The sequence below is a fragment of the Salinimicrobium xinjiangense DSM 19287 genome (genome assembly GCF_000423585.1).
Lineage (GTDB): Bacteria > Bacteroidota > Bacteroidia > Flavobacteriales > Flavobacteriaceae > Salinimicrobium > Salinimicrobium xinjiangense.
Map to the genome: position 1 here is coordinate 1 of NZ_KE384057.1, position 54287 is coordinate 54287.

The following is a 54287-nucleotide window of genomic DNA, read 5'->3' on the forward strand; positions in this document are numbered from 1 at the left end:
CGCGGGAGGTCTCACAGACACAGACTGAAACAGAGTATGAAGCTGTGGTTGAAATAAGATTTACTGTGAGAAGTCAGCCGAGCCCATAGTACCGGAAGAATCGACTACACCGGGAAGGGGTGAACCTTAAGAAGTAAGTAGTCAATGACTGTTACCTTATGAAGGGAAGAATGCAGAAAATATCGAAAGGTACCTGGCTGCAAAAGGATAGGACGGAATCCGAAAGCTATGCGGCAGGGCAGACCTACATGAGGATAACTGAAAACAACCTTACAGATGTTACTACTTTAGAAGATGGATTACTAGAACAGATCCTGTCTCCTTTAAACCTGAACCGTGCCTATAAACGAGTACGGAGCAACAAAGGAAAGGGAGGAGTGGACAAGATGGAAGTCGATGCCTTAAAGGACTATCTTGTGGAAAACAAGGATGAGCTACTACAATCCATCCGGGACGGAAAGTACCGTCCCAATCCAGTTAGACGGGTAGAGATACCCAAAGAGAATGGAAAGAAACGACTACTTGGAATACCCACAGTGGTAGACCGGGTGGTTCAACAAGCCATTACTCAGGTACTTTCTCCTATTTACGAACAGCAGTTCTTATCACACAGCTACGGTTTCAGACCCGGCAAGAACGCTCATCAGGCACTGAAGAAATGCAGGGATTATATCACCGACGGCTATATTTATGCCGCTGATATGGACCTGCAACAGTTCTTCGACACGGTAAACCACAGTAAACTTGTGGAGGTGTTGTCAAGAACGGTAAAGGACGGGCGGGTGATCTCGCTCATCCACAAATATCTTCGTGCCGGAGTAGTCACCGGAAATAGGTTTGAAGAAACGAAGCTGGGGGTGCCTCAGGGAGGACCATTAAGTCCGCTTTTGGGCAATATTATGCTCCATGAGTTAGATAAGGAACTTCAAAGAAGAGGACATAAGTTCGTCCGCTATGCGGATGATCTGCTAATCCTTTGCAAAAGCAAGCGAAGTGCAGAGAGAACGCTTGGGAATATTATTCCTTACATAGAGAGTAAGCTATTCCTGAAAGTGAATAAGGAGAAAACACAAGTATCTTATATCAACAGAACTAGATTCCTTGGATATACCTTTTACCGATATAAGCGAAAAGGAAGGCTCCGGTCTCATCCATCAAGCATCCAGAAGATGAAACAGCATTTAAAAGAGCTGACATCCAGGAGCGATGGATGGGGAAATGCCAGAAGAAAGGAAGCACTTAACAAATTTGTTAGAGGTTGGGTGAATTACTTCAAATTGGCAGACATCAAAAGTGTGTTGAGAGATATAGATTTTTGGTATCGGAGACGTCTTCGTATGTGCATCTGGAAACAATGGAAGCGCATCCGTACAAAGGGAAAGATGTTGATGAAGCTCGGCCTGAATAAGTACAAAGCGTGGCAATATGCCAACACGAGGAAAAGCTACTGGCATACAGCTAACAGTTTTATCCTTACAAGGGTAATTACCACCCAGAGACTTAAAAAGGCTGGTTATCCGTTCCTGCTGGATTATTATCTAAAAGTAAGAACATAAATTAAGGAACCGCCGTATACCGAACGGTATGTACGGTGGTGTGAGAGGACAGATAGGGAACTAATCCCTATCTTCCTACTCGATTGAAGTCTAGACTCTAGACTCTAGTTTCTAATCTCCTAAAAGATCTACAAATGAATAACTTCCCCATAGGCATCGGCTACTGCTTCCATCACTGCTTCACTCATAGTTGGGTGTGGGTGGATGGCTTTTAGAACTTCGTGGCCTGTGGTTTCAAGTTTTCGTCCAAGAACAGCTTCGGCGATCATATCGGTTACACCGGCACCAATCATATGGCAGCCTAACCATTCGCCATATTTGGCATCAAAGATCACTTTTACAAATCCGTCAGGTGTGCCGGCGGCTTTTGCTTTTCCGGAAGCCGAGAATGGGAATTTCCCAACCTTCAGCTCATATCCTGCTTCTTTGGCTTGCTTTTCGGTCATTCCTACAGAAGCAATTTCAGGAGTTGCGTAAGTACATCCCGGGATGTTTCCGTAGTCGATGGGCTCTACATGCATACCTTTGATCTTTTCAACGCAGGTAATTCCTTCCGCAGAAGCAACGTGCGCAAGAGCAGGTCCTGCAACTACATCTCCGATTGCGTAAATTCCTTTGACGTTAGTCTCGTAAAACTGACTTACTACGATCTTATCTTTATCTGTCTTAATTCCCAATTCTTCAAGTCCAATATTTTCAAGGTTGGATTTAATACCTACGGCCGAAAGGACGATATCGGCTTCGAGAGTTTCTTCGCCTTTTTTGGTCTTAACCTTAGCTTTTACAGTATTGCCTGATGTGTCAACGCTTTCAACAGCAGAACCGGTCATTACTTTAATTCCAGCTTTTTTGAAACTGCGCTCAAACTGTTTTGAGATCTCTTCATCTTCAAGCGGCACCAGGTTTGGAAGATATTCCACTACAGTAACATCTGTACCCATAGTCTTGTAGAAATGGGCAAACTCAACTCCAATTGCACCAGATCCTACTACGATCATAGATTTTGGCTGCTTCTCTAGGCTCATTGCCTCTCGGTAACCTATCACCTTTTTTCCATCCTGCGGAAGCCCCGGAAGCTCTCTTGAGCGTGCACCGGTAGCGATGATAATATGATCTGCAGAATATTCTGTTTTCTTATCGTCTTTATCTGTAACCTCGATCTTTTTGCCCGATTTCAGTTTCCCGAATCCGTAGATGACATCGATCTTATTTTTCTTCATCAGGAATTGAACTCCCTTGCTCATAGCGTCTGCTACTCCGCGGCTACGCTTAATAACGGCTCCGAAGTCCTTTTCAGCCTTCTCTACTTTTAGTCCGTAATCCTCTGCGTGGTTCAGATATTCAAATACCTGTGCACTTTTAAGAAGTGCTTTGGTTGGAATACATCCCCAGTTAAGGCATACACCTCCAAGGCTTTCTTTTTCTATAACGGCGGTTTTGAAACCCAATTGTGATGCACGAATGGCAGTCACGTAGCCCCCGGGACCACTTCCTAAAACTATAACGTCGTATTTACTCATATTCGGAAATTTATGTAACTGAATTTAAGACAGCGAATTTACGGAAATTAACCTGAAACAGAAAGTATAGAAGATTGGGAAATACTCTAAAAAATGGCATTTTTGACACCTTTATAAAAAAATATTCCTTTGACCCGGCGGGAAAAAGGAATATCCTGATTTATATTATATACGTTTTGTTTTCTACAGTTCCAATGCCTGCATCACTGCATCATGATCTGAAAGATCAATATTGGTATCCACAGCAAAGTCTGAAGGCACTACAATAAACCTGAAAAACTGGTTTTGAGTATAAGCACCATCAAGAGTGGAAAGATCAAAGTTTCCATCGATGAGTAATTCAATGTCTGAAGCTGTGTGATTGAAAACATACTGAATGATCCTGCCATCACTTAAAAAGAAATTTTGAGGGATCATACTCCAGGTCTCGGTACCGTCAATAACTTCTCTTCTATAGACAAGTATGGCATCAGATTCCAGAACTTCGATCTCTGCCGGAATTGTAATCACTGTTGCATAAAAATTACTATCTGCAAACCATTCGAAATCCACATCTTCAAATTCGAAGGTCTGTCCTACAATATTAACTCCGGGTTCTCCGGGAGGTCCCTGTGGTCCTTGCGGGCCGACATCATCTGAAGAGCAGGAGGTAAGGCCAAAGGCTATAAAAGCGAATAAAAGTGTTATTTTTCTCATGATTATTTAGATTTAGTTTCAAATTCTATACTTGCTGAATTCACGCAGTAACGCTGCCCCGTCTCAGTGGGACCGTCATCAAAAACGTGACCCAAATGGCTGCCACAATTGGCGCAGAGGATCTCTGTGCGTATCATCCCAAAACTCCTGTCCTGTACATATTCTATGGCTCCTTCTATCGCGTTATCAAAGCTGGGCCAACCGCAGTTGCTCTCGAACTTTTGATCACTTTCAAACAATTTTGTGTGACAGGCAGCACAATGATATTCTCCATTTTGGAAATGAAGGTTATATTTACCGGAATGAGGAGCTTCTGTTCCTTTTTCTCTTAGTACTCTGTATTGTTCTTCTGAAAGCTGCTTTCTCCATTCTGCTTCAGAGCGCTCTATGGGATATTTTTTGACCATTTTTCTATGTTTCTTTTAAAATTAAAGAATAGCATGCGCTTCTACTCTTAAACAATTGATAAACTTTGTTGAAGAGGTACCGCTATTGAGAGTAGGGAACGAAATCCATGGCTACTCCATTAATGCAATGTCTTTTTCCGGTTGTTTTCTTAGGACCATCATTAAATACATGCCCCAGGTGTCCGCCGCATTGGGCACAAACCACTTCTGTTGCAGGAAAACCACCTGTCCTGTCCGGCCTGTAGTCTACATTGGCTTCATTAATAGGGCGATCGAAACTGGGCCATCCGGTTCCGCTTTCGAATTTATGTTGGGTTTTGTAAAGTTCGTTTCCGCAGGCAGCACAAACAAAGATCCCGGGTTCTTCTATCCGGTTAAGTCTGCTGGAAAAAGCACGTTCGGTCCCTTTCTCACGCAGCACATGATAGGCAGCGGGACTAAGTTCTGCTTTCCACTCGGCTTCAGTTTTAGATACAGGATATATTTTTTGCGTTTTGGAATCCTGCGCATTTCCATTACAGCTTAGGATCAGGAATGAGAAAATGGCAAAAAAGATGGGTTTCATGTGTTTGTTTTACATAAAGATGCAAGAACTATACCGAAAGAAAATCAATTATTTTATTAATAACTTCATAATTTCCCAATATGCGCCGGTGACCCTGGCCTTTGGTTACCAGGAGCTCACTATTTTCCAGTTTTTCATGGATCTCATAGGCTGAATTGATCCTTACGTCTACATCGTCTTCATCGTGCACTACTAAGGTGGGGATCTTTACCCCTTCCGCAGAAACAGCACCCGAGAGGCTGTCCATATCGGCACCGAATTTATTGTCGAAATAGGATTTCATCCTGGCCGCCACCTTATCATTCATTTTCATATTCCGGGCAAATTCTTTAGTGATTCGCGTCACGCTGTTTGCCGTACCAATGATCACCAGCTTTTTTACGGGCAGCCCGTCAGACACTGCTTTTAAAGAAGCCATTCCTCCCAGGGAGTGGCCAATAACAGCTTCAAAAGGTCCGTATTTCTTTTCCAAAACCTCAATGGCTTCAATAAAGTGTGGCATCATGCTCATGTTGCCCGAAGCTTTACCATGAGCCGGTGCATCGAAACTTACCACCCCGTAACCGGCCTTGATTAGTTCTTCGGCTATTACTGCGAGTTGGGTACCCCGACCACTCCAGCCGTGAGCGAGCAGGACTTTTTTGGAAGAGCTGCCGTATTCGTAAACTATAATCTCTCTTTGAAAATATGGAAGTATTAATTTCGACTGTCTGCTCTTCTCATCCATCTCCTTTTCCCGCTTTGGAAGTTTATAGCGAAATGGGGTGAGAAATAGTTTGGCTGCAAATCTACTGGCTAAAAAAGGAGAAATGGTGGTAAGGATCTTTCCTGTCACTAATATATAAGAAGGCACCAGCAGTCGTTGTACCGGAGTATTGTCTTTCTTTTGTTTTGTCATAAAATAGAAAAAGCGCAAGATACAAATATGAAGCCTTACAGGACCAAGCTTTCCATGAGTTTTAATTTTTGGCAGGTATTTTGTTAAACCTAATTTAAAGCTCTAAGTGGAGCGGGGTTGATTTAGTAACTTTAACAAAAACCATTTATTATGAGAATTAGACAAATAGCAATAGTGGTTAGTTTTTTCCTGCTTCTGGCAGGTTGTAAGACCAACCCTTTTACCGGAGAAAAGAACCTTAACTTTTATCCAAACTCCCAGATATTTCCTGCCTCATTTGCCCAGTATAACCAAATGATGGCCGAAAGTAAACTCGAGACTGGTACCGAAGATTCCCGCATGATCAAGAACGTGGGACAAAAGATCGCCGTTGCGGCAGAACGATACCTTGATGCAAACGGTTACCAGGGGTATCTCGATGATTATAAGTGGGAATTCAACCTGATAAAGGATGACCAGGTGAACGCATGGGCCATGCCCGGCGGAAAGATCGCCTTCTATACCGGCATTATGCCAATAGCCCAGGATGAAGCGGGGGTGGCTGCAATTATGGCTCACGAGGTGGCTCACGCTCTGGCAGATCATGGTGCGCAACGTATGAGTGCCGCACAGTTACAACAACTTGGAGCTGTTGCCGGAAGTATAGCAGTGAGTGGCAGAAGCCAGGAAACCCAGCAGATCTTTGCACAGGCTTATGGCCTTGGATCTACAGTGGGTGTAATGCTGCCCTTTAGCCGAAGTCATGAATCTGAAGCCGACAGGATTGGACTTACATTAATGGCCATAGCCGGATATGAACCTCTTGAAGCGGCCGAGCTTTGGAGGAGAATGAAAGCTAACGCAGGTGGAGGTGCACCCCCGGAATTTTTAAGCACTCACCCATCTTCAGATACCCGAATAAGGAATATCGAAAAATGGGCGCCAGAGGCAAGAGCCGAGGCAAGAAAATATGGCGTAACTCAGTTCAGGAGTTAGGAATAATAAAAAACAGTATTTTAGGAGCTGCCAATTTTGGCAGCTCTTTTAATTTTATGTTTTTATGAACCCACCCCCAAAAGGAAGTAAAAAATTACTGAATGCCTGGGCCTTTTATGATTGGGCTAATTCTGTTTACAGCCTTGTTATTGCCTCTACTATTTTTCCGATTTTTTATGCGGCTCTAACCATTGTGAAGAATGAAGAGGGAGAGGTGATCCATGATACCGTGCAACTTCTGGGGTTCAATTTTAATAATGACAGTCTTATAAGTTATGTTACCGCCCTGGCTTTTATGGTAGTAGCTGTAATAAGTCCGTTTTTATCGGGGATAGCCGATTATGTCGGGAATAAAAAAAAATTCCTCAAATTCTTCTGTTATATGGGAGCCCTCTCATGTATCGGGTTGTACTGGTTTAGTATTGAGAATCTGTGGTTTGGCCTCACCTGCTATTTCCTGGCTTTAGTCGGGTTCTGGGCCAGCCTGGTCTTTTACAATTCCTATCTTCCGGATATTGCTTTTCCCGAACAGCAGGATAAAGTGAGTGCAAAAGGTTTTTCAATGGGATATATTGGAAGTGTGATCCTGTTGATCCTCTGCCTGATGATGGTGTTGAATTATGAATGGTTTGGCTTTGAGGACGAAGGGATGCCTACGCGATTGTCCTTTGTCCTTACAGGAGTGTGGTGGATAGGCTTTAGCCAGATCACCTATTACTATCTTCCAAAAGGAAATAAGAAGGAAAAGCTCACCCGTGATGTACTTTTCAACGGATTCAGGGAAATAAAAATGATCTGGAGGTCCTTTGAAAACAATCCGCAGTTAAAAAAATATCTGAGAGCCTTCTTTGTCTATAGCATGGCCGTGCAGACGGTGATGCTTATTGCTACCTACTTCGGGATCGAAGAGGTGAACTGGTCAGGACAGGATGCTACAACAGGATTAATAGTAAGTATCCTGTTGATTCAGTTGGTCGCAGTAGCAGGGGCAACAATTACCTCCCGGCTCTCTTCAAAAATGGGAAATATTCAGACGCTTATTCTGGTTAACGTATTCTGGATTGGGATTTGCGTCTATGCTTATTTTGTCAAAACTCCCATGCAGTTCTATATAGCTGCAGGCTTAGTGGGACTGGTAATGGGTGGGATTCAAACCCTCTCCCGTTCAACCTATTCAAAAATGCTTCCTGAAGGCACTCTCGATACCACCAGTTATTTCAGTTTCTATGACGTTTCTGAAAAAATAGGAATTGTTATAGGTATGTCACTTTACGGAATGGTCACTCAGATCTTCGGCAGCATTAGGTTTTCTGTACTCTTTCTTACCGCTTTCTTTCTTATAGGAGTGTTTTTACTGCTGAAGGTCCCACGTACCGGGAAACTGGCAAAAAAAGAAGCGGCTTAAAATCCCTTTTTTGACACCTTAGTGAAAAGAACTTTAAGCCGCTTAGTTACTTCTGAAGTTTTATCGTTTAGTGATAGATCCTGAACCCATAGTTTTAAAATCCTGTTTCTTTGGATTTCCACGGAATTCGATATCTCCCGAACCCGGGGTGCTCGCTTTCAGAGATTCTGAAGCGTAAACCTGAATATCTCCCGAGCCCGTAACTACGGCCGAAACATGCTGACTTTTAAAATCAAAAGCGCTTATGTCTCCGGAGCCTGTAACCTTACAGTTAAAATCTACCGAGCTTCCCGAAAGATCAATATCCCCCGATCCTGTGATGTTTGCAGAAGTAGTCTTCGCCTGTAGCGGAAGCTTTACGTTTCCTGAACCGGTTATATTGATCGAAAATTTATCTGATGTTACCATTTCTGAAGATCTTATATCTCCCGATCCGGTAAGGCTCAAACTTTCGATATCAGTAAAAGGAACGGTGATGGTGATATCATGATTTCGGGAGGGGTTCAGGGAATATCCCTTTTCTACAGAAATGTGTAGTTTTCCTCCTTTAACCTCAGTCACTATATGTTGCTGAAGGTTTTCTTCAGCTTCCACTTTGATATCGCCTTCCCTTCCCTTTACCAGAATAACATCCATGGAGCCGGTAAGGGCAACTCCGTCATAATCTGAAGTCGTTCGGGTTTGGGTTTGCATATTTCCGTTGCCTGTGATCTTCTTGGTTCCCTGCCACCACTGTGCCTGGGTTGCAGTCACAGAGATAAGAACAAGAAATAATGTCGTGAATATTTTTTTCATCATCCTGATTTTTAAAGTTTATTGATCGATTTTAGTTTACGAAGCTTACACTGCCATAGCTGGAATTAATTCTTATTCGGCCACCGGTATTTTCAGTTCGGTAAAAGCCTTCATAATAATTGTCTGAGCCGCTTTGGTTTTGTTTGTTTAAAGTAAAGTTATTGTTATTAATTCCTTTAACACCACCATATTCGGTTTTTACTTCAAAGCTAAAGGGAGCTTCTCTGTCATAGCCGATTTTTATTCCCGTGTAATCACTGTTGATGGTAAGCTCTTTTAAACCGGGCATTATCCTTTCAATATTCAGTGATCCATAGTCCATGTTGATGTCCAGGGAGCTGTAAACAAGTCCCAGTTTAATGCCCAGGTAATCCCCCTGCCCTTTAATATTTCTCATCCGGTCTACTTTCAGGGAACCATAATCGTTCCTGAAATTGAGATTCTCCACCTTCAGGAATTTTGAATCTGTATAATCTGCAGCAAGATCGATAGTTCCGGCTTCATCAATGGTAAATTCAGAATAGTCAGCATTAATTTTTGCACGTTTTACATATCCTATATTGCTGTTCCTGGTGTAGTCGAAATTAATTTGATTGTTATTCCCATGTAATTCCCCAATAAGGATCCTGCCATAGTCACAGGAAATTTTCGCGTCACCCTGTAATTTGTCGAGGTTGATTTGGCCATAGTCGTTGGAGAGATCCACATGATTGGTTACCGGTGCTTTTACCCTGTAATTAATTTCCATATTTACATTATTGCCCCCTCCAAACAAGGCACTTAAAAAGGATCCACCTCTGGATTTTTCGAAAGTTGTTTTTGCAGAGACCTGTCCGCCACTCTGGTTAAAGAGTACATCTATTTCGCGAAGTTTCTGTTCTACTTTTTCTTCATCATTTCCGTTGGTCTTTACGGTTACCTCGATCTCCACCCGGTTTTGGTCCCAGGTAACGATGTCAATATTACCGTAACTGTTATTGATCTTTAGCATATCATTGGCAGAGACATTAAACTCTTTCTTAACCCGCTTCTGTTTGGTGTATTTACCTTTAAAGTCTCCTTCGGCACATGCCACGGCCGGTGCAAGGAATAAAAGAAGAAAGGCTTTATATAATATTGTTTTCATGACTGGTATTGTTTAGGGTGTTTATATCATTTACTTTTTCAAGAACTATTTGTAACAGGTCAATTCTTTTTTGAAAATTGGAGATCATGGCGTAGATCACTCTCTTATCCTGTCCACTCTTGCCAAGATCTTTTTTTAACTTTTCATAATCTTTTTCAAGTATTTCCAGTTGATTGAGTGCATCGTTTATTACTGCTTCAGTTTCAGGTGTTTTTTGTTCCTGCAGGGCTGCCAGCTCTGTTCTTATTACCGAAGAGTAAAAATCCTGGGTTTGCTTCATTTCCGGAGAAACATTGGCCAGCTCCTGCCCTGTAGAGAAAGGATTGGAAATATCTCCCTGTATGAGAACAAAAGCCAGTAGGAAACTTGCTGCTATTGTCATTACGGGTCCCCACAGGGATATGATCCCGTTATGTTTTGCCTTTTTCTTTTGAGGTCGCTGTCTCAGCTTTTCCCGAAACCGCTCCTCATGTTTTACTGAAGGCTCTGCGGTGTCGAAATCCAGTCCTTCAAAAAGCTCTTTTAGGTCTTTATTAGTTTTCATAGCTCAGTAGTTTGGTGCGAAGGCTTTCTTTTGCCCTTGAAATTGTTGTTCTGCAATTGGCGTAGGTGATGTTGAGGATCTCACAGATCTCCTCATAGTCATAACCTTCGATTAAATGTAGCGTTAAGGCCACCCGGTAATTTTCTTTCAATGATTCCATGGTTTTAAGTATCATTTTCACTTTCGGGTTTTGCTCCTCTTCTTCTGAAGCTATTCCTGCGCCTTCATCGGCAGCATGCTTGAACTGGTCATCGTATTGAACCTCCTGGTATCTGGTGTTTTTATTGTAAACACTAATACTATGGTTTACCACGATCTTCTTCAGCCATGCTCCAAATGTGGAAGTACCTTCAAAGGAATTAAGTTTATCAAACGCCTTTAAAAAGCATTCCTGCATAATATCTTCAGCTTCAGCAGAATCTTTTACAATCCGCAGCGCCACGTTGTACATCGCTTTGCTGTACTTATTGTAAATCTTCATTTGAGCACGCTCGTCTCCACGACGGCATTTCTCCAAAAGCTCATCAATATGTGTGGTGGTTAGTGTCAAAATATGAACGCTTTATAATAAAGATAGAGTGGAAGCTGAATTGTTACAGTTTTGGAAAAATTTCTTTTATTTTTTTTTATTGCCATGGCATAACAATTGAATTAATGCCTGAAGAATGTACTTTAAAAGCCTTTTTACTACTGAAAGTAAAGGTATTAAAGTAACTTGTAAAATAATGATATAACAACTGCAGTGACAGTTTGACTTAAAAATAGATATGGGCAGAACAAAATTTACAAATCTTGACAGTCTGTCATTTCAGGGAATTGATGAAGATGCAGAATTAATCCCTCTAATGACCCCTGAAGATGAAGAAGAAATAAATAAAGAAGATCTACCAGAAATTTTACCAATCTTACCGCTTAGAAATACTGTGTTATTTCCGGGGGTGGTAATTCCAATCACGGCCGGTCGGGATACTTCAATTAAATTGATCAATGAAGCTAATAACGGAAGCAAGGTTATTGGTGTGGTTTCTCAAAAGGATGAAAAAGTAGAAAATCCTACAGCAAAGGATATCAATCATATTGGAGTTGTAGCGAGGATCTTAAGAGTTCTCAAAATGCCCGATGGTAATACTACTGTGATCATCCAGGGTAAGAAGCGCTTTGAGATAGATGAAGTGATCTCAGAAAAACCTTTTATGAAGGCGAAGATCATAGAGGTACCAGAAGCACGTCCTGCACAGGACAATGAAGAATTTAGTGCGATAATTGATTCTATTAAGGATCTTGCATTACAGATCATTAAGAATAGCCCGAACATTCCTTCTGAAGCTTCGTTTGCAATTCAAAATATTGAGAGCCCCTCGTTTCTTATCAATTTCGTTTCCTCAAACATGAACCTTTCTGTTGAGGAAAAACAGAAGTTACTGGAAACAAATGATCTTAAGGATCGTGCTCTTGCTACGCTCAAGTTTATGAATATGGAATATCATAAGCTGGAGCTTAAAAATGATATTCAGAGCAGAGTGCAGAGTGATATGAGCCAGCAACAACGCGAGTATTTTCTGCATCAGCAAATGAAGACGATCCAGGAGGAGCTTGGCGGAGTTTCACATGAAGGCGAAGTAGAAGAAATGCGGGCCAGGGCCAAAAAGAAGAAATGGCCTGAGGATGTTAAGGAGCATTTCAACAAAGAGTTATCCAAAATGCAGCGGATGAATCCGCAGGTGGCGGAATATTCTATTCAGCGAAATTACCTGGACCTATTCCTTGACCTTCCGTGGAATGAATTCAGCAAGGATAAATTTGATCTTAAACGGGCACAGCGTATTCTTGACCGTGATCATTATGGTTTGGAGGATGTCAAGGAAAGAATTATAGAATATTTAGCTGTTCTTAAGATAAGGAACGACATGAAATCGCCTATCCTCTGTCTGTACGGCCCTCCGGGAGTTGGTAAAACCAGCCTGGGTCGTTCTATAGCCGAAGCCCTGGGAAGAGAATATGTTCGTATTTCGCTTGGCGGTTTAAGGGATGAGGCAGAGATTAGAGGACACAGAAAGACCTATATAGGAGCGATGCCGGGGAGAATTGTGCAGTCTCTTAAAAAAGCGGGAACAAGCAATCCTGTATTCGTATTGGATGAAATAGATAAACTAAGCATTGGACACAGTGGAGATCCTTCTTCAGCTTTACTTGAAGTATTGGATCCTGAGCAGAACAGTGAATTCCATGATAATTTCCTGGAAATGCCTTTTGATCTTTCCAAAGTCATGTTTATTGCCACGGCTAATAATCTGTCGCCCATTCAGCCGGCATTGAGAGACCGAATGGAGATCATCAATGTGAATGGATATACCATTGAAGAGAAAGTGGAGATCGCCAAACAGCATTTGCTTCCGAAGCAATTGAAGGAACACGGATTAACCAAGGAGCATCTTAAAATAGGAAAGAAGCAACTGGAAAAGATCGTGGAAGGATATACCAGGGAATCTGGAGTTAGAAGCCTTGAAAAACAGGTGGCAAAAATGGTGCGACATGCGGCCAAGAATATTGCCATGGAAGAAAAATACAATATCAAGGTAACCGAAGCAGATATTGTAGACGTACTGGGAAGTCCTAAACTGGAGCGGGATAAATACGAGGATAATGAAACTGCAGGGGTCGTAACCGGCCTTGCCTGGACCCAGGTGGGAGGAGATATTTTGTTTATTGAATCCATACTTTCAAAAGGTAAAGGAACCTTGAATATCACAGGGAACCTGGGTAAGGTGATGAAAGAATCGGCCACCATCGCTCTGGAATATATTAAAGGAAACGCCGAAGAACTTGGAATAGATCCCGAGGTAATGGATAAGTATAATGTACATATTCACGTACCCGAAGGAGCTACTCCAAAGGATGGACCCAGTGCCGGGATCACCATGCTCACCTCGCTGGTTTCCCTCTTTACTCAGAAAAAGGTGAAGAAGAGCATAGCCATGACCGGAGAGATCACTCTACGCGGAAAGGTATTGCCGGTTGGCGGGATCAAAGAAAAGATCCTGGCAGCAAAAAGGGCACATGTCAAAGAAATTATCCTGAGCGAAGAAAACCGCAGAGACATAAAAGAGATAAAAGAGGACTATTTAAAAGGACTTACCTTCCACTATGTCAAAGAAATGGGAGAAGTCATTAAACTCGCCATTCTTGATGAGAAGGTAAAGAATCCGAAGAAACTATAAAGTTGAGATTCGCAAAAGCCCCGGAAGTTCCGGGGCTCTTTGTTTAAAAGCTTTTTCTTTTAAAGCCGCTCTAATTGTTTATTTTTGGAGGGTGTCAAAAAGGCCATTTTTGGCACCTGTTTATTTCCGGCATTTCAGCCGGCACAACCGTATTTTATGACAAAAAAGATCACCATTGCGATAGACGGATTTTCATCTACAGGTAAAAGTACCGTAGCAAAACAACTGGCAAAGGAGTTGGGTTATGTTTATGTAGATACCGGGGCCATGTATCGTGCCGTTACCTTATACGCTCTCCGGAAAAAGTACATTTTTGATGATCATTTTGATAAAAATGCGTTAATAGCTGAACTTCCGCTAATCCGCTTAAAATTTATCTTTAATCCTGAAGTGGGGTTTGGAGAGATGTATCTTAACGATGAAAAGGTAGAGAAGGAGATAAGGCAAATGGAGGTTTCCCAATATGTAAGTAAGGTGGCTGCAGTACCCGAGGTGCGGGAAATGCTGGTAGCTCAACAGCAGGAAATGGGTAAAGAGAAAGGCATAGTGATGGATGGCCGGGATATTGGAACTGTAGTGTTTCCCGAGGCTGAACTTAAGATATTCATGACCGCCAGTGCACAGGAAAGAGCACAGCGTCGCTATAAAGAGCTGAGTGAAAGAGGAGAGGAAGTCACCTATAAGGAAGTGTTGGAAAATGTCGAGGAAAGAGACCATCTGGACACTACAAGAAAAGATTCTCCACTGGTAAAAGCTAAAGACGCAAAGGAAATTGATAATTCTCACCTTACGCTAACCGGGCAATTCGAAAAGATTCTGGAGCTTTACAATGCTACAATTAGCAACTAGTAAGCACCAATTTACAAATTCCAAATTCCAATATCTCTAATTTGAAGATTTGAAGATGGGCCCAATCTCTGTCCCGTAGGGACAAAATATTGGTAGAAGCCCAAGTCCCCAAGTCCCCAAGTCCCCAAGTCCCAAATTCCTCCTGATAATTGTTTATTGTTCATTGGTAATTGTTGAAATAAGTTGTATTTTTGCGCTCCTTTTAGCAATAGGTCGGAAGACTAAAAGGGTTGAAAATCAATATTATAAACACTTCTGTGTTCTTTTATTGCTCACATCTTCCGGAAGAATACAGGATACAAATTAATTATCAGCAATGGCTGAAGAAAACAAAAATCAAGAAGTTCAGGGTTCTGAAAACGCTGAAATTCAACCTGTAGCGGGTATGGAGACTCAATCTCAACCTGATGCAGAAGTACAGCAACAAGATCCTGAGCAGTTCTTAAAGGAATTCAACTGGCACAACTACGAAGAGGGAATTGATCCTATCGACGATCAAAAGCTGGAAGAATTTGAGAAGCTTGTAGCAGAAAATTTCGTTGACACTTTACATGATGAAGTAGTTACCGGAAAAGTGATCAACCTTACAGATCGTGATGCGATCATCGACATTAATGCAAAAAGTGAAGGTGTAATCTCTCTTAACGAGTTCCGTTACAACCCAGATCTTAAAGTTGGAGATGAGGTAGAAGTATTGATCGATGTACGTGAAGATGCTACAGGACAGTTGATCCTTTCTCACCGTAAGGCCCGTGTTATTATGGCATGGGATCGTGTTAACAAAGCACATGATGAAAGCCTTATCGTGAATGGATACGTGAAATGCCGCACAAAAGGTGGTATGATCGTAGACGTATTTGGTATTGAAGCATTCCTTCCTGGTTCACAGATCGATGTGAAACCAATCAGGGATTACGATGCATACGTTGGAAAAACAATGGAATTTAAAGTTGTGAAGATCAACCACGAATTCAAGAACGTTGTTGTTTCTCACAAAGCGCTTATCGAAGCCGATATCGAAGAGCAGAAAAAAGAAATTATCGGGCAGCTTGAAAAAGGTCAGGTACTTGAAGGTACTGTTAAGAACATTACTTCTTACGGTGTATTCGTTGATCTTGGAGGTGTTGACGGACTTATCCACATTACAGACCTTAGCTGGTCTCGTATCAACCACCCGAATGAGATCGTTGAGCTTGATCAAAAACTGAATGTTGTTATCCTTGACTTTGATGAGGCTAAAACTAGAATTCAGTTAGGTCTTAAGCAGCTTAGCAAACACCCATGGGAAGCTCTTGACGAGAACCTTAAAGTTGGTGATAAAGTAAAAGGTAAAGTAGTTGTGATCGCAGATTACGGTGCATTTATCGAAGTTGCCGAAGGTGTTGAAGGTCTTATCCACGTTTCTGAAATGTCATGGAGTACTCACCTGCGCTCAGCTCAGGACTTCGTGAATGTTGGAGATGAGGTTGAAGCTCAGATCCTTACTTTAGATCGTGAAGACAGAAAAATGTCTCTTGGTATCAAGCAATTGACTCCAGATCCATGGACTGACATCACTTCTAAGTATCCTGTAGGTTCAAGACACACAGGTATCGTTCGTAACTTCACTAACTTCGGAGTATTCGTAGAACTAGAAGAAGGAATCGACGGACTTATCTATATCTCAGACCTTTCATGGACTAAGAAGATCAAACATCCATCAGAATTTACTAACGTAGGTGATAAGCTTGAGGTTGTAGTTCTTGAGCTTGATGTTGAAGGCCGTAAATTGAGCCTTGGTCATAAGCAAACTGAGTCTAACCCCTGGGATAAATACGAAACTGAATTCGCTGTAGGAACTACTCACACAGCTGCAATTACAGAGATCGTTGACAAAGGTGCAACTATTGACTTTAATGAAGATATCACTGCATTCGTGCCACAACGTCACCTTGAGAAAGAAGACGGAAGCAAACTGAAGCAGGGAGAAACTGCAGAATTCCAGATCATTGAGTTCAACAAAGAATTCAAGAGAGTGGTAGCATCTCACACTGCTATTCACAAGGAAGAGGAGCAGCAAATTGTAAAGCAGGCTCAGAAAAAAGCCGCTACGCAACAAGCGCAAAGCAGCACCACTATGGGTGATGTAAACTCCGAACTTCAGGCGTTGAAAGATAGAATGGAAGGAAAATCATAATCCGGAAATTTTTCTGAATAATTCAAACCTCCTTAGGCAACTAAGGAGGTTTTTTTATACCTTTTTACTGTCTAATGGCCATCGTCATTCAGACAAATATTAAATCTGAAGTTCCCTACCTTCAACAACAAACCAACCAACTGAAAACGTAAGACTATGAGTAAAACTATTCTTTTTAAAAACCGCCCGGCAGGGAAACCGGTAACGTCAGATTTCGAAATTGTAACGGAAGAAGCTCCTGATCCAAAAGAAGGGGAAGTGCTTTTAAAAGCCCAATATATATCTGTTGATCCATATTTGCGCGGCAGGATGCGGGATGAGGAATCTTACATTCCTCCCTTTAAAATAAATGAACCCATGGAGTCCATGGTGGTAGCAGAAGTCATTGATTCCCGAAATAGTAATTTTGAGAAAGGGGAGCTCGTTTCGGGAATGCTGAAGTGGAAAGAATTGCAAACATCTGTGGGTACAGGTTTAAACCGGGTAGATCCCGATCTTGCACCACCTTCAGCCTTTTTAGGAATTTTGGGGTTGACAGGACTCACAGCATTTCTAGCGCTGGATAAAATCGGAAATCTACGTGCCGGCGATACTCTGGTAGTTTCCGGTGCTGCAGGAGCGGTGGGAAGTGTTGCCGGACAAATAGGTAAGATCAAAGGCTGTATGGTAGTAGGGATTGCCGGGAGCGATGGAAAGGTTTCCCATATAGAAGACAAATTTGGCTTCGACAAAGGGATAAATTACAACACTACAGAAGATATGGCAGAGGCCCTGAGAAAGGTTTGTACAGACGGGGTTGATGTATATTTTGACAATGTAGGCGGGGAGATCCTGGATGCTGTACTTCAAAACATCAACAAAGATGCGCGTATCATCAATTGTGGTGCAATCTCTCTTTATAATGAAACTAAGATGCCAACCGGTCCCCGGCCGGAAGGTATCCTTATTAAGAAAACTGCTTTGATGCAGGGCTTTTTAGTCAGAGATCATGTCAAAGATTTCGGAAGAGCTTTAAGGCAATTAAGTAACTGGTTAGAGGAAGGGAAGCTGGAATATGATGAAACCATTGTAGAAGGCTTTGATAAGCTTCCTGAAGCTTTCATAGGACTCTTTGAAGGAAGAAATGTAGGGAAGATGATCGTGAAGGTCTAAAGTACAAGGTTCAAGGTTTAAGGTTTCAAGGGTTTGAAAAGCTAACAACCAAAACCGGCTTAAAAAAGTGGGCAGTTTGCAGTAGTTAGTAGGCAGTGGAATTTTTAGTTCAGCGCATTCTACTTAATTGAATTTTCAGGAGAACTAGAACCTGAACCTGCAACTTGTAACCTGCAACACAAATTCAACAGCAACCGGTAACTGAAAACCGACAACTGATAACCAGCTTAAAAAAGTAGGCAGTTTGCAGTAGTTAGTAGGCAGTGGAATTTTTAGTTCAGCGCATTCTACTTAATTGAATATTCAGGAGAACTAGAACCTGAACCTGCAACTTGTAACCTGCAACACAAATTCAACAGCAACCGGTAACTGAAAACCGACAACTGATAACCGGCTTAAAAAAGTAGGCAGTTTGCAGTAGTTAGTAGGCAGTGGAATTTTTAGTTCAGCGCATTCTACTTAATTGTATCTTCAGGAGAACTAGAACCTGAACCTGCAACTTGTAACCTGCAACACAAATTCAACCGCAACCAATAACTGAAAACAGGTAACTGAAACCGACAACTGAAAACCGACAACAACTTTATCCCAAATACTCTTTCCCCTGAAAAATTTGTTCCAGGACCTTTTCATGGATTTCCAGATCCTGACTGCTGTAGAGCACAAAAACGATCTGCTTCACATTCTTTAGATCGGGTATTTTTTTAATTACAGCAGAAAAAGCCACTCCGGCAGCCTCTTCAGCAGGATATCCAAAGACTCCTGTAGAAATTGCCGGAAAGGCGATGGAAGTTAATTTTTTCTGTTCTGCCAGGTCAAGAGCATTTGAATAACAGCGGGCCAGTAGCTGATCTTCAGGTTTATCCTGACCATATACAGGACCGAGACAGTGGATCACGTACTTATTTGGAAGATCATATCCCCCGGTAATTACTGCTTCGCCGGGTTTTATAGGTCCGAGAGGTCGTGCTTCTTTTGCGAGGCCGGGACCTGCAGCCCCGTGGATCGCACCAGCAACACCGCCACCTGTTTCCAGTTGCGCATTGGCCGCATTTACCACGGCTTCACAGTCTTGTTGCCTCGTAATATCACCCTGTCGCAACTCTATGCTGACACCCGAAATTTCCTTTTTCATATCCTCTAATATAAAGAAATTCGATTTTGGATTACAATCCCGACTGATTTTTGTCATTCTTTTTTCTTAATGGTTTTTCTACTTTAGGTGAAATTAATTCAGTAGCCATGAAAAATAAAGTAGTTATTATTACAGGTGCCGGCTCGGGTATTGGAGAGGCCACAGCACTTCTTTTTGCGAAGGAAGGAGCTAAAGTTGTTGTTTCCGATATTAATGATGAAACGGGGGAAGAGGTGGTGAAGCGTATAGAAAAGGCCGGAGGAACAGCGAGTTTCTTTAAGGCAGATGTTGCTTCGGCAGCAGAAAATAAAGCCCTGGTCGATTTTTCGATCAAAACCTATGGACAACTTGATGTCGCGGTTAACAATGCCGGAATAGGAGGGGAGGCCAATAAGATTGCCGACATGACCCTCGAAGGCTGGCATCGGGTTATTGACGTGAACCTGCACAGTGTCTTCTACGGAATGAAATATCAAATTGAAGCTATGTTAAAGAATGGACAGGGAAGTATAGTAAATATTTCATCCATTCTGGGAAGTGTAGGTTTTGAAGGCTCTGCCGGTTATGTGGCTGCCAAACATGCTCTTAATGGCATGACCCGCACTGCAGCATTGGAATATTCGGGACAGGGAATAAGGATCAATTCTGTAGGACCTGCTTTTATTGATACTCCGCTGTTAGATCAATTGGATGATGAAATAAAAAAACAGCTCATTTCCCTGCACCCAATCGGTCGTCTGGGAAGAAGTAAGGAAGTTGCAGAACTTATCCTTTGGTTGGGAAGTGATAAAGCCTCTTTTGCCACCGGTAGCTATTATCCAATTGATGGAGGATATCTGGCTCGTTAAAGTTAGAAGTACGAAGGTAGATTTACGAAGTACGAATGGTTGAGATTCTTTCCGGCTGAAATCATAATAAGAAGAAAAAGATTCTTCGCTTCGCAAAAGCTGCGCTCTGAATGACAGGTGGAATTAAGGATCAAAAAAAGAGCCTATTCCTGTGGAATAGACTCTTGAATTATTGTTATGTTTACTGACCACTGACCACTGAACACTGACCACTATCATATGACTAAACTCTTACCTGGCCGTTTTATAGAGGCTAAGAACAAACTCTCGGGCTTACGATCCTTGAATTCAACCTGAATTTAAAACCGTGTCTGTCCTACGGACGGTATACTTAGGTTGTATATACAACCGGGGGTTTCACCCCGGGCTACCAATATTTCGCCCCGCTGGGGCTGGCAAAAGCAGAAAATCTGAATTCGTACTTCTAAAATTTAACTTCTACTTTACTGAAAGGTCATTTTACCCGGTAGTCCCGCTTTTCAGCGGGGGAGGTACTGACCACTGACCACTGACCACTGTCCACTGAATTTACCTTCTTCTCCTGTTCCTGTTATTGTTGCGGTTGCCATTTTGTACAGGAGCAGCTCCGGCAGGATGAGCATTTAGATCCATGGGAAAAGGATGCTCATTGATCACCGGGATCTTGATAGATGCCAGTTTCTCAATATCCTTCAATTCCTTCCGCTCATCGGCGGCGCAGAAGGAAATAGCGATTCCGTCGTTGCCGGCGCGGCCGGTTCGGCCTATCCGGTGGACGTAGGTTTCGGGTACATTCGGCAGATCAAAGTTGAAGACGTGTGTGAGTTCATCAATGTCTATTCCGCGTGCAGCGATATCTGTAGCTACAAGTACGTTCAGCTTTCCGTTCTTAAAATTGCTCAAAGCATTCTGACGGGCATTCTGACTCTTATTACCATGAATAGCAGCCGATCTGATTTTGGCCTTATCCAGGAATCTCGCCACCTTGTCGGCTCCGTGTTTTGTCCGGGTAAAAACAAGGGCGTTGTCAATTCCGTTGGTTTCGAGTAAATGGAGCAAAAGTTTACGTTTATCGGGCTTATTGGTAAAATACACCCGCTGCTGGATCTTATCGACCGTAGATGACGGAGGAGTGACCTCCACCTTCACCGGGTTCTTCAACATCATCCCGGCCAGACTCTGGATCTCCTCAGGCATGGTAGCCGAGAAGAAAAGGGTTTGCCTTTTTTCAGGAATGGCCTTGATCACTTTTTTGACGTCATGAATAAAGCCCATATCCAGCATCCTGTCTGCTTCATCAAGCACAAAGATCTCAAGAGATTTCAGATTAATAAAACCCTGGTTCATGAGATCCAGTAAACGACCCGGTGTGGCGACAAGTATATCGACTCCCCGTTTTAGCTTTTGTACCTGGGTATTCTGAGAGACCCCACCAAAAATGACGGAATGGCTAAGCCTTGTATGTTTTCCATATGCTGCCAGACTTTCATCGATCTGGATAGCAAGTTCCCGGGTAGGAGTAAGGATCAAAGCCTTAATTCCTCTTCCGGAATGGTTTTTATTGTTCAGCAACTGGAGGATAGGCAGGCCGAAAGCTGCTGTTTTTCCTGTTCCGGTTTGTGCTACTCCCAACAGATCCTTGCCTGAAAGAACTATAGGAATTGCCTGTTTTTGAATTGGCGTGGGAATAGTATATCCCTGTGTGTCGAGCGCCTTTAACAAGGCCTCATCTAATTCTAAATTTTTAAAAGACATTAAATTATTTTATGTGAAATGCTGGAAAAGACGTTGCATTTTCTTGAAACAGCTATGTTTTTTCATTCTTAACCGGCTTACAACCTGCCGTGTTATCATGTAAAGAAGGCGACAAAGATAAGCTTTTTATCTGCCGGTATAACATTAGACAATAACCGGGCCGTTAATCCTTCAGACACAGACCTCCTATTCAATAATGATATTGTACTTCTTTAGAAGACCTTCAATGTTCTGATTGGAAAATTTGGCTCCTGCCAGAAAATTAGCTTCAGGATCAATGCTAAAGTTAAAAGAGCTGGAGAAATCGGTTTTTTCCAGGCGTGTGCCAGAAAATATGCTTCCGCTGAGATCACAGTTAAGGAATTGAGCTGAAGAAAGATCGGCATCAGAAAAATCTGTCTGCAGTAACCGGCATTCTTTAAAAAGGGTATTCCTCAGTTTCAGTTTGAAAAAAGAAGAAAAATTTAGCTGACAATTCTCAAAGGTAAAGGAGAGAAGAAATGAGCTGCACTGACCAAAATTCAGCCCAATAAGTTTACAATCTTTAAATATTACTTCCTGGAAAGAGGTATTGGAAAGATTGGCATTACTAAAATCGCAGGCTTCAAAAAGACATTCTGAAAATGACATTTTTGAAAGGTTTGTTCCTGAAAAATTACAATTCTTAAATGAGCAGTTTTCGTATTCCCCTTCGGGAAATTTTTGTGCAGAGTAATCTTTGGAGTTGATGACGATATCCCGAAAAAGGTGTTCGCTCATTTACAATTAGCAGCCTTTACCTTTACCGTCTTTACAGTTTTTAGATTCAGCAACCAGGTAGGCTATGCTGCCGCCGAGGTCTATCTTAAGAGTAGTAGAACCAAGATCTGAAGCTAAACGTTTTTTGCCATTAAGAACAAGTTCACTAAACCCGCTTATGGTGAATGTCCGCGTTTTTTTATCGTAAACTATTTTGTCGGCTTTTTCTATTTCTACAATAGAGGTGGTGAAATGAACATTTCCGGTAAATTCCACGATCTGCTTATCTTCCCTTGAGACGCTATGATCCCCTGAAAAAACAATTCCCTTACTTTGAAAGGTTACTGGAGCATCCTGTGCAAAAGCAGCGGTTCCCAGTAGAGTGAATAATGCGAGAAAGATAAATTTCATTTCTGCCGATTTTAATTGAGCACAAGGTATTAATTTTCTGTTAAGTAACTAAAATTTTCTTCAGGATTTTTAAAGATTTTGCCTTTGGTCCTGATCACTAATAAACATTAGAAGTAAGTCCATTATTTGTGGAATTAAAGTTGATACCTTAATAGGAAATCAACCGAAAATTTGAGAAATTTAAAGAAGATGTTTAAAAAGATTCGCGTCCGGTGGGATTGATAATTTGCCTGCTTTTTTCGCTTATTGATTCGGCTAAAACCTCTCAGATGAAGATAAAAAGAACATATCTGCAGTTGTTTATCCTGGTGGCTTTTGTAATCACCACCGGTGTTACTTCCTGTGAGAGGTCTCAAATTTCTCCGGAGCTTCCTGAGCTGGCCGAAAATCGTCTTTCTCCTCAACAGGAAGAAGGTATCATGTTGGGAGAGGAAAGGCAACTTCCATTTTTATTTACATATCATATTGACAGTATCTCAACTTCAGCCTCTGTAGACAGCTTCAAACAGAAGTACACTGCTCCACAACAAGAATTGATTTTTGCCCTTAACCGGTTGGATCCAGATCGACTTCAAGCCGGACGTGTTTTAATTATTCCCGATACCCTGACGTCTGATTTAAAGGACTATTCTCCTTTTCCTGCTTATTTTGAAATGCTGGATTCCATTCCTAAAACTCTATTGATTTCGCGTAGAGTTCAGGGTTTTGCTCTCTATGAGTATGGAAATCTGAAAAACTGGGGTCCCATAAGTTCCGGCAAAAGATCTACTCCAACTCCGGTAGGCCTGTTCTATGGAAATTATAAAGCTTTGCGAAAAGTAAGTACTGTCAATGATTCCTGGATCATGCCTTACTACTTTAATTTTATGAATTTTGAGGGAGTGGGAGTACATCAGTATGCAATGCCGGGATATCCCGCCAGCCATGCTTGCGTTAGGTTGAGGATGGAAGATGCGCAATTCATTTATAATTGGGCAGACCAGTGGAAGCTCGATCCTACCGGGCAGGTAATTATTAGAAATGGCACCCCTTTTATGGTTTATGGTAATTATGATTTTGATGCACGTGTTCCCTGGCTGGATTTGGCCGATAATCACAATTCGAATTTTATGACTGCCGAAGAAATGGGGATTTTAAAAGAATATAGTCTTCAATACAAAATGGATAAAAGAAATTTTGATACTCCTGCTTTACCTGCAGGTACGTTGCAAATGTCAAACAGGGAAGGGCTTGAGGAATTGCAGTAAAAAGAAAGGTTGCCAAAAATGCATTTTTGACAACCTGTTCCCTCAAACAATTATCTTTAAAAACTGAACTTTTCCCTGTAGGATAAAATTGCTTTCTCCATGTCTTCTTTGTCTTCAATGAACGGCACGTGACCACCTTTATTTTTCCAAAGCAGAAGATTTTTAAAGTTTAAACCTTTGTAATGTTCGGGACCTACCATAAAATCTGTTGTGCCATAGAAGTAGAGTACCGGCATTTCCATTTTAGCAGTGAGTGGTTTAAAATTATTCCAGTATTCCGGATAATTCATGACGCTATTGCTAAGATCATAATTAAAGTTCTCTATTCCGGCAGAAGCCACATCAAGTTTTGAAAAGGTATCGGGATGTCTTGAACCCATTTTCCAGAACAGGTCTTTTTCTCTCAGTTTTCCACCAAATTCGTTCATTCTTTGCGGCATTGAGACCGTGTCGCCATTGCAGGTGTATTCCTCACCTACAAATTGGGCTGCCTTTGGAATCCAGCTTTGGCAAGCAGATTCGGGAAGATTAATGGTACAGTTCAACATGATCATTCCCTTTTGAGCTGCAGGATAACGCTCTGCATAACCCATCTGCAAAATGCCTCCAAAAGAATGTCCTAACGTAAGCCATTGATCATATCCCAATTGTTGTCTCACTTCCTCAAAATCAAGAGCCATCCGGTCCAATGAATAATTTCCGTCAGCCGGGCTGGATGAACGGCCTACACCCCGTTGATCCAGATAGATCACAGTAAAATGTTGTTCCATAAATTCGCCTGCCAGTCTTTCGAACCACAGGCTTGCAGAACCCGGGCCGCCATGAACGTATAATAGGGGAGTACCCTTGCCTGCCACTTTTACGTAAAGGTTCACCCCGTCTGAAGTTTTAATAATTTTTTCCCCGGCTGTAAGACTAAGACAGAAACTAAAAAAAGCAATGAATAATAAAGATCTCATAATCATAATAAATAATGTTTCTGATTTAAATGATCAGGCCCCCATGACAGGGACCTGATCTCTAATTCTCCTTTTTCACTCTATTTAAAAAAAGACTACTGAGATTAACTTTTGTTACAGGCAGTAGTACCACATCCTTCTTTTTTTTCACTTTCTCCTTCCAGGATTGCTACAGGCTCAATCTTTTCAACAATTTTGCCGTCATTGCCGGTCCATTGCTCCATCACTTCCGGCGCAGGTTTGGCATTAATGCCCTCGCCATATACGGTTGCACTTCCATAGGTGTAAAATGCCTCCCAGTCTACCCCCTGGGGATCTGTGATCCAGCTCTTCTGGCTCTTTGAATAGCAACATGTGCAATCTCCTTCTTCTCTGACAGTGCCTTTGGCCTGCTGCATATTTGCATAAATTTCCTTCAGCTCAGCTTCGTTATCGGTTTGAAGTCCCAGGTGTTCTATTCCAATTTCAGCGTGTCCTGTCGAAATTGCGTAGTTGATCCGGGGATCTTCCAGCATCCATTTCGCATAATCTGCTTTAACTAAACTTGGAGTTGTATTAAAAAGCGCGTTGTAGAATTCAATACTCTCGTTTAGATTCTTTACCCTTACGTGAACGTGAAATGTTTTCATCTTTTAAAGTTTTTAGATTCACACTCAAGACGCAAGGGGATGCAAAAAGATGCAGGAAAATTTAATTTTTTTTCTTCAACTCCTGTAGAGGCGTGCAGGAATCTTTGATTTCGAAAGAGAGAATACCGCCAGAAGCATCGGTTTCGAAATGGCAGCAAGTGATGAATTCGGCTTTTAGAAGATTGCGACCGCGCTGTATTCTGGATTTAGTAGCGGAGAGACTTAAATTCAATTTTTCAGCGATTTCGGCTTGTTTCATGCCATCTATATCCGCCATTTTTAAAGGAACCGAATATTCCTTTGGAAGGAAATCCATGAGCGGCATGATGTATTCTAAAGCTTCTTTGAAAGCGAGGTTCTCATCTTCTTCCGGAAATTCGACCTCCCGGTTTGAAGTGCTGGTCGTGGCTTCTTTCCTGAAATGGTCGATCATAGTGTTATGGGCGATCTGGTAAAGCCAGCTCTTCACGTTTTTAACTCCTGAAGTTTTGAGGCAAAAGCTATATACCTTAAGCAAAACCTCCTGAAGAATGTCATTGGCGAGATCCTCATCTTTTACTCTTTTAAAAATGTAATTTCTTAGAGCCGTTTTGTGTTCGAGCCATAAGGCGGGAACATCGCAATTAGGAACAGGTGCTAATTTTGCCATTTTTGAAGATCATATTCTCAAAAATAGTAATTAAGAAGATTCATAATGCAAAAAATCCCGCAGAAGAAAAAAATCTTCGTACGGGATAACAAGTGTAGGGGGTACTTAAATTAGTTTATCAAAGATTCTGCCAATTCTTTCCTGGGTTTTAAGATCATTTTCAGTCACACCTCCATTCAAGGTCTACAGTATAGATATGTTCTTTCATTAGTGGTGTTGTGTGTTAAATAAATTTAAACCTGTCCATTATTTATTTTTTAAGATCTGTATCATAATTGGTGTCACAGGTTGAAGTGCCGCAACTACCCGAAGCACATCCCCAGCCAAACAGTCCCATTGCTGCCACATAAATTCCCAGAGCTATTCCCGGCCATTGACCGGCATCTATACCCTGGCCTATAACCAGAATCCCCATTAAAAGGGAAAATGCCCTTGTCCAGGTCCAATCCGTAAACAATCTTTTTTTCATTAATTTAATTTACTTTCGAGGCTAATCCAGTCGCCACTTATCCTGCCGATTTAAGGATATTTCTTGCCGATGCACTTCTCATTCCCAATGCTCCCTGACCAGTTCATCATCATCTGTCTTTCATCCAGGACCCAAAATATTTTTAAAGGTAATTATCCTTCTGAAGTGGGTCTGATTATAATAATCACGCTCCATACATAAACCTTTAATAATATCTAAGACCTTCTTTTTAAAGAAATCCAGAGCAAATCTAATCCTTGACGCTACACTTGGCAGTAACTTTTGTTACACTGAAAACGAAAGATTTAGAAACAAAAAGATCCGGAAATCTTTTGGTTTCCGGATCTTAATGATGATCTGTAAATCTAATTTAAGTTCTGGATAACCGACTTAAGTTTATTTCTAACTTCTTTGGCCACAGATCCTAACTCATTGTTTTCAACCGCCTGCATAGAAGCAACGGGGTCTACGGCCGAAATCTCTGTTCTGCCGTTTTCCAATTCCTGTACAATTACGTTACAGGGCAGCATAGTACCTATGCGACTTTCACTCTGAATTGCCTGATAAGCCATCTGCGGATTACAGGCGCCGAGAATCCTGTATTTTCTGAAATCAACATCCAGCTTTTTCTTGAAAGTTTCCTTTACATCAATTTCGGTAAGTATACCAAAGCCTTCTTTCTTTAGCTCTTCAGTCACTTTTTCAATAGCACTATCGAAATCCTCAGATAGGGTAGTGGAGAAATAATAGCTCATTTTTTCTGATTTTTAATGAAGCTAAAAGATACTCCAAAAAAGCCATTTTTGGAACTTTATTGTCTGAAGAATTTGTGAAAGTTGGATCTTAGGTTAGGTGGTTTGCTCCTGCTTCACCTTTTGTAGTACCTCCAGAAATGCCGTGGAAGGTTGAGCTCCGGAAACCGCATATTTGTTATTGAATACGAAAAACGGAACTCCGCGCACACCTATATTCCGCGCCTGCATTTCATCCTGTTTCACCGCATAGGAATAGGATTCATTTTTCAAAGCTTCCCGCACCTCCTCAGAAGCCAGCCCAATACTTTCTGCAGTTTCTACCATAGTTTCCTCGTCGTCTATATTTTTTCCTTCGGAAAAATAAGCTTTAAAAAAAGCTTCCTCAATTTCATTTCCCAGACCTTTTTCCTTTGCCAGCTGAATTACCTGATGCGCCCTGAAAGAGTTGGCCAAAACCGTATTTTCAAGATCCCATTCCAGTCCGCTGTCGTTGCCCATTTTTTGTGCTCCGGCGATCATCTCCCTGGCCTGTTCTTCCGAAACATTTTTGGCTGTCACAAAATAATCTATGGTTGAAATTTCGGGCCGGGTCTCGAGATTAGGGTCCAGTTGATAACTGTGCCATTCAACTTTCACTTCATCCTTGTTTTCAAATTTTTCCAGTGCCTGTTCCAGATGCCTTTTTCCTATATAACAAAAGGGGCAGCGCACATCACTCCATATATCTACTGTGATCATTGTTCATCAAAATTAGCTTTCAGAAATGTCATTTTTAACACCTCTTTCTGAAGCCTGTAAAATTACTAAACATTCTTTAAAGGAACTTCGATCTCCACGGCCACATTCACTTTGGGAGGAAAAAGACTCATGGCTCTTTCCGCAATGGCTGTGATAGAGAGACTGGGGTTTACGCCCGGGTTGGCAGAGATCATGGAGCCGTCAACCACATACAGATCCTCATATCCAAAAACCTGATTTTTACTGTTGATCACTCCTGCTGTCGCATCTTTGCCCATTACCGCACCGCCCAGTATATGTGCGGTTGTAGGGATGCCCGCGATGCTCTCCAGCGCAAAGGAAGTGGCTTTACCATTGATGATCCTGCTGTATCTTTTAGTGAGCTCCCTGGATTCCGGAATATCTGAAGTTGGTTTTTTCCCCGAGCTCACTCCCGTAGCGATAATCCCCAACCTGTTTCTTGTCAGTTTTAGGGTGCTATCCACGGTCTGCATGAAAAGCAGGACGGTAGTACTTCGGGACCAGCTGTTGAACAGGTAGACATTCAGCCATTTTAAAGGAGAAATAAAAAACTGACTTACCACGCTAAAGGCACGTTGCAGCGGATTTTTCCCTGCAGCAAAGGGAAGGTGCATTAATTTCCAAAATCCGGAGCCTTTGGAATAGCGCACAATTTCGAGATGGCTGTTATCATCCGTATGCAAAAGGCTGCCAATAGCTACTCCTTTTGAAAGATCTTTTTCTTTATCGGCAGTGGAGACGCTAATGAGGGTTTCGTTATTGGTGCGGATGTCATCTCCAAGTTTTTCTGAAAGATTAGGTAAGGTAGATCTTTTCAGTTTTAGCAGGAGCTTTACTGTCCCTAAAACTCCGCCAGAAAAAATAATTCCTTTACTGCTGAAGCTTTTCTTTTTACCAAATAACTTGGTGCTGCTCTTTGCTGTCACCTTATAACCATTCTCTCCCTCTTTTCCCTCGGGAATCACATTAGTCACTTCATGTTCTGATAATATTTCAGCTCCATGTTGTTGGGCCAGCCAAAGGTAATTCTTGTCCAGTGTATTTTTGGCGTTATGTCTGCATCCGGTCATACAGCCACCGCAAAAATTGCAGCCTGTGCGATCGGGACCTTTGCCATTGAAATAGGGATCTTTCACTGTTTCTCCTTCCTTTCCGAAGTAAACAGCAACGTGAGGGCGCTCAAATTTATCAGCACGATTAATATCTTCTGCCAGCTGCAGTAGTGCCAGATCGCCATCAAAGAGTTTGGGATTCGGTACAGCTCCCAGCATCTTAAGAGCTGTTTGATAAAATGGTTTTAATTCTTCCTCCCAGTTTTCCAGCTGCCCCCAGGAGCCGGAGGTGAAAAATGCCTTTTTTGGAACCGGTAATGTATTGGCATAAACCAATGATCCGCCGCCTACACCAGTTCCTGAAATTACAGAAATATGCCTGAAAATAGAAAGTTTCATTATTCCGAAGAAACGCAGGGAAGGCATCCAGAGCCATTTCCTGAGGTTCCAGTTGGTCTTTGGGAAGTCTTTAGCTTCAAACCACTTTCCTTTTTCTATCACCAGCACCCGGTATCCCTTTTCTGAAAGACGTAAGGCGCTAACCGAGCCGCCAAAGCCGCTGCCAATAATGATATAATCGTAGTCGAATTCCATCAGGTAAGAGAAAAATTTTTAAGGTGCTTCAAAATAGTAAATTTCTGCACCAATTATTAAGAGAAGATGGAATAGGTATTAACGTTCTTATTTTTGCCAAAAAGGCGCCCGTTTCTTAATTGGTAAAATGATCTTTCTAAACCTCAATAGGTCGGGGGGCAGACATTTTTATTAATCTTCTCCTTAGTAAAGATCTGAACCGCCGTCGCAAAGTTTTTAATGTATCTTTAGGCTATGCAGCATCTCAACGAAAAAATAATTCGGGATTTCTACCAGGCTTTCCAAAGTGGTAATCCAAAAGCCATGAACGATTGTTACCATAAAGACATTGTCTTCTATGATCCTGTTTTCGGACATATAAAAGGGGATAGGGTTAGGGCTATGTGGTATATGCTTTTGGAAAAAAGCGGGGAAGAGCTGAGTATAAGCTTCAGCGAAATACAGGCCAATGATTATAACGGGAGCGCCAAATGGACTGCTGTTTATAATTATGGCCCGGCTAAACGCCGGGTTGTCAATGAGGTAGTTGGGGCTTTTTACATTCAGAATGGAAAGATCCTGCAACATACAGATCATTTTGATCTGTGGAACTGGTCCCGGCAGGCCCTGGGCTTCAAAGGTTATCTTCTGGGATGGACCAAATCCATGAAACTTAGGATCCAGCAGGAATCCAGTAAGATGCTCTCCTCCTATATTCATAAAATGCGATCTCTGGAAGAGGATGATATTTGATCATTGCCAGATTATTCCCGGTTAGCTTTTTTCCCAAAGCGAAAATAGCCAAAGAGAAACCAGCCTATACCCAAACTTGCCGTAAGAATAAGGACCGGGATCAATCCCCACTGCGCAATTAAAGGTGCCGAAGCTGCTGTGAATAATCCTCCTCCCACAATGGGTTCGAAAATGATCTGTTTATAAGCGAAGCCTTCAAGTGCGGGCGATTTGTTTTCGGGATCGGCCAAACGCACCAGGAGCAGACCTAAAGCTGTCATTCCCATAGATTGTCCAAAGTCACAAATTCCTCTTTCAAACCAGTGATCGGGTAGAATTTTCCTGGCAATGAAAAAGAAAGCCAGCAGGTTCCATGCGACTCCTGCTGTTGCAAGGAGGAGAAATGGAACGATGTAATTCCCAATAACGGTGAGGGATAGACTCGCAATGGCACTCACCACCATAACATCAAGGGCAAATCCATTGATCCTTTTTATAAGCTTGTGGCTTATTATTGGATAATCTGAATATTTATCCAGGAATTTCTGTACGATCACACTTCCAATGAGAGCAAGGGGAAATAACGGAAAATGCTCCATTAGAGTAAAATCGGTCCAGGCTCCCCAGGTATTATTTTCCAGGACCTGAAGCATTTCAAGGAGAAGAAAACCAACAAAAATTGCTGCGGCAATGAAGGCGAAATGGATGCTCAGGGTTTCTATTGCCGATGTTCGTGTAGTTAGTTTCCCTGCTGAAGGCATATTATCAAAAAGACCTTTCATCTTAAGACCCGACTTCTCCTTTGGCATTTCCATGACCGAAGTTTTATCGTGCTTGATACCCCAGTTGAGGATCACTATTCCCAGGATCAAGCCCGACGTTAGTCCTATAGTAGCAAGACCTACCCCGAGATCCCGTGCTTCCGAAAAACCGATGGACTCAAAAGTGGGAGCAAGCCCTGTTGCTGTACCCATTCCTCCCTGAAAACTAATCTCGATTAACGCAGCTGCCGAAGGATGTATATCAAAGAACGGCACCAGGACAAGCAGGACCACGAGTATACCCACCACATACTGTCCCCAGGCGATGGTTTGCCCAAAGGCCATTTGGGGGCCTGCAACTTCCCACACCTTTTTGACGGGTTGGATCTTTTTCCCCAGAAATATAGTAGCAAAGATAAGAGTGATGAACAGGCCGGGAATCTCTTTCCATACTTCCACCATTTCCTGGGGGAAAAAGCCGTTCGAGATCACCGGCACTTCCTCTCCCGTTAGTGCTCCCAGCACCTGCGGACCAAGAATAAGCCCAATAAAACCTGCAATGACCGAAGATGGAATAAAATATTTCTGAAAGAATTCTACCTTAAGACGAATCCAATAACCTAACAATAAAAGAAGTCCGAGAATTACAAAACTGAGTCCGGCAATATCTGCTGACATTTTTTCTTTTAATATAAAAAGATGTTATGAGTTTTTACTTAAGAAAAGTTCAAAGTTTGGTCGCATTTCTCTTTCTGTAAAGAAAATACAAGCCTAAAACAGGTCCGGGTGCAAGGAATAGAAAAAGATAATAATGAGAGATCTGAAGAGATAAAAAATTGAGTAATTGAATGCTGAAGATAGTAATGGCAAAACCAATACTGTTAACAATGGTGAGGGCTGTGCCACGGGCTTCTTCGGGTGCATGTTTTGCCACGAGTGTGGAAAAGAGAGGAGAATCGGCTACAACCACCAGGCCCCAAAATATGAGAAAAATGAGTAGAATTTCTACTGAACTCTGTAAGAGGGAAAGTGGAGAAAGCAAACAACATAAGCCGGACAGGAACAAAGCAGTTGCTGCAGTTCTTTTGCTGCCCAATCTTCGGGAAATAAAACCTCCCGTTACGCATGCTATCCCACCGCTTCCAATAACAATAAAAGACATTAAAGAGGTGTCAAAAGACAGGTTTGGATGCAGCTGTTTATACATGGCCAGAATAAAAGGTACAAAGGCCCAGAATGCATAGAGTTCCCACATGTGGCCGAAGTAGCCAAAAGCCGCAGCTCTGAATTCCTTAATTTTAAATACTGAAATAAAAGCCGAAAAGTTTTTGATCAACATAGGACGGCGGTAAGGACCATCGGGCACCAGAAGTAGAATAATGATCCCACCGAAAGCAGCCAGTGCCGAAGTAATAAATAATACCAGCTTCCATGGTAAGGCTTCATTTCCTGTAAAAGCTCTAAGCAGGTGTGGAAATGCAGTACCTACCACAAGTGCTCCAACGAGGAAGCCGAGGGAAGTTCCCAAACCTTTGCGATAATAATCTGATGCAATCTTCATTCCGACAGGGTAAATGCCTGCGAGCGAGAAACCGGTTAGGAATCTCAGTAATAGCAGGCTTCCTGCTGTATTGCCTTCCCAAGTCATGCCCAGATTAAATAAGGCGCCAAAAAGGGCAGAATAGAAGAAAACTTTTGAGGGTGAAAACCTGTCGGCAATGGTTAAGAAGGCAAAAGCCAGGGTGCCGGTAATAAAACCGAATTGTACTGCCGAAGTAAGATGGCCAAGAGCAGCAGGAGCTAGATCGAAAGTTTTAAGTAGGTCCTGCATAATCCCATTTCCCGCAAACCAGAGAGAGGTGCAGCAGAACTGGGCAAATACGATAGCAGGTAAGATCTGCCGGTTTATTGACATTACATTTCTTTCTGCTGCTAAGAAACGAAATTAAGCCTAAGGATTAAGCAAGTGCTTTTTTAATCTTTTGAAATGACTTTTCAGCAGGGCTTTTCTTTTTCTCCCGGGTATCTATTCCGAAGAATTCATTAACAGGACAAACCCTTGTAATAGCACTTTCTGCTAAAAGTGTTCCGGTAACGATAGATGCTATTCCTCCAAGGCTACTTTTCTGTTTTTTTAGAAAAAAATAACCCAGAACCATAAGTCCGGGGCCAACCAAACTGCGTATCAATTGATCTTGTTTACCTACATTCTCTTTCATGGTATTCTTTATTTTAAAGATGTTTCTTTAAGATACCAAAAATGCCGGAAATTACCAAGAATAAAGGATTAATCCTGCGGAGCCAGGTCTCTGTTCTCCTGAAGATCTTCCGTCAGGTTCATTACTTTTCCAAATTTCTGAGAAGCTGTGATAAAACTGATAAAGCTGATCAATTCTGCTATTTCAGTTTCAGAAAAATACTCCTTCAAAAAACTGAAATGAGCTTCAGAAATCGATTGATGATCAAGAGCGAATAATTCAGCAAAAGCTGTGGCAGCCCGGATTCGCCGGTCTGCCTTATCGAACTGGGGTTTACCTGCTTTTACCATGCAGTATTCACAGCCATTTCCAAAGGCTAGTGTTCTTCTTACCTGTTCCAGTAAATTAGTGTCAAGAGAAGTTTCGGTGAAAAGAACTGTTTCCAGTTCATTCCATTTTTGAAGGACTGAGGAATTATGACCTATTAATTTTTCAAAGGGAGTATTTCCTGTTTCGGAGAAATTTATTCTTGTAGACATTTTTTTCTTGAAAACCAGCTTTTGCTGGCAGCGACCAAATTAATGAATTCAATTTATTCCAAAACATATTGTTTTATAGTGCAACAGCCAGGTTAAATTCAACAGAATTAATCTGAGAAATCTTTTTTCTCGTTAAGAAAGGCAATGACCTTCTCCCGCTGTCGTTTAAAAATTTCTTTTTCCTGCCTTAAATAGGGCTTCAGTTCTTCTTCTGAAAGTCGTAAGAAAAGATCATTAAAAGTTCCGTAGACATAATGATGCTGATGAAGTTGACGATTTTCAAGTCTATTTTTAAGAAAAGCAATAGTTTTTTCCTTATTACCCAGCAATCCTGAACAAGCAGCCAGGTGCCAGTCGTAAACAGTAGTTGTCCTATCATTTTCTTTTAATCTTTCTTCTGAATACTTGCAAACAGTATTCAAAAGTTGCAAAGCTTTTTCTCTTTTTCCCAGCTGCAAATAGGCGAGGGCGGCATAGTTTACAACGGCCAGATTTCGATTTGCGTAATTCGTAGTGTCCGGATTTAAAGCAATCGGATACCTTTGTTTTATTACCTCCAGGGCTTCTTTAGATTTTTTCATTTGTAGGAGTGCTGCTGTCATAGTTTCCAGGGCGCGATCTGAATGGATGCCTCCATTTTTGAGCTCATAATCACTGGTGTATTTAATTACCTGTTCATATTGCCCTTCCTCCATAAGCTTCTCTACCTTGGCGTAGTAGGAGTAAATATTATTCGGGAAATTAGTACGCAGAATATTATAATATTTGTTTTTTAGTGAATCCAAACCCAGAGTGAGAGCATGTTGGTACAGGCCTTCATAAATCCATGCATTTTTTTTATTTATTCCGTGTAGGGATTTGTACCCGGTTATAAATGCATCACCTATAAGTCCCTGGTTCATGGCTATAAGACTAAGACCATCATAGGCGGCCAAAAGCTCGGGCTCCAATTCAATAGCCTTCATAAAATGCTCTTTTGACATGGCGTAGTTTTCTTTGTAGAAATAATGCCAGCCAAAGTTGAGATTTACTAAGGGAGACAGAGGATCCAACCTATAGGCTTTAGAAAGATTCCGGAATGCCTCTTCGGTTTTATTTTCGTTGAGAAGAGGCATGGCGATTTCAGCATAGATTTCACCATCTCCCGGTTTTAAAGATGATGCTAATTTATAAGCTGCCGTAGATAGGGAATAATTTTCGGATGCCCAATGGATTAATCCAAGGGCAGCGTATGCTTCCGGCAGATCCTTATTGAGTACCAAAGCCCAGTTTACCGCTTCCCTGCTGCGTTGCAACATTTCATTATTAGAAAGATTTCCGAAGATATTAAGAAGTACCAGAACACGTGCTTTTTTAGCATAGGCCAGGGCAAATTCTGGATCAAGTTCAATGGCCCTGTCATAGAATTCCATAGCTTTTTCCAGATCCTCAGGATTAAAACGTTGACTAACAGATCGGCCTTTCAAATAAAGCTGATAAGCTTCCACATTTTCTGTGGGTCTGCTGGGCAGGTTCTCTTTCTCCGACACCAGAATATGCACTTTTAAAGCCTGTAGTACCTCAAAAGCTATCTCATCCTGTATTTCAAAAATGTCATTTGCGGAAAAAGTTTTATCATATGTTTCTGTCCAGATGTGAAAACCATTATCTGCTTTAATAAGCTGGGCAGTAATTCGAAGATTGTTTCCGGCTTTTCGAACACTCCCTTCCAATAAGTGATTCACTCCCAACGAATCCCCTATCTTTTTTAGATCCCGGTTCTCATTTTTGAATTGAAAAGAAGATGATCGCCCCGCAACCTGTACTCCTTCTACCTTAGCAAGAGAATTTAAAATTTGCTCGGAAATTCCATCTGCAAAATACTCCTGATCTTTTTCGGGACTGAAGTCGGCAAAAGGTAGAACGGCAATCGATGCTTTAACCTTGTCATTTCCGGTATTTGAAAAAGTAGATTCTGCGAAGAAGACTCTCTCAGCACCCAGTAGTAGCAGTGCAACGGCCAAAAGTCCAATTATCCAGATATTTAGTTTGAGGCCTTTTTTAGCCGGAACTGTTCCATACGATGCTGCGGTGGTTCGGCGTAGGCCATCTGGAGTCATTTCAAAAGCCCAGGCAAAAATAAGAGCAATGGGAAATCCTGCTATAAGAATAATGATGAGCATTTTCATTACCCAGGCAGGAGCCGCAAAGGCATCGGTGGCAATAGAAAACACCTGTGCGATTAGCCATGCAGTAATGGCATAGACCGTCCCGACCTTATAAACATTTCTTCTTTTGAGTTCCTTAAAAAACGAAAAAAAGCCCATTCAAAGTTTATTGATCAGGCTACAAGAGGTAGGGAATTACACCTGAAAATTTATAAAATATTAACTTGTTTCTTACAAATTAGGAAAATATTTACAGAATGCCAATTTTACTGGAGAAGTACTCTTTTTAGGGTTCTTAGAATACTTTGATTAATTTTATTGAAGTCCAAATGATTGGGTAGAAATATTTTATAAAGGGATTTAATGAAACTCTCTTGCAGCAACGAGATTTGCGTTCACTATATTTTTCGCCATTCCTTCAAAGACAAAAAAGTGAAAGGGGAGTACAGCATACCAGTAGAGGCGGCCTGCGAGACCTTTGGGTCTAAAAGTGGCCGTTTGCTGAAGAAAATGTTCTCCATTTTTTTCTGCAATTTTGAATTCCAGCCAGGCTTCGCCCGGTAATTTCATTTCGGCGTAAAGAAGGAGTCGGCGGTTCTTTTTATCGGCAGCCAAAACCCTCCAAAAATCGAGTGTATCGCCTGTGTTAATTTTATTTGGATGTGTTCTTCCCCGTCTTAATCCTACCCCTCCAACCATCTTGTCCATAAAGCCGCGGATTTTCCATAACCTGCTGCCATAGTACCAGCCCTGCTTTCCGCCAATGGACCAAATGTTCTTAAGAACCTGGTCGGGGTCTCCATAGATCTTTTTTTCTCTTCGATCTACCAGGCAACCGTCTGTGGGTATATTTATATGCTCCAATAGGGAATTATCTGCATAGCTGGAAGCTAAAGAATCTTTCCAGCTGGAGATCACACTGTTCTGGTCGATCTTCTGAAAGGCTAGTTGCACAGCTTCCTTATAAGAGATTGCCTTAATTCCAAGCTTTTCTCCCAGATTGTTATCCTTTGCAATGACTTCGATCTTCATACTATCAACCAGGTTTACTGCCAGTTTATAAGAGGTTGATGTGACAAAATATAACCAATACGAGGAGAGGCGGGGAGTCATTACGGGCACGGTAATTACCCTGCGCTTAAAGCCGCGGACTTCTGCAAATTGCAACATCATTTCCTTATAGGTGAGTACGTCGGGACCGCCAATGTCATAGGATTTGTTGAAGGTGTCCTCCCGCAGGAGAACTCCCGAAAGATATTCCAGCACATTTCTTATGGCTATCGGCTGACTTTTGGTATTGACCCATCTGGGAGTGATCATTACCGGTAATTTCTCGACCAGGTCCCTTATGATCTCAAAAGAGGCACTCCCGGATCCCACAATTATTCCGGCCTTTAAGGCAGTTAAGGGAATTTTTCTATTGCCAAGGATCTCTTCCACATTTTTTCTGGAAGAAAGGTGTTTTGATAGCTCTTCCTCATTAGTTATGCCGGTGAGATAGATTAATTGCTTTACGGAAGTAGGCTCCACAAGTTTCAGGAAGTTTTTAGCAGATGTTTCTTCCATTTCGGCAAAATCCCCTGTTCCCGCACTCATGGAATGAATAAGGTAATAAGCAGCGTCTATATCTTTGATCTCTTCGGAAGAAGGCAGATCTTTAAGGAAATCTACTTCAAAAACATTGACCTTAGGATTGGCATACATGCCTTCTGTAGGGAATCGATTTCTGTCCCTTACACAACAAACGACCTCATGTCCCTGATCAAGCAAGACCGGAAGCAATCGCTTCCCAATGTATCCTGTAGCCCCTGTGAGTAAAATTTTCATAGTCAACTTTTTTTATGCGTTCACTAACCACTACAAGTTAGGGAATAACAGGTGAAAAATGCAGAAGCTAAACTCTTTAAACCAATTGAGAAATAGAGAATTTCTACTCCTTCACGGCCTGCATCATTTCCTGCAAGTCGGATTTTTCAAAAAGCTGACCTTTGGCCATAATCGCTTTTACTTCTCTTAGGTGTTCAATGTCCTGAAATGGATTTTTCTCCAGTATCAGGATATCTGCCACCTTGCCGCTTTCTATGCTGCCGTAGTACTCTTCCAGTTCAAAGAAGGCAGGTCCGTTAACGACCGAGGTTTTTAAAGCTTCTGTTGGTGTAAGCCCTGTAGCCACTAATCTTTCCAGTTCATTTTGTAATGAACCTCCGGGATAAACGTATGAGTTAAAAGCGCCGCAGTCTGAACCTGCCAAAAGCGGAACTCCGGCATCAAACATTGGTTTTGTCATCTCATCTGAGATTTGTCCCATCTTCTCCCGCATGGTACTACCGGCAGCTCTTGCTCTTTTAGCACCTTCAATTCTTCCGCGGTAGGTCTCTTTTATGCCGCTCCCCATGTAGGTAAGTAAAGTATCCCGGCTGTGATCTACATCCAGCATTTCGGCAAGTGTTTTCCCAATGTGAAGGGTAGGGGTGATGTATACCTTTTTTTCCTTCAGCTTTGCGTATACCCGTTGTGCCAGATCGGGATCATAGGAGTCAATGATCTCGTTCATCATTCCGTAAGTGGGATTGACCTGCGTAAGGCTGTCCGCTTTTGGAGAACAGGCTTTGAGCACGTAATAAAGATGTTCTGAACCGGCGAGCCCAAGATCCACAGCTTTCATAAAGTCGGCTGTCATAGGCATATGGCCCGTGGTTTTGTAACCTCTTTCTTCGGCAGCCGTGATAATTCCGTAGAAAACATCTTCAGAAAGGCTACCATCATACACTTTCACAAAATCTACATCCAGGCGATCCAGGGAATCCAGTGCCGCCGGAATATCTTCCCTTGTTGCCACTTCGATAGAACCCGGCCATGCAGGTGATGGACCATCGAGTTTTGGTCCTGAGGTGAAAATGGCAGGTCCATTTAATTGTCTATTTTTTATTTCTTTTCTCCATTCCAGAAGACTGGGAGTAATGTCTCCTCCTGCATCCCTTACTGTGGTAACTCCATAAGCAAGAAAAAGCGGTAACAGGTTTTTGTTTTCCTGTATCAGGGTATCCCCGCCCCTAAAGTGTACGTGCATATCCCATAAGCCGGGCATGACAAAGGCATTTTGGGCATCAATAAACCGGGCTGCCTCAAATTGATCTTCGCTGTCCATGCTTTCAACTGCCCGGATAGTATCTCCCGAAATGGCTATTAAACGTCCAGGGGTTTCTTCACCGGTTTCTACGTCGAGTACAGTGGCATTAAGGATAAGTATATCTGCAGGTTCTTTTTCTGAATTACAGGAGGTGCAAAGAAAGATACTGCATAGGGTGGCAAAAAGGGCTTTTTTCATGCTTGTTTTTTAATTCTATTTTTCCTGGTCTTTTTCGTCCAAAATTAGAAGATCGGCCGAGGCTCTGTTAAGGGCGATAGGAATGTTGTTTATCACGGCAGTTCTTATTAGCGTCTGAATATCGTGTTCATGCCCGTGAGGAGTTTCGGCATCTATGAAAAAGATGATCATCTGCACCTCTCCCTGAAGGATCTTTGCGGCAAGGAGAATGTCACCACCACTGGGTCCATGTCCAAAGCCGGTAACCTTTATATCCAGCATGTCGCTAAGCAACTTGGAGGTATTACTGGTTCCAATTAATTTATATTTTAACAGGGCATCTTTATGTACTTTAGCCCAGTTAAGAAGATCGGTTTTTCGGCTGTTGTGAGCGATTAGCGCAATTGTGTTCATGTTTTAAACTTTAATTTTGGTCTATAAAAAATTCCATGGTATAGTCAGCATATTCAGGCTTAGTAATGCCATCGGAATAATAAATATTCTCGGGCTGAGCATATCTCTTTCGGTAAGCATGGTCAATTTTTTCCTGAAGTGGATCATTGGCCGGAAGTTTTTTGCCAAGGATATTTATAACAGTTTCTCCGTACTGAATTTGACCGATTCCGGTGGTAAGAAATGTGGTATACCAGCTTTTAATACTTTTATTCCAGCTTCTCGAGAAGTAGCGTCCTTCTACTTCCACCATCCAAATTTTCAGAAAACCGGGTCGTTCCCGTCCACCTTTTATTCCAATGTGGTTATTCTGTTTAAGATATTCATTAAAATCTAAAGGGAAGGATCCTGTCGCTGTCATATTTGTTTAGTTGTCTGTAAAATTAAAGAAATAAGGCAAAGCAGAAGAATATACTCCTTAGAAAAGTGACAATAATTGAACTGACAGATCCAATGAACTCTTTTGAGAAAGTTTTAAGAATGTAATTATTAAATTTAGGGGCTATGATAGAAATCTCACCCAATGAAGTAAATACACCGGGAATCCTGCTAGTCTATGCTGCAATATTTTTTATAGCGATTCTCTTTAGATATTTTGTAGCTGCCGGAATATTCTACTATTACTATTATGTTAAGAATTTTTCCAGGTATGACAAAAGACGGCTGAGTAAAAGGCTGGCAGATAAAAAGCAGCTTAAGAATGAGATTGTCTGGAGCATAAAATCCTCAGCAATATTTGCTCTTGTTGGTGCAGGGACCTACTGGTTGTGGTTAAAAGGTTATACTGCTGTTTATTTGGATCCCTCCCGGTATGGGTACTGGTATTTGCCCGTAAGCCTTTTGATCATCCTGTTTATTCATGAAACTTATTATTACTGGGTGCACAGGTGGATGCATCATCCAAAAGTTTTCAGGATAGTTCATAAGGTTCACCATGACAGCAGGATTCCTACACCCTGGACCGCTTTTTCCTTTCATCCCTGGGAAAGTCTCATTGAGGCTTTGATCCTTCCTTTAATCCTTCTATTTTTGCCCGTGAACATTTATGTTCTGGGATTCTACCTTTTGATCATGACTGTTAGCAGTGTGGTGAATCATCTTGATATAGAGATCTACCCGCTGTGGTTCCAAAAAAGCAAATTTGGAAAGCTCTTTATTGGTGCTACACACCATCATCATCATCATACGGAATTTATGACCAATTACGGACTCTATTTTACTTTCTGGGATAAATGGATGGCCACAGAGAGTAGAAAAATGAAGGATTGATTACTGAAGTTTACTAAAAACTATTTTTTCTGAAAAGAGATTCTTTCTTAAGAGTCTGCGGAATTGTTTATCTGTAGGACGAATCAGGTAGTGATCAAATTTTCCATCCTCGGTCCATTTCTCCTTCACAGAAGATGGGGACTGCCTGAGATCGAGGATTAACTGCTCAGATCTATCGTCCAGGATTGCATAATGTACTTTTATCTTTTGTCGGGCCACTTTTAGAGGGAAGACATCCCAACCTTTTTCATCTTCAATATTGAGAATATAATAGCGCTTAACTTTTTTTAAAACGGCATTTGAAGATGGAAGTTTAGCCTCAAAATCGACTTCCGGTCCACTACTATACTTGAAAGAGTGTTTCTGAATATGAAGCGTGTCGCCATCATTAGAAACAAAAAATCCGTTCATTTTTGGAGGGAACTCAGATAATGAAGGCGCAGCTATCGGTTGCGGTTCTTCAAATTTCACTGCTGTACAGGAGCTAAAAAGAACTGAAATTACGAGAAAAAGGAGGAACTTTTTCATGAGTAGCAAGATTGATCACTGTTCTACTATAAATTTACGATTTTAGGAGATAAGGAGCCGAAAAGAGAAGGTCTTTTATCTAAAGAATTTTAAATGAGGAAATTAGTTGCATTCAAAGCATTTTTGAAGAGAGGGCGGCAGGTCAAGATCTTCAGTTCCCTTTAAAGGTTTACCGGAAGATTTATTTTTTTGAATTTCACTTCGGAAATCTTTTGCATATTCTGTTAACTTATCTCTCCTGTGCCGGAGTTTTTCAGCAATTTCTTTTCCGTTTAGAGCGGCGGCCTGTCCCGGCCATTTTTGAATTGCCTTCTCAATTTCTTCATCTGTAATCAGCTTCTGAAGGTTTTCTGCTTCTTCAGTAAATATATGCTCCGGTACATTGTTTAGGAAATAATAATCAAAAGGATAAAATGTATAACCGGGCAAGTGATCTATATCCTTTTCAAACGGCCTTACCATAGGCTGTACAAGTTTGTTGGTGATCATTGTTGGCAGTACCCCGTCTATCCTGAAAAATGCGTTGTCACGGTCTGCCGGTAAGGGAATGGCACGAACTTTATCTTCCTGCTCCTGAAGCACCCATCCCCACTGTTTGGCATGTCTATCCCAGTCTCCAATGAGAAGGTCAAATAATCTTGCCCTTACTAGCTTTCGAATATCTATGTGGAGTTTATCTCCCATTTCTGCTTTCATTTCAAGCAAATCATCGGTCTCTACGATCTCGATGACATTAGGAAAGGAGGTCCAGTTGACTTCTCCTTCGGTTTCGTATTCCAAAAGATAGAGCCGGTTCGCGTAATTGGTAGCGTATTTTCCAAGGGAAGTATGACCGGGAACATAAACTATTCTGGGATGTGTATGAAGGATCTCTGCAGTTTCGGCCAGAGAAGCAGCTAACAAAGCTCCAAAGGGATGCTGTGCAGAAACTCCGTCTACAATAACATTTTCCAGCTTTAGCAGCCGTGCTAATGCCGGGATGAGAGGATCGGGATCTTTATTTATACTTCGCAGACTATAGAGAATACTATCCTTGTTTTTTATTTTTAACGATCTGGTCTGGTTCCCGCCTCCTTCTTTTACAATAGTAAAAGAATCCAGAAAAAAGATTTCAGCCGAAACAGGCCTTTCCCATACCCTGCGGTAGTTTTCTCCCTGCATGAATCTCTTTATTCCGCTGGCGCCATATTGATTAGTGGGAGTTACATTAATCAGCTTCAGGTTCCGGAAATCATCTTCGGTCGTCACCCTGGGATCGGACACCTCAGAGATCCTGATTTCTGAAGGTCCTACAGAAAGAGACCAATAGGTGATCCCGGCAAACAGCAGCAGGCAAATCATCAGGAAAAGGAAAAACTTTTTCATGAGCAGGTAAGGTTCTGCCGTAGAATTTATGAAAATACTTTTTATTTATTTTGGAAAACTTCCTGAAAATTTACGATTGAAATGGATCCTACGCACCTGGGGAAAGCACAGGAGCCTTGACAACATTAATATTGAACATAGGAGACTGATATTTTCCCATAAGTCTTATCCAGAGGGGCAGTAGCATTTCTGTTCCCCTCGCATTTGTAATATCTCCCAGGTCAATAATATTATCCTGCTTCCAGCCAAGGCTTTGAAGGAGGGTTGACACCTTAGCTTTGGCATTTAGATCATTCCCACAGAGAAATACTACATGATCCCCTTCAATGAGCTTGGGATTGGCCATTATTGGGGAGCTGATGGAATTCAAAGTCTTTACCACCTTGAGATCGGGGTAGGAATTTTGAATTTTTTCTCCAAGACTTTCGGTATTACAGAGCGATAGAGACGGCGGAAATCCTTTGCTAAAATCAAGAGGATTGGAAATGTCGATCATAATTTTATCCCGGAGCAGATCTTTCCCGATCTGGTCCAGAGCATCCAGAGCGGCCATACCGCTAATACCGAAAATAAGCAGATCCTCCCCTTTTTCTGCTGCTTCCTTAAAAGTGACCAGGTCTATATTGGGGTGATCTTCAATCCAACTACCTATTCCCGGAGTACCCCAGGCATCACTTTCCTTACGTTTTCGACTTTGTTCAACATTTCTGGTGCCCATAAATACCCGGTGCCCCAATTCACTAAGTCTTTTTGACATGACCTGGCCTACAGCGCCGGTACCAACGACTGCAATTTTCATAATATAAAGTTTTAAGTTAGGGGGAGCTGGTATTAAATTTAAAAAAAAGAAGAACAGCTTCAGCAGCTAAAGAAAAAAATATTCTTCAAAACTTCATTTTTGAAAGGTTTAGAATTCAATGGCCGAAACCACCTCCAGAACTACCGGCTGATTAATTCTGTCCTCAATTTCTTCTTTTATGGACTGAATACGTTCCGGTTCGATAGCTTCGGGCCCTACCAATCGAAGAGAAACCACCATTTGAGCTCCAAACCGAATGCGCACATCACGTAGTACAACGTTATCAATAGTTGTTCCTTCAAGAGCACGGGTTATACTTGCTTCCTGCATGATCCGGTTAAAAGAAAGAGACAGGGGAACTGCAACCAGACTTACTATTATGAGCGTATAAACAAGCCCCATTTTTGCCCTTTTAAAAGGGGCAAATCCCAGGAGTAGAAAGGTGAGACCTCCAAATAGTATAATTCCGGCAAGGTTTGTGGCATAAAGCAGAATCGCACCGGAAAACACATCCCAATCCCACCAGCCAATTCCAATTCCAGAAACTGCCAGTGGAGGGACAAGAGCCACTGCTATTGCTACTCCTGCCAGGCTTTTGGCAATACCTTCATTGGCATGGGCATAGGCCGCAGCGATTCCTGAAGTAACCGCTATTCCCATGTCCAGTAAGGTAGGGGAGAGACGGGCTTCAATTTCGGGAGTAAGTACTTTTAGAGGAATAAGGAGACTTACTATGGCTGCAAATGCTAGTGATACAAGAGTTCCCGCAGTGATAGTGACAAAACTTTCTTTTAGCATTGGCACATCATAACGTACCATTCCCATCGAAAAAGATACTATAGGAGAAATAACCGGCGCCAGGATCATGGCTCCAATGATCACAGGAGAAGAGTTGGCAAATAATCCGAAGGTGGCTATAAGAGTAGACAAAATCATCATTACCATAAAGGCCGTGCTGAGATTAGAATTCACTCTCAGGACTTTAAAAAGATCCTGAAACTGTTCTGTACTGGCCCTGGGAAGTATGGGCAGGCTTCTCTTAATTAATTCGTTGCGGGTTTCCCCCTTGGGCAAGCCTTCAATTTTAATGCTTTTTCTACCATCTTCTTTTTCTGCCTTCCTGCTGTAAACACTTTTCTGCCTTAGGATCACGGCTTGTTTATGGACCTCAAAAGTGAGTTCGGCGTCTTCCCGTTTCTCTCCGTCAATAGTGTATTCCATTGCATCTTTGTCAATCACCTTTAGATTAGCTGTTTTAATATTTCCAATAAAGGATGGGAGACGGGTAATGTTTTTAGTGTGCGGAATTAAGCTTCTTAAAAAAAACCAGAGTAACACCAGGAGATTTTGCGGAGCAAGAATAAAGGCCTGGAAGGAGCCGTCACTTATGGAGCTGTCCTTTACAAGTCTTCTTGAAATTAGAGAACCCGAGGCATGTTCGACCACAATAATTCCGAGCGCAGAGGTGAGAATGATTTTCTCATCATCTGTGCTTAATTGATAGGAGTGATGGGAGAGGGAAGATGCCTTGCGGATGTTGCGGATAATGTTCATGACCTCCTGTAAGAGGCTCTTTTTACCATTCCGGTCTGAAAAAAGAAATATATCTCCAATATTTACAGAGTTGAATACGGGAATTTCGTTGCAGGTTAAAAGGTCAATTTTATAAGGATTTTCGCATTCCGCATATTCAGTTATTACCTCCTCCAGGTTCTTTGATACCCCCAGACCTGTAGATGTAAATTTGTTTTCGGGATGCGGCAAAATGGTGATGGTCCATTTATTTCGGGCGGCCATTGGTATGATATTCCGGAGAGCCTTATCTGGCAAATACAAAAGGAGGGAGGAATTCTGGTCGAGGTCAAATTCAGTTTTAAGAGGAACTGCGACAAGTTCATGCTCCATATTTTTCAACAATGGAACTATTTTTTCTTTTACAATAGCTGTTTCCGAAGGATCGTGTAAAAGGTAGAGCATGGAAGAATTTTACTGCAAGATACTTTATATATTCACTTTTTCTAAATGGCAAAAAGGTTAAATTGACCTTAAAGAATAGAAAATACTAATTTTTAAAAGCTGAAACCTCCTGCAGTTCTCAGGAAAAAAATCTTACTTTTGTTATGTTTTAACATCCAAACTATGAGCCAAAAAGTGCTGCTTACGTCCAAAGAGATGAACATCATTTTACACCGCTTGGCCTGCCAGTTAATTGAAAATCATACTACTTTCGAAAATTCCGTCTTAATCGGGATACAACCAAGGGGGGTGTTTCTTGCCAACCGAATCCACAAAATTCTTAAAGAGGAGTATCGTATTGATGCCATAAAAATGGGGCAGCTTGATATTACCTTCTACAGAGATGATTTTAGAAGGGGAGATAAACCGTTGGAGGCAAACAAGATCCACATTGATTTTGTGGTAGAGGACAAACGGGTGATCTTTATTGATGATGTGCTTTATACCGGAAGAAGTATAAGAGCAGCTTTAACTGCAATCCAATCTTTTGGCAGACCAAGTGAAGTTGAATTGCTAAGCCTTATCGATCGTAGGTTTAGCCGTCATTTGCCCATCCAGCCCGACTATAATGGAAGACAGGTGGATGCAATAAATGAAGAAAAGGTAAAAGTTAACTGGCAGGAAAATGAAGGGGAAGATGCGGTGTATCTTATAAGCAAACAATCAACATGAGTGAGTTAAGCGTGAATCATTTACTGGGAATCAAATATCTGAATAAGGAAGATATTGATCTCATTTTTACAACTGCCGATCATTTCAAAGAAGTCATCAACCGGCCCATTAAAAAAGTTCCTTCTTTGCGGGATATTACCATTGCCAATCTTTTCTTTGAAAATAGTACAAGAACCCGACTCTCCTTTGAATTAGCCGAAAAAAGATTAAGTGCCGATGTCGTGAATTTTTCTGCAGCCTCATCTTCAGTTAAAAAAGGAGAGACATTGATCGACACTGTGAACAATATTCTCTCCATGAAAGTGGACATGGTTGTAATGAGGCATCCGAATCCGGGAGCCGGAATCTTTCTTTCGCGTCATGTTAAGGCCAGTATTATTAATGCCGGAGACGGAGCTCATGAACATCCTACACAAGCTTTACTCGATTGTTATTCCATTAGAGAAAAGTTGGGTGAGGTGCAGGGAAAGAAAGTAGTTATTGTTGGAGATATTTTACACAGCAGGGTGGCCCTCTCTAATATTTTTGCACTGAAATTGCTGGGAGCAGAGGTGAAAGTATGTGGTCCCTACACTTTGATTCCTAAACACATTAAATCCCTGGGAGTAGAAGTAGAGCCTAATCTGAAAAAGGCCCTGGAATGGTGTGATGTAGCCAATATGCTGCGGGTACAGAATGAAAGGATGGATATAAGTTACTTCCCAAGCACCAGGGAGTATGTACAGCTTTTTGGTCTTAATAAACAACTTCTGGATTCTCTTAACAAGCGAATAGTCGTTATGCACCCCGGGCCCATCAACAGGGGAGTGGAGATCACCAGTGATGTGGCAGATTCCGATCAGGCAATTATACTGGATCAGGTGCAAAATGGTGTGGCTATAAGGATGGCAGCGATCTACCTTTTGGCCTCAAAAATTAAACAGGTATGAAAGTAAAAGAAGAGGAAGGATATAAAATTTTGACGGATGAAAAGGATGATGTAGAAGATTTTGCTTCTTTCCTGAGATCTCAGCATAATGCGTTCAAAAATGATAATGTTGTCATTGATATTATAAAATACGGAGAGCTTAGTCTTGAGGAGTTACTGTCATTTCTGGACCTGTCAAATGAACATCGCAAAGGCAAAAGATCTTTTGTCATCGTCAATGATGCGATCAATATTGAGAAAATCCCCGAGGAACTCATTGTTGTTCCTACTCTGATGGAAGCCGGAGACGTCATTCAAATGGAGGAGATAGAGAGAGATCTCGGTTTCTAGATTTCCGGATACTAATCTGTGAAAACTTCTGTAAATGAAACTTACTATTCTTGGCTGTTATGCTGCTACTCCCCGTAGCTTTACCAATCCTACTTCCCAGGTATTGGAGATCAACAATGAGGTCTTTCTTATTGATTGCGGAGAAGGCACACAGGTAGAATTGCGCAGGAATAAGATTAAGTTTGGCAAGATCAAACACATATTTATTTCCCATCTACATGGGGACCATTTTTACGGTTTGGTTGGACTTATTTCCACCTTTATGCTTCTTAACAGGAAGACAGAATTACATATATATGGTCCTGTTGGCATAAAGGAAATCATACTGTTACAGCTTAAGTTCTCAAAGTCCTGGACAGGATATCCGTTGTTTTTCCATGAGTTAAAGTCCGACGAACCTCAGATTGTCCTTAACACAAAAAAGGTCACCGTAGAAACCATTCCCTTAAAGCATCGTATCTACGCCAACGGATTTCTCTTCCGTGAAAAGCCGAAACCAAGGAAGCTTCTTATGGAGGAGGTGGAAAAATATGCAATTGATGTTGCTTATTATAAAGGGATCAAGAAAGGTAAAGATGCGGTACTTGAAGATGGAAGTATAATTCCCAATGCTCTGCTCACTGCTGACCCTGAGCCGCCTTCGAGCTACGCTTTTTGCAGTGATACTGCATACCATCCCGCATTAGTCAACCAACTGGATAATGTTGATGTTCTTTATCATGAATCTACTTTTCTTGAAGAACATGCTTATCTCGCTGCACCTACCGGGCATTCTACAGCCAGAGAAGCGGCTGCCATGGCCAGGGCAGCAAAAGTATCAACTCTTATATTAGGCCATTTTTCTACCCGTTATGATTCTATAGAAATATTTCAAAAAGAGGCGGAAGAAATTTTCCCAAGGGTGCTTTTAGCAGATGACGGAAAAACTTTTTCATTCCCATAAAATCCATTCATCGATATATTTAACTCTTCATCTTTACAAATAAACAGAGCCTTCTTGTAGGCCTAAAGGCTAATTTTGTGTTAAAATTAATATAATCTGTGTAGTTCATCGATAAAAGTGTTTGTTAATCGGAAATAATTCTTACTTTTCCTATCCCAAACCTACCGATTGAATTATGAAGAATTTAACCTACTCTGTATGGTTATTAGCATTTTGTGCGTTTTTTCTTACATCCTGTTCTCAGGACAGTATAGAAGAATTGGAAAGTGCTGATCTTACCACCAAACTTGCCCCCGTCGAATATTCGACAATTGAAATGGAAGTTCTTGATTTAGTAAATGCTTATCGCGATCAAAAAGGTCTTTCTCAACTGTTAAGTCTGGATGAAGGATCTGTACAGGCAGCTTCTCATAACAAGCACATGATTGAAGGAAATGAAGTATGTCATCATTATTTCGGCAATCGTTATCAGGCTCTTGTGAATTCTGTAGATGCCAAAGCAGTAAGTGAAAATGTAGGCTTTGGATATCGTACAGCAGATGCCGTGGTAAATGCCTGGATCGAAAGCGACGGACACAGAAAAAATATGGAAGGAGAGCATACCCATTTCGGGATCTCTGTTAAAGAAGGGAAAGATGGTAAACTTTATTTCACTAATATTTTTGTAAAAAAATAATTTTCTACGGCTACGTTCATTGTTTTATAATTATTTAAGGTTAGTTAAAGAGGCTTTTTGAAAGCCTCTTTTTTTTGTTTTAACTCATTAAAGATTGCCTTTTATACGAATCATTTTTTCATTCATTTATTTTTCATTCAATCATTCATTCATTCATTCATTGTATCTTTAGTGCACCATCTAATTCTGCCGGTTAGAACCTCTCCCAATTCCCCCAGACCCTAAATCATTTAGTATTCGATCAATCCTGATCTGTAATTTATGTTGCTATGATAGGAGTCCTGGATGTTTATAGTATTAGAATTTGGCTATGTTGTCTTTTACAGCTCATACTATTCCTTTCCTGTTCTTCGGAAGAGGTAGGAAGTCCGGATTTTGACATTCAGGTTCCGGAGTATTCATCCATTGAATTAGAGATCCTCGATCTTGTCAATCAACATCGAAAAAGTCAGGCAAAAAAAGGACTTAAACTACTTGATGAGATATCCGCTCAGGCTTCATCACATACAGTTCATATGATCAAAACAACAGAGGTGTGTCATCACAACTTTGGAAGCAGATATATGGCATTAGCAGGAAAAGTTGGCGCAAAGGCTATGGGAGAGAATGTTGGAGGCGGTTATAGAACTTCTGAAGCTTTTTTTCGGGCATGGTTAAATAGTCCCGGTCACAGTGAGATTATTGAAGGCGAACATACACATTTCGGAATATCGGCTAAAGAAGGAAAAGGAGAAGTATACGTAACGCTCATCTTCATCAGGAAATGAATCAATTTAATTGTCATTCCCGGTACAGGAAGATTTTCCTGAGATTTTTCAATCTTCATGACCAACACCGTCAGTAAAAAAACATAAAGTAGAAGAGGAGGCAATTTTGCCTCCTCTTCGATGGTTGGTTAGAAACGTAGGGATCTTATTCCATTTTCACTACTTTAAAAATGGATCTACGGTTTAATTGGTGTTGTTCTTCATTACAATTAGTACAATCTACCTCAGGTTCCTCTTCTCCATAACCTTTATAGGTCACTATTCGTTCTGCGGCAACTCCATTTTCAACCAGGTAATCTCTGGTCGCCTGAGCTCTTCTTTCAGCCAGTCTGCGGTTATATGCCTCAGAACCTCTTCTATCGGTATGGGAACCAATTTCGATAACGAGTTCGGGATATTCCTCAACCATTAGATTAACGAGTTTATCCAGTTCCTGTGCAGCATCGGGACGAATATTTGCTTTGTCAAAATCAAAATAGATCTTGTTGATCTCGGCAAGATATTCCACATCATTCACGGGTGAAAGTTCAATATTATGAACAAGTTCCGTCCTGTCATCCATGTTTGCAGTGGTGATCTGCTCGTTCTTTGTATTGTATTTAATATGCTTTGACTCAATTGGATAATTTCTGTCTCTTGCAATTTCAATTTGGTAATTCCCGAGGGAATCGGTTTCCATTACTGCAATCTGGAAATTGTTTCCATCCATAAGCCTTAGCGTCGCATTGGCAATAGGCTTGTTATTTATAGAATCTGTAACCGTTCCCCTTAGGACAAGAGGAGCAAGAATTGTCAGCTCATAAATATCGTCGTTACCCTGTCCTCCGGGCCTGTTTGAGGAAATGAACCCGCGGGTATTATCGCTGCCCGAATTGGAGAATGCAAAATCATCCATATTGCTGTTTACCGGTTCACCAAGATTTTGTACTCGGTTAGGAGAATCTGAAGTTACTACAAAAACATCCAGAAGTCCGTAACCTTTATGTCCGTCTGAAGAGAAGTAGAAGTTACCATTTTCAGCAATAAAAGGAAAAACTTCATTTCCCGGCGTATTTACAGGAGCACCTAAATTTTGTGGGGTTCCAAAAGTGCCATTTTCGACGCTTACTTTATAGATGTCAGATCCTCCCATTCCTCCGGGAGCTTCAGAAACAAAGTATAAGGTCTTCCCATCGGCAGAGAGGCTTGGATGACCTACAGAATATTCATTGTTGCTAAACGGCAATTCTTCAATGTTGGTCCATTCTCCATTAATGAAAGAAGCCTGGTATATCTTAAGGTGGTTCACACCTTCGTCATCCTTCTTTCCGTCACGCTTTAAGTAGTTATTCCTGGTAAAGTACATGGTTTGACCATCGGCAGAAAGCGTTACAGGACCTTCATGACGAACGGTATTTACATCGCCACTTACAGGGTTTACTGTATTGCTTCCGGAAATAGCCTTGTATATATCCAGGAATGGTTCTCCAGTCCAGTCGTAGATCTTTGTTCTGGTATCTGCTGTACCTCTTGCTGAAGTAAAGTAGATTGTTCCGTTATTCTCAAAGCTTCCGAAGTCACTGAATTGAGAATTAAAATCTGCAGGTTTTACCCTGAAAGTTTCCAGACCTTCATAAACAGCGATCTCATCTTCATTAAGGAGCTGTTCCACTCCCTGAGGATTCCGGGCTGCCTCCTGATATCTTTTAAGCCACTCACGGGATTTGTCATACTCTCTCACTCCACGCAGCATTTGTGCGTATTGATAATAAATCTCCGGAGAAACATTTGGCTGTTCCACAACCTTTTCATAATAAACTACCGCATTTTCGGGATCGCGAAGCTTATAATAGCTATTGGCTAATTGCTGCTGATTATAATCTTTGTTGTACTCTTTTTCCAACAGGTCTTTATATTCTTCTATTGCTTTGGTATAAGCAAAATTGTCATAGTACCTGTCCGCTTTTTTTTGTTTCGACGATTGGGCGAAAACAAATGCCGGAAGGACGAGTAACAGAAGCAGAATGTATTTTTTGTTCATAATCCTTATTTTTTAATTAAAAGAACCTTGGGGATTTGTATTTCGTGTTACCTAACCTCATTTCATAGATCAACAGGATCTCATGAGAACCTGAAGTATATGGCTGCAGGTCACTTACTGAGTATTCATAACCATAACCCACTCTAAAGCTGGGAAGGATCTGGAAATCTACGAAAGCTCCCACAGCGTCATCAAACCGGTAATTAGCTCCCAGGTACAGTTTTTCATTGAAGATAAATGTTCCCGATACATCAACAGAAAGAGGAGCTCCTCTTGTCATTTTTAAAAGGGAAGTGGGACGCAACTTTACATTATCACTAAGATCAAAAACGTAACCTCCGGTAAGATAATAGTGCACCTGTTCAAGGGCAACATATTCACTTCCTTCCTGGTCGTTGTTATCATTATTGATGAATTTTGGTGCAGAAAGACCCAGGTACCAATCCTGTGAAGACAGGTAAAGACCCGCTCCAAAATTTGGCGTCCAGCGGTTGAAAATATCTCCTCTGAAAAATGGATCATCAGGTACATCTGCCATCAGCTCTTCATCAAGATTATAGTAGCTCATTCCTCCTTTAAGTCCCATCGACAGAGTAGTGGAAGAAGTAAGATTTATTGTATAGGAGAAATCTGCATAAGCATAAGTGTAATTCTCATATCCAATGTTGTCGTTAATTATAGATACTCCGAGTCCCACTTTCTCATTTCTTAAAGGGGAGTGGATAGACAGCGTTTGTGTCTCCGGAGCACCTGCAATTCCTGCCCACTGACTCCTGTGAAGCCCCACCACCGAGATTGCATCGCGGTTACCAGCGTAAGCCGGATTAATGGAGATAGTGTTGTACATGTATTGCGTAAACTGGGGCAATTGCTGCGCATTAGCACACACACTAATAAACAGAAGCATTAATATTGGGTAGATTCTTTTCATGTTCATTAATTTATTTTGTTCCTAGATAGATGTAACCCTGGATAGGTTCAAATCCGCTTTGTTTAATTTCTACGATATAGAAGTAGGTTCCTGAAGGTAACTGGTCTCCTGTGACAGAACTGCTTGAGGTTCCATCCCAGTTGTTTGTATAGTTGTTGGATTTATAAACTTCATTCCCCCAACGGTTGAAAACCTGTAGCGTGTAAGTGAAACCACAATCCAGACCTATTCCGACTTCAAACGTATCATTTCTATTATCACCGTTAGGAGTTACAGCTTTAGAGATGCTGTTTCTAATATCATCAACTTCACAGGGAAGGACGATACCACAATCCTCTATTTCTACAGTGATATCTGTACTGGAAGCACAGGCTCCTTCAACCACATAGGTAAAGGTGTAAAAACCGGCAGCCATGTCAGGATTCAACATGCTTCCTGTTAATGCACCAGATTGGTCTGTGTCAACCCAGGTTCCGTTTCCACTGTCTCCACTTACTAAGCTATCCAGGTCAAACACGGGATCATCATCACAGAATAAAAGAGTTGTTGGACTGATGCTGACAGTTCCCTGAGCTTCCTCAACTGTTACAGTGACCGTAGTAGATACACATCCGTCTGCATTTACTGCTGTTGCAGTGTAAGTTCCGGGCGCCAGATCTTCATAAATACCGTCAGCTTCTTCATCTGCAATTTCATTTCCATCAGCATCTTTAAGGCTGAAGGTAATACCATCTACTAATTCGAGCACTAAGAATCCGGTTGGATCTTCACAGGTAGGCTGCATAAGTTCTGTGATGACCGGAGCGTCTGGAGTTGGGTTGATAGTCAGGTTCAGCGTTGCGGTATTGGTGCATCCTGCTTCATTCTCACTCACAAAAGTATAAACTCCGCTTTCGGTATATTCAGTTCCGTTCCAGGTGTAGGAATCACAAGCTGTTGCAGATTCTTCAGAAGTAGTGCTGTTGTTGATAGTCAGGTTAAGGGTTGCAACATTAGTGCATCCGGCCTCATTCTGGCTTTCATAAGTATAGACACCGCTTTCTGTATATTCAGTTCCGTTCCAGGT

53 protein-coding genes are annotated in these 54287 nt (G+C 41.6%); 17 read left to right on the forward strand and 36 right to left on the reverse strand.

Features of this window, described 5'->3' with window-relative positions; translation table 11 throughout:
- The first annotated feature begins 170 nt into the window (after positions 1-170).
- The gene (ltrA, locus tag G564_RS0116460; RefSeq protein ID WP_211224624.1) at positions 171-1556 is read left to right on the forward strand and encodes a group II intron reverse transcriptase/maturase; all 1386 of its coding nucleotides are present in this window, start codon (positions 171-173) and stop codon (positions 1554-1556) included.
- 128 nt (positions 1557-1684) lie between these two features.
- Here the strand turns inward: ltrA and lpdA are convergent, their stop codons facing one another.
- The 5 genes from lpdA to G564_RS0116485 all read right to left on the reverse strand — a co-directional run bounded on the left by lpdA (position 1685) and on the right by G564_RS0116485 (position 5642).
- The gene (lpdA, locus tag G564_RS0116465) at positions 1685-3076 is read right to left on the reverse strand and encodes a dihydrolipoyl dehydrogenase (RefSeq protein WP_029038622.1); all 1392 of its coding nucleotides are present in this window, start codon (positions 3074-3076) and stop codon (positions 1685-1687) included.
- A gap of 183 nt (positions 3077-3259) precedes the next feature.
- The gene (locus tag G564_RS0116470) at positions 3260-3772 is read right to left on the reverse strand and encodes a hypothetical protein (RefSeq protein ID WP_029038623.1); all 513 of its coding nucleotides are present in this window, start codon (positions 3770-3772) and stop codon (positions 3260-3262) included.
- Positions 3773-3774: 2 nt separating this feature from the next.
- Positions 3775-4179: a peptide-methionine (R)-S-oxide reductase MsrB gene (gene msrB / locus G564_RS0116475; protein ID WP_029038624.1), complete on the reverse strand. Its 405-nt coding sequence runs from the start codon at positions 4177-4179 to the stop codon at positions 3775-3777.
- An 82-nt stretch (positions 4180-4261) separates the two neighbouring features.
- Entirely contained in the window at positions 4262-4744 is a 483-nt protein-coding gene (gene msrB / locus G564_RS0116480) for a peptide-methionine (R)-S-oxide reductase MsrB (RefSeq protein WP_029038625.1), read from the reverse strand.
- Between the two features lie 28 nt (positions 4745-4772).
- A complete protein-coding gene (locus G564_RS0116485; protein WP_029038626.1) occupies positions 4773-5642 on the reverse strand; it encodes an alpha/beta fold hydrolase in 870 nt (289 codons plus the stop codon).
- Between the two features lie 150 nt (positions 5643-5792).
- Between G564_RS0116485 and G564_RS0116490 the strand changes: the two genes are divergently transcribed.
- Both G564_RS0116490 and G564_RS0116495 read left to right on the forward strand, forming a co-directional pair.
- On the forward strand, positions 5793-6617 hold the full coding sequence (locus G564_RS0116490; protein ID WP_029038627.1) for a M48 family metallopeptidase: 825 nt from the start codon (positions 5793-5795) through the stop codon (positions 6615-6617).
- A 64-nt stretch (positions 6618-6681) separates the two neighbouring features.
- Positions 6682-8022 (forward strand): MFS transporter, encoded by a 1341-nt coding sequence (locus G564_RS0116495; protein ID WP_029038628.1) that lies wholly within the window; start codon positions 6682-6684, stop codon positions 8020-8022.
- Between the two features lie 60 nt (positions 8023-8082).
- Here G564_RS0116495 and G564_RS0116500 read toward each other — a convergent pair whose 3' ends face one another.
- The 4 genes from G564_RS0116500 to G564_RS0116515 are packed head-to-tail and all read right to left on the reverse strand — an operon-like array spanning position 8083 to position 11037.
- Positions 8083-8817, reverse strand: coding sequence for a head GIN domain-containing protein (locus G564_RS0116500; protein WP_029038629.1), 735 nt, complete (start codon positions 8815-8817; stop codon positions 8083-8085).
- Between the two features lie 31 nt (positions 8818-8848).
- Positions 8849-9943 carry a hypothetical protein gene (locus G564_RS0116505; RefSeq protein WP_029038630.1) on the reverse strand — a complete coding sequence of 365 codons (1095 nt, stop codon included), beginning with the start codon at positions 9941-9943 and terminating at the stop codon, positions 8849-8851.
- Positions 9924-10487, reverse strand: coding sequence for a hypothetical protein (locus G564_RS0116510; RefSeq protein ID WP_029038631.1), 564 nt, complete (start codon positions 10485-10487; stop codon positions 9924-9926). The genes G564_RS0116505 and G564_RS0116510 overlap by 20 nt, the downstream gene beginning before the upstream one ends.
- Positions 10477-11037 carry an RNA polymerase sigma factor gene (locus G564_RS0116515; protein WP_029038632.1) on the reverse strand — a complete coding sequence of 187 codons (561 nt, stop codon included), beginning with the start codon at positions 11035-11037 and terminating at the stop codon, positions 10477-10479. The genes G564_RS0116510 and G564_RS0116515 overlap by 11 nt, the downstream gene beginning before the upstream one ends.
- A gap of 217 nt (positions 11038-11254) precedes the next feature.
- Here G564_RS0116515 and lon point away from each other — a divergent pair, with 217 nt between their 5' ends.
- The 4 genes from lon to G564_RS0116540 all read left to right on the forward strand — a co-directional run bounded on the left by lon (position 11255) and on the right by G564_RS0116540 (position 17882).
- On the forward strand, positions 11255-13705 hold the full coding sequence (gene lon, locus G564_RS0116520) for an endopeptidase La (protein WP_029038633.1): 2451 nt from the start codon (positions 11255-11257) through the stop codon (positions 13703-13705).
- A gap of 156 nt (positions 13706-13861) precedes the next feature.
- Complete coding sequence (cmk, locus tag G564_RS0116525) at positions 13862-14554, forward strand: (d)CMP kinase (RefSeq protein ID WP_029038634.1); 693 nt, start codon at positions 13862-13864, stop codon at positions 14552-14554.
- A gap of 316 nt (positions 14555-14870) precedes the next feature.
- Complete coding sequence (gene rpsA / locus G564_RS0116535; RefSeq protein WP_029038636.1) at positions 14871-16730, forward strand: 30S ribosomal protein S1; 1860 nt, start codon at positions 14871-14873, stop codon at positions 16728-16730.
- Positions 16731-16886: 156 nt separating this feature from the next.
- Positions 16887-17882, forward strand: a complete 996-nt coding sequence (locus G564_RS0116540) for an NADP-dependent oxidoreductase (RefSeq protein WP_029038637.1) — start codon at positions 16887-16889, stop codon at positions 17880-17882.
- A gap of 583 nt (positions 17883-18465) precedes the next feature.
- Here G564_RS0116540 and G564_RS0116545 read toward each other — a convergent pair.
- Positions 18466-19017 (reverse strand): macro domain-containing protein, encoded by a 552-nt coding sequence (locus G564_RS0116545; RefSeq protein WP_029038638.1) that lies wholly within the window; start codon positions 19015-19017, stop codon positions 18466-18468.
- A 107-nt stretch (positions 19018-19124) separates the two neighbouring features.
- On the opposite strand from G564_RS0116545, the gene G564_RS0116550 reads away from it, so the two are divergent.
- The gene (locus G564_RS0116550) at positions 19125-19865 is read left to right on the forward strand and encodes an SDR family NAD(P)-dependent oxidoreductase (protein ID WP_029038639.1); all 741 of its coding nucleotides are present in this window, start codon (positions 19125-19127) and stop codon (positions 19863-19865) included.
- Between the two features lie 528 nt (positions 19866-20393).
- On the opposite strand, the gene G564_RS0116555 is transcribed toward G564_RS0116550, so the two are convergent.
- From G564_RS0116555 to G564_RS0116565, 3 genes are all read right to left on the reverse strand, one after another.
- Positions 20394-21599 (reverse strand): DEAD/DEAH box helicase, encoded by a 1206-nt coding sequence (locus G564_RS0116555; protein ID WP_029038640.1) that lies wholly within the window; start codon positions 21597-21599, stop codon positions 20394-20396.
- Positions 21600-21785: 186 nt separating this feature from the next.
- Positions 21786-22358 (reverse strand): pentapeptide repeat-containing protein, encoded by a 573-nt coding sequence (locus tag G564_RS0116560; protein ID WP_029038641.1) that lies wholly within the window; start codon positions 22356-22358, stop codon positions 21786-21788.
- Between the two features lie 6 nt (positions 22359-22364).
- Positions 22365-22748: an LPS-assembly protein LptD gene (locus tag G564_RS0116565; protein ID WP_029038642.1), complete on the reverse strand. Its 384-nt coding sequence runs from the start codon at positions 22746-22748 to the stop codon at positions 22365-22367.
- A gap of 269 nt (positions 22749-23017) precedes the next feature.
- Between G564_RS0116565 and G564_RS19520 the strand changes: the two genes are divergently transcribed.
- A complete protein-coding gene (locus tag G564_RS19520) occupies positions 23018-23995 on the forward strand; it encodes a L,D-transpeptidase (RefSeq protein WP_051205568.1) in 978 nt (325 codons plus the stop codon).
- A gap of 56 nt (positions 23996-24051) precedes the next feature.
- On the opposite strand, the gene G564_RS0116575 is transcribed toward G564_RS19520, so the two are convergent.
- The 7 genes from G564_RS0116575 to G564_RS0116605 all read right to left on the reverse strand — a co-directional run bounded on the left by G564_RS0116575 (position 24052) and on the right by G564_RS0116605 (position 29861).
- Entirely contained in the window at positions 24052-24954 is a 903-nt protein-coding gene (locus G564_RS0116575; protein ID WP_169578147.1) for an alpha/beta hydrolase, read from the reverse strand.
- A 104-nt stretch (positions 24955-25058) separates the two neighbouring features.
- Positions 25059-25583 carry a VOC family protein gene (locus G564_RS19525; RefSeq protein ID WP_211224635.1) on the reverse strand — a complete coding sequence of 175 codons (525 nt, stop codon included), beginning with the start codon at positions 25581-25583 and terminating at the stop codon, positions 25059-25061.
- A 61-nt stretch (positions 25584-25644) separates the two neighbouring features.
- A complete protein-coding gene (gene sigZ / locus G564_RS0116585) occupies positions 25645-26232 on the reverse strand; it encodes an RNA polymerase sigma factor SigZ (protein WP_029038644.1) in 588 nt (195 codons plus the stop codon).
- Between the two features lie 250 nt (positions 26233-26482).
- Positions 26483-26701, reverse strand: coding sequence for a hypothetical protein (locus G564_RS0116590; protein ID WP_029038645.1), 219 nt, complete (start codon positions 26699-26701; stop codon positions 26483-26485).
- A gap of 365 nt (positions 26702-27066) precedes the next feature.
- A complete protein-coding gene (locus G564_RS0116595) occupies positions 27067-27456 on the reverse strand; it encodes a DUF302 domain-containing protein (protein ID WP_029038646.1) in 390 nt (129 codons plus the stop codon).
- A 93-nt stretch (positions 27457-27549) separates the two neighbouring features.
- Positions 27550-28194, reverse strand: coding sequence for a DsbA family oxidoreductase (locus G564_RS19530; RefSeq protein WP_156879278.1), 645 nt, complete (start codon positions 28192-28194; stop codon positions 27550-27552).
- 65 nt (positions 28195-28259) lie between these two features.
- Positions 28260-29861, reverse strand: a complete 1602-nt coding sequence (locus G564_RS0116605; RefSeq protein ID WP_029038647.1) for a GMC oxidoreductase — start codon at positions 29859-29861, stop codon at positions 28260-28262.
- 234 nt (positions 29862-30095) lie between these two features.
- Between G564_RS0116605 and G564_RS0116610 the strand changes: the two genes are divergently transcribed.
- A complete protein-coding gene (locus tag G564_RS0116610; protein WP_029038648.1) occupies positions 30096-30593 on the forward strand; it encodes a nuclear transport factor 2 family protein in 498 nt (165 codons plus the stop codon).
- Between the two features lie 11 nt (positions 30594-30604).
- On the opposite strand, the gene G564_RS0116615 is transcribed toward G564_RS0116610, so the two are convergent.
- The 9 genes from G564_RS0116615 to G564_RS0116655 all read right to left on the reverse strand — a co-directional run bounded on the left by G564_RS0116615 (position 30605) and on the right by G564_RS0116655 (position 40338).
- Positions 30605-32011 carry a sodium/glutamate symporter gene (locus G564_RS0116615; protein WP_029038649.1) on the reverse strand — a complete coding sequence of 469 codons (1407 nt, stop codon included), beginning with the start codon at positions 32009-32011 and terminating at the stop codon, positions 30605-30607.
- A gap of 49 nt (positions 32012-32060) precedes the next feature.
- Positions 32061-33248: an MFS transporter gene (locus tag G564_RS0116620; RefSeq protein ID WP_029038650.1), complete on the reverse strand. Its 1188-nt coding sequence runs from the start codon at positions 33246-33248 to the stop codon at positions 32061-32063.
- A gap of 43 nt (positions 33249-33291) precedes the next feature.
- Complete coding sequence (locus G564_RS19535) at positions 33292-33552, reverse strand: YgaP family membrane protein (protein WP_037374199.1); 261 nt, start codon at positions 33550-33552, stop codon at positions 33292-33294.
- A 68-nt stretch (positions 33553-33620) separates the two neighbouring features.
- Positions 33621-34070: a carboxymuconolactone decarboxylase family protein gene (locus G564_RS0116630; RefSeq protein WP_029038651.1), complete on the reverse strand. Its 450-nt coding sequence runs from the start codon at positions 34068-34070 to the stop codon at positions 33621-33623.
- Positions 34071-34177: 107 nt separating this feature from the next.
- Positions 34178-36376, reverse strand: coding sequence for a tetratricopeptide repeat protein (locus tag G564_RS20020; RefSeq protein WP_051205570.1), 2199 nt, complete (start codon positions 36374-36376; stop codon positions 34178-34180).
- A 201-nt stretch (positions 36377-36577) separates the two neighbouring features.
- Positions 36578-38044, reverse strand: coding sequence for an SDR family oxidoreductase (locus tag G564_RS0116640; protein WP_029038652.1), 1467 nt, complete (start codon positions 38042-38044; stop codon positions 36578-36580).
- Between the two features lie 103 nt (positions 38045-38147).
- The gene (locus tag G564_RS0116645) at positions 38148-39545 is read right to left on the reverse strand and encodes an amidohydrolase family protein (RefSeq protein ID WP_029038653.1); all 1398 of its coding nucleotides are present in this window, start codon (positions 39543-39545) and stop codon (positions 38148-38150) included.
- A gap of 15 nt (positions 39546-39560) precedes the next feature.
- Positions 39561-39938 (reverse strand): methylglyoxal synthase, encoded by a 378-nt coding sequence (locus G564_RS19545; protein WP_037374201.1) that lies wholly within the window; start codon positions 39936-39938, stop codon positions 39561-39563.
- Between the two features lie 10 nt (positions 39939-39948).
- Positions 39949-40338: a DUF2255 family protein gene (locus G564_RS0116655; protein WP_029038654.1), complete on the reverse strand. Its 390-nt coding sequence runs from the start codon at positions 40336-40338 to the stop codon at positions 39949-39951.
- Positions 40339-40481: 143 nt separating this feature from the next.
- On the opposite strand from G564_RS0116655, the gene G564_RS0116660 reads away from it, so the two are divergent.
- Entirely contained in the window at positions 40482-41246 is a 765-nt protein-coding gene (locus G564_RS0116660) for a sterol desaturase family protein (protein ID WP_029038655.1), read from the forward strand.
- Here the strand turns inward: G564_RS0116660 and G564_RS0116665 are convergent, their stop codons facing one another.
- The 4 genes from G564_RS0116665 to G564_RS0116680 form a co-directional block, all read right to left on the reverse strand.
- A complete protein-coding gene (locus tag G564_RS0116665; protein ID WP_029038656.1) occupies positions 41247-41774 on the reverse strand; it encodes a hypothetical protein in 528 nt (175 codons plus the stop codon). It abuts the gene before it with no gap.
- Between the two features lie 102 nt (positions 41775-41876).
- Positions 41877-43139, reverse strand: coding sequence for a hypothetical protein (locus tag G564_RS0116670; RefSeq protein WP_037374204.1), 1263 nt, complete (start codon positions 43137-43139; stop codon positions 41877-41879).
- 88 nt (positions 43140-43227) lie between these two features.
- Entirely contained in the window at positions 43228-43938 is a 711-nt protein-coding gene (locus G564_RS0116675; protein WP_029038658.1) for an NADPH-dependent F420 reductase, read from the reverse strand.
- 108 nt (positions 43939-44046) lie between these two features.
- On the reverse strand, positions 44047-45915 hold the full coding sequence (locus G564_RS0116680) for a DUF389 domain-containing protein (RefSeq protein WP_029038659.1): 1869 nt from the start codon (positions 45913-45915) through the stop codon (positions 44047-44049).
- A 162-nt stretch (positions 45916-46077) separates the two neighbouring features.
- On the opposite strand from G564_RS0116680, the gene pyrR reads away from it, so the two are divergent.
- The 6 genes from pyrR (at position 46078) to G564_RS0116710 (ending at position 50270) form a co-directional block, all read left to right on the forward strand.
- A complete protein-coding gene (gene pyrR / locus G564_RS0116685; protein ID WP_029038660.1) occupies positions 46078-46626 on the forward strand; it encodes a bifunctional pyr operon transcriptional regulator/uracil phosphoribosyltransferase PyrR in 549 nt (182 codons plus the stop codon).
- Positions 46623-47555, forward strand: coding sequence for an aspartate carbamoyltransferase catalytic subunit (locus G564_RS0116690; protein WP_029038661.1), 933 nt, complete (start codon positions 46623-46625; stop codon positions 47553-47555). Before pyrR ends, G564_RS0116690 begins: the two co-directional genes overlap by 4 nt.
- Positions 47552-47884 (forward strand): hypothetical protein, encoded by a 333-nt coding sequence (locus G564_RS0116695; RefSeq protein WP_029038662.1) that lies wholly within the window; start codon positions 47552-47554, stop codon positions 47882-47884. Before G564_RS0116690 ends, G564_RS0116695 begins: the two co-directional genes overlap by 4 nt.
- 34 nt (positions 47885-47918) lie before the next feature.
- The gene (locus G564_RS0116700; protein ID WP_029038663.1) at positions 47919-48827 is read left to right on the forward strand and encodes a ribonuclease Z; all 909 of its coding nucleotides are present in this window, start codon (positions 47919-47921) and stop codon (positions 48825-48827) included.
- Between the two features lie 175 nt (positions 48828-49002).
- Positions 49003-49503 carry a CAP domain-containing protein gene (locus tag G564_RS0116705; RefSeq protein WP_029038664.1) on the forward strand — a complete coding sequence of 167 codons (501 nt, stop codon included), beginning with the start codon at positions 49003-49005 and terminating at the stop codon, positions 49501-49503.
- Between the two features lie 269 nt (positions 49504-49772).
- Positions 49773-50270 carry a CAP domain-containing protein gene (locus G564_RS0116710; RefSeq protein ID WP_051205571.1) on the forward strand — a complete coding sequence of 166 codons (498 nt, stop codon included), beginning with the start codon at positions 49773-49775 and terminating at the stop codon, positions 50268-50270.
- A gap of 145 nt (positions 50271-50415) precedes the next feature.
- Here G564_RS0116710 and G564_RS0116715 read toward each other — a convergent pair whose 3' ends face one another.
- The 3 genes from G564_RS0116715 to G564_RS0116725 all read right to left on the reverse strand — a co-directional run.
- On the reverse strand, positions 50416-52290 hold the full coding sequence (locus G564_RS0116715) for an OmpA family protein (protein ID WP_029038666.1): 1875 nt from the start codon (positions 52288-52290) through the stop codon (positions 50416-50418).
- Between the two features lie 16 nt (positions 52291-52306).
- A complete protein-coding gene (locus G564_RS0116720) occupies positions 52307-53221 on the reverse strand; it encodes a PorP/SprF family type IX secretion system membrane protein (protein WP_029038667.1) in 915 nt (304 codons plus the stop codon).
- A gap of 10 nt (positions 53222-53231) precedes the next feature.
- The coding region (locus tag G564_RS0116725) for a gliding motility-associated C-terminal domain-containing protein (protein WP_029038668.1) at positions 53232-54287 on the reverse strand (1056 nt) is incomplete at its 5' end.

Excerpts from the sequence above, each read along its gene's own strand:
- G564_RS0116665 (WP_029038656.1), bottom strand. The coding sequence starts at position 41,774 with ATGAAAAAGTTCCTCCTTTTTCTCGTAATTTCAGTTCTTTTTAGCTCC.
- G564_RS0116595 (WP_029038646.1), bottom strand. The coding sequence starts at position 27,456 with ATGAGCTATTATTTCTCCACTACCCTATCTGAGGATTTCGATAGTGCT.
- G564_RS0116615 (WP_029038649.1), bottom strand. The coding sequence starts at position 32,011 with ATGTCAGCAGATATTGCCGGACTCAGTTTTGTAATTCTCGGACTTCTT.
- G564_RS0116555 (WP_029038640.1), bottom strand. The coding sequence starts at position 21,599 with ATGTCTTTTAAAAATTTAGAATTAGATGAGGCCTTGTTAAAGGCGCTC.
- G564_RS19545 (WP_037374201.1), bottom strand. The coding sequence starts at position 39,938 with ATGAACACAATTGCGCTAATCGCTCACAACAGCCGAAAAACCGATCTT.
- G564_RS19525 (WP_211224635.1), bottom strand. The coding sequence starts at position 25,583 with ATGAAAACATTTCACGTTCACGTAAGGGTAAAGAATCTAAACGAGAGT.
- G564_RS0116565 (WP_029038642.1), bottom strand. The coding sequence starts at position 22,748 with ATGAAATTTATCTTTCTCGCATTATTCACTCTACTGGGAACCGCTGCT.
- G564_RS20020 (WP_051205570.1), bottom strand. The coding sequence starts at position 36,376 with ATGGGCTTTTTTTCGTTTTTTAAGGAACTCAAAAGAAGAAATGTTTAT.
- G564_RS0116575 (WP_169578147.1), bottom strand. The coding sequence starts at position 24,954 with ATGAGATCTTTATTATTCATTGCTTTTTTTAGTTTCTGTCTTAGTCTT.
- G564_RS0116660 (WP_029038655.1), top strand. The coding sequence starts at position 40,482 with ATGATAGAAATCTCACCCAATGAAGTAAATACACCGGGAATCCTGCTA.
- G564_RS0116620 (WP_029038650.1), bottom strand. The coding sequence starts at position 33,248 with ATGTCAATAAACCGGCAGATCTTACCTGCTATCGTATTTGCCCAGTTC.
- G564_RS19535 (WP_037374199.1), bottom strand. The coding sequence starts at position 33,552 with ATGAAAGAGAATGTAGGTAAACAAGATCAATTGATACGCAGTTTGGTT.
- G564_RS19530 (WP_156879278.1), bottom strand. The coding sequence starts at position 28,194 with ATGATCACAGTAGATATATGGAGTGATGTGCGCTGCCCCTTTTGTTAT.
- lpdA (WP_029038622.1), bottom strand. The coding sequence starts at position 3,076 with ATGAGTAAATACGACGTTATAGTTTTAGGAAGTGGTCCCGGGGGCTAC.
- lon (WP_029038633.1), top strand. The coding sequence starts at position 11,255 with ATGGGCAGAACAAAATTTACAAATCTTGACAGTCTGTCATTTCAGGGA.
- sigZ (WP_029038644.1), bottom strand. The coding sequence starts at position 26,232 with ATGGCAAAATTAGCACCTGTTCCTAATTGCGATGTTCCCGCCTTATGG.
- G564_RS0116630 (WP_029038651.1), bottom strand. The coding sequence starts at position 34,070 with ATGTCTACAAGAATAAATTTCTCCGAAACAGGAAATACTCCCTTTGAA.
- G564_RS0116700 (WP_029038663.1), top strand. The coding sequence starts at position 47,919 with ATGAAACTTACTATTCTTGGCTGTTATGCTGCTACTCCCCGTAGCTTT.
- G564_RS0116560 (WP_029038641.1), bottom strand. The coding sequence starts at position 22,358 with ATGAGCGAACACCTTTTTCGGGATATCGTCATCAACTCCAAAGATTAC.
- G564_RS0116690 (WP_029038661.1), top strand. The coding sequence starts at position 46,623 with ATGAGTGAGTTAAGCGTGAATCATTTACTGGGAATCAAATATCTGAAT.
- G564_RS0116470 (WP_029038623.1), bottom strand. The coding sequence starts at position 3,772 with ATGAGAAAAATAACACTTTTATTCGCTTTTATAGCCTTTGGCCTTACC.
- msrB (WP_029038624.1), bottom strand. The coding sequence starts at position 4,179 with ATGGTCAAAAAATATCCCATAGAGCGCTCTGAAGCAGAATGGAGAAAG.
- G564_RS0116605 (WP_029038647.1), bottom strand. The coding sequence starts at position 29,861 with ATGGAATTCGACTACGATTATATCATTATTGGCAGCGGCTTTGGCGGC.
- cmk (WP_029038634.1), top strand. The coding sequence starts at position 13,862 with ATGACAAAAAAGATCACCATTGCGATAGACGGATTTTCATCTACAGGT.
- G564_RS0116510 (WP_029038631.1), bottom strand. The coding sequence starts at position 10,487 with ATGAAAACTAATAAAGACCTAAAAGAGCTTTTTGAAGGACTGGATTTC.
- G564_RS0116495 (WP_029038628.1), top strand. The coding sequence starts at position 6,682 with ATGAACCCACCCCCAAAAGGAAGTAAAAAATTACTGAATGCCTGGGCC.
- G564_RS0116675 (WP_029038658.1), bottom strand. The coding sequence starts at position 43,938 with ATGAAAATTGCAGTCGTTGGTACCGGCGCTGTAGGCCAGGTCATGTCA.
- G564_RS0116705 (WP_029038664.1), top strand. The coding sequence starts at position 49,003 with ATGAAGAATTTAACCTACTCTGTATGGTTATTAGCATTTTGTGCGTTT.
- pyrR (WP_029038660.1), top strand. The coding sequence starts at position 46,078 with ATGAGCCAAAAAGTGCTGCTTACGTCCAAAGAGATGAACATCATTTTA.
- G564_RS0116720 (WP_029038667.1), bottom strand. The coding sequence starts at position 53,221 with ATGAAAAGAATCTACCCAATATTAATGCTTCTGTTTATTAGTGTGTGT.
- msrB (WP_029038625.1), bottom strand. The coding sequence starts at position 4,744 with ATGAAACCCATCTTTTTTGCCATTTTCTCATTCCTGATCCTAAGCTGT.
- G564_RS0116545 (WP_029038638.1), bottom strand. The coding sequence starts at position 19,017 with ATGAAAAAGGAAATTTCGGGTGTCAGCATAGAGTTGCGACAGGGTGAT.
- G564_RS0116505 (WP_029038630.1), bottom strand. The coding sequence starts at position 9,943 with ATGAAAACAATATTATATAAAGCCTTTCTTCTTTTATTCCTTGCACCG.
- rpsA (WP_029038636.1), top strand. The coding sequence starts at position 14,871 with ATGGCTGAAGAAAACAAAAATCAAGAAGTTCAGGGTTCTGAAAACGCT.
- G564_RS0116655 (WP_029038654.1), bottom strand. The coding sequence starts at position 40,338 with ATGACAGCGACAGGATCCTTCCCTTTAGATTTTAATGAATATCTTAAA.
- G564_RS0116695 (WP_029038662.1), top strand. The coding sequence starts at position 47,552 with ATGAAAGTAAAAGAAGAGGAAGGATATAAAATTTTGACGGATGAAAAG.
- G564_RS0116680 (WP_029038659.1), bottom strand. The coding sequence starts at position 45,915 with ATGCTCTACCTTTTACACGATCCTTCGGAAACAGCTATTGTAAAAGAA.
- G564_RS0116490 (WP_029038627.1), top strand. The coding sequence starts at position 5,793 with ATGAGAATTAGACAAATAGCAATAGTGGTTAGTTTTTTCCTGCTTCTG.
- G564_RS0116670 (WP_037374204.1), bottom strand. The coding sequence starts at position 43,139 with ATGAAAAAGTTTTTCCTTTTCCTGATGATTTGCCTGCTGCTGTTTGCC.
- G564_RS0116485 (WP_029038626.1), bottom strand. The coding sequence starts at position 5,642 with ATGACAAAACAAAAGAAAGACAATACTCCGGTACAACGACTGCTGGTG.
- G564_RS0116590 (WP_029038645.1), bottom strand. The coding sequence starts at position 26,701 with ATGAAAAAAAGATTGTTTACGGATTGGACCTGGACAAGGGCATTTTCC.
- G564_RS0116610 (WP_029038648.1), top strand. The coding sequence starts at position 30,096 with ATGCAGCATCTCAACGAAAAAATAATTCGGGATTTCTACCAGGCTTTC.
- G564_RS19520 (WP_051205568.1), top strand. The coding sequence starts at position 23,018 with ATGAAGATAAAAAGAACATATCTGCAGTTGTTTATCCTGGTGGCTTTT.
- G564_RS0116710 (WP_051205571.1), top strand. The coding sequence starts at position 49,773 with ATGATAGGAGTCCTGGATGTTTATAGTATTAGAATTTGGCTATGTTGT.
- G564_RS0116500 (WP_029038629.1), bottom strand. The coding sequence starts at position 8,817 with ATGAAAAAAATATTCACGACATTATTTCTTGTTCTTATCTCTGTGACT.
- G564_RS0116645 (WP_029038653.1), bottom strand. The coding sequence starts at position 39,545 with ATGAAAAAAGCCCTTTTTGCCACCCTATGCAGTATCTTTCTTTGCACC.
- G564_RS0116540 (WP_029038637.1), top strand. The coding sequence starts at position 16,887 with ATGAGTAAAACTATTCTTTTTAAAAACCGCCCGGCAGGGAAACCGGTA.
- G564_RS0116715 (WP_029038666.1), bottom strand. The coding sequence starts at position 52,290 with ATGAACAAAAAATACATTCTGCTTCTGTTACTCGTCCTTCCGGCATTT.
- G564_RS0116550 (WP_029038639.1), top strand. The coding sequence starts at position 19,125 with ATGAAAAATAAAGTAGTTATTATTACAGGTGCCGGCTCGGGTATTGGA.
- G564_RS0116640 (WP_029038652.1), bottom strand. The coding sequence starts at position 38,044 with ATGAAAATTTTACTCACAGGGGCTACAGGATACATTGGGAAGCGATTG.
- ltrA (WP_211224624.1), top strand. The coding sequence starts at position 171 with ATGCAGAAAATATCGAAAGGTACCTGGCTGCAAAAGGATAGGACGGAA.